Origin of the sequence: uncultured Gilvimarinus sp., from assembly GCF_963972205.1 — a bacterium.
GTDB classification, from domain to species: domain Bacteria; phylum Pseudomonadota; class Gammaproteobacteria; order Pseudomonadales; family Cellvibrionaceae; genus Gilvimarinus; species Gilvimarinus japonicus.
Window position 1 is genome coordinate 461,372 of sequence record NZ_CAXAUC010000001.1, and the last position, 57,671, is coordinate 519,042.

General features: G+C 53.5%; 51 protein-coding genes and 2 tRNA genes (2 of these 53 running past the window's edge). 38 read left to right on the forward strand and 15 right to left on the reverse strand.

Annotated elements, in window-relative coordinates:
- The 5 genes from pepN to phrB all read left to right on the forward strand — a co-directional run.
- Nucleotides 1-1,333: the final stretch of an aminopeptidase N gene (gene pepN / locus AACY82_RS01925; RefSeq protein ID WP_339615071.1), read on the forward strand. Its footprint begins 1,373 nt before the window's first position; 1,333 of the gene's 2,706 nt are visible here — the last part of the coding sequence; its start codon lies beyond the left edge, outside the window; the stop codon is at nt 1,331-1,333.
- A gap of 105 nt (nt 1,334-1,438) precedes the next feature.
- A complete protein-coding gene (locus AACY82_RS01930) occupies nt 1,439-2,368 on the forward strand; it encodes a 5'-nucleotidase (protein WP_339615072.1) in 930 nt (309 codons plus the stop codon).
- A gap of 132 nt (nt 2,369-2,500) precedes the next feature.
- Complete coding sequence (cysB, locus tag AACY82_RS01935; protein WP_339615073.1) at nt 2,501-3,475, forward strand: HTH-type transcriptional regulator CysB; 975 nt, start codon at nt 2,501-2,503, stop codon at nt 3,473-3,475.
- Nucleotides 3,476-3,534: 59 nt separating this feature from the next.
- Complete coding sequence (locus tag AACY82_RS01940) at nt 3,535-4,491, forward strand: DUF523 and DUF1722 domain-containing protein (protein WP_339615074.1); 957 nt, start codon at nt 3,535-3,537, stop codon at nt 4,489-4,491.
- 40 nt (nt 4,492-4,531) lie between these two features.
- Nucleotides 4,532-5,977 (forward strand): deoxyribodipyrimidine photo-lyase, encoded by a 1,446-nt coding sequence (gene phrB, locus AACY82_RS01945; protein ID WP_339615075.1) that lies wholly within the window; start codon nt 4,532-4,534, stop codon nt 5,975-5,977.
- 206 nt (nt 5,978-6,183) lie between these two features.
- Here phrB and AACY82_RS01950 read toward each other — a convergent pair whose 3' ends face one another.
- The 3 genes from AACY82_RS01950 to AACY82_RS01960 form a co-directional block, all read right to left on the reverse strand.
- Nucleotides 6,184-6,543: a hypothetical protein gene (locus AACY82_RS01950; protein ID WP_339615076.1), complete on the reverse strand. Its 360-nt coding sequence runs from the start codon at nt 6,541-6,543 to the stop codon at nt 6,184-6,186.
- A 210-nt stretch (nt 6,544-6,753) separates the two neighbouring features.
- Entirely contained in the window at nt 6,754-7,056 is a 303-nt protein-coding gene (locus AACY82_RS01955) for an EscU/YscU/HrcU family type III secretion system export apparatus switch protein (RefSeq protein ID WP_339615077.1), read from the reverse strand.
- Between the two features lie 24 nt (nt 7,057-7,080).
- The gene (locus AACY82_RS01960) at nt 7,081-8,562 is read right to left on the reverse strand and encodes a flagellar hook-length control protein FliK (protein ID WP_339615078.1); all 1,482 of its coding nucleotides are present in this window, start codon (nt 8,560-8,562) and stop codon (nt 7,081-7,083) included.
- 205 nt (nt 8,563-8,767) lie between these two features.
- On the opposite strand from AACY82_RS01960, the gene ccmA reads away from it, so the two are divergent.
- From ccmA to AACY82_RS02000, 8 genes are all read left to right on the forward strand, one after another.
- Nucleotides 8,768-9,418, forward strand: a complete 651-nt coding sequence (gene ccmA / locus AACY82_RS01965; protein ID WP_339615079.1) for a cytochrome c biogenesis heme-transporting ATPase CcmA — start codon at nt 8,768-8,770, stop codon at nt 9,416-9,418.
- The gene (ccmB, locus tag AACY82_RS01970; protein ID WP_339615080.1) at nt 9,411-10,109 is read left to right on the forward strand and encodes a heme exporter protein CcmB; all 699 of its coding nucleotides are present in this window, start codon (nt 9,411-9,413) and stop codon (nt 10,107-10,109) included. The genes ccmA and ccmB overlap by 8 nt, the downstream gene beginning before the upstream one ends.
- Before the next feature lie 18 nt (nt 10,110-10,127).
- Entirely contained in the window at nt 10,128-10,907 is a 780-nt protein-coding gene (gene ccmC, locus AACY82_RS01975; protein WP_339615081.1) for a heme ABC transporter permease CcmC, read from the forward strand.
- A complete protein-coding gene (ccmD, locus tag AACY82_RS01980) occupies nt 10,904-11,116 on the forward strand; it encodes a heme exporter protein CcmD (RefSeq protein WP_339615082.1) in 213 nt (70 codons plus the stop codon). Before ccmC ends, ccmD begins: the two co-directional genes overlap by 4 nt.
- A gap of 12 nt (nt 11,117-11,128) precedes the next feature.
- On the forward strand, nt 11,129-11,593 hold the full coding sequence (gene ccmE, locus AACY82_RS01985) for a cytochrome c maturation protein CcmE (protein ID WP_339615083.1): 465 nt from the start codon (nt 11,129-11,131) through the stop codon (nt 11,591-11,593).
- Nucleotides 11,583-13,562, forward strand: a complete 1,980-nt coding sequence (locus tag AACY82_RS01990; RefSeq protein WP_339615084.1) for a heme lyase CcmF/NrfE family subunit — start codon at nt 11,583-11,585, stop codon at nt 13,560-13,562. Before ccmE ends, AACY82_RS01990 begins: the two co-directional genes overlap by 11 nt.
- Complete coding sequence (locus AACY82_RS01995) at nt 13,562-14,095, forward strand: DsbE family thiol:disulfide interchange protein (protein WP_339615085.1); 534 nt, start codon at nt 13,562-13,564, stop codon at nt 14,093-14,095. Before AACY82_RS01990 ends, AACY82_RS01995 begins: the two co-directional genes overlap by 1 nt.
- Before the next feature lie 205 nt (nt 14,096-14,300).
- Entirely contained in the window at nt 14,301-14,756 is a 456-nt protein-coding gene (locus AACY82_RS02000; protein ID WP_339615086.1) for a hypothetical protein, read from the forward strand.
- Between the two features lie 392 nt (nt 14,757-15,148).
- On the opposite strand, the gene AACY82_RS02005 is transcribed toward AACY82_RS02000, so the two are convergent.
- Together AACY82_RS02005 and AACY82_RS02010 are read right to left on the reverse strand one after the other, a co-directional pair.
- A tRNA-Asp gene (locus AACY82_RS02005) sits at nt 15,149-15,225 on the reverse strand.
- 30 nt (nt 15,226-15,255) lie between these two features.
- Nucleotides 15,256-15,331, reverse strand: a tRNA-Val gene (locus AACY82_RS02010).
- Nucleotides 15,332-15,501: 170 nt separating this feature from the next.
- On the opposite strand from AACY82_RS02010, the gene AACY82_RS02015 reads away from it, so the two are divergent.
- The 13 genes from AACY82_RS02015 to AACY82_RS02075 all read left to right on the forward strand — a co-directional run bounded on the left by AACY82_RS02015 (nt 15,502) and on the right by AACY82_RS02075 (nt 33,475).
- On the forward strand, nt 15,502-15,984 hold the full coding sequence (locus tag AACY82_RS02015; RefSeq protein WP_339615087.1) for a cytochrome c-type biogenesis protein: 483 nt from the start codon (nt 15,502-15,504) through the stop codon (nt 15,982-15,984).
- Nucleotides 15,977-17,269, forward strand: a complete 1,293-nt coding sequence (ccmI, locus tag AACY82_RS02020) for a c-type cytochrome biogenesis protein CcmI (RefSeq protein ID WP_339615088.1) — start codon at nt 15,977-15,979, stop codon at nt 17,267-17,269. The genes AACY82_RS02015 and ccmI overlap by 8 nt, the downstream gene beginning before the upstream one ends.
- Before the next feature lie 268 nt (nt 17,270-17,537).
- Entirely contained in the window at nt 17,538-21,047 is a 3,510-nt protein-coding gene (gene smc / locus AACY82_RS02025) for a chromosome segregation protein SMC (RefSeq protein ID WP_339615090.1), read from the forward strand.
- Nucleotides 21,048-21,111: 64 nt separating this feature from the next.
- Entirely contained in the window at nt 21,112-22,062 is a 951-nt protein-coding gene (gene zipA / locus AACY82_RS02030; RefSeq protein WP_339615091.1) for a cell division protein ZipA, read from the forward strand.
- Nucleotides 22,063-22,107: 45 nt separating this feature from the next.
- Entirely contained in the window at nt 22,108-24,150 is a 2,043-nt protein-coding gene (gene ligA / locus AACY82_RS02035; protein WP_339615092.1) for an NAD-dependent DNA ligase LigA, read from the forward strand.
- A gap of 63 nt (nt 24,151-24,213) precedes the next feature.
- The gene (locus AACY82_RS02040) at nt 24,214-24,639 is read left to right on the forward strand and encodes a hypothetical protein (protein WP_339615093.1); all 426 of its coding nucleotides are present in this window, start codon (nt 24,214-24,216) and stop codon (nt 24,637-24,639) included.
- 36 nt (nt 24,640-24,675) lie between these two features.
- Nucleotides 24,676-25,656, forward strand: a complete 981-nt coding sequence (gene hemB / locus AACY82_RS02045) for a porphobilinogen synthase (protein ID WP_339615094.1) — start codon at nt 24,676-24,678, stop codon at nt 25,654-25,656.
- Complete coding sequence (locus AACY82_RS02050; RefSeq protein WP_339615095.1) at nt 25,649-25,945, forward strand: DUF3012 domain-containing protein; 297 nt, start codon at nt 25,649-25,651, stop codon at nt 25,943-25,945. Before hemB ends, AACY82_RS02050 begins: the two co-directional genes overlap by 8 nt.
- Nucleotides 25,946-25,950: 5 nt before the next feature.
- The gene (locus AACY82_RS02055) at nt 25,951-27,402 is read left to right on the forward strand and encodes a Wadjet anti-phage system protein JetA family protein (protein WP_339615096.1); all 1,452 of its coding nucleotides are present in this window, start codon (nt 25,951-25,953) and stop codon (nt 27,400-27,402) included.
- A complete protein-coding gene (locus AACY82_RS02060; protein WP_339615097.1) occupies nt 27,399-28,076 on the forward strand; it encodes a DUF4194 domain-containing protein in 678 nt (225 codons plus the stop codon). Before AACY82_RS02055 ends, AACY82_RS02060 begins: the two co-directional genes overlap by 4 nt.
- Nucleotides 28,077-28,078: 2 nt before the next feature.
- A complete protein-coding gene (locus tag AACY82_RS02065; protein ID WP_339615098.1) occupies nt 28,079-31,687 on the forward strand; it encodes an SbcC/MukB-like Walker B domain-containing protein in 3,609 nt (1,202 codons plus the stop codon).
- 43 nt (nt 31,688-31,730) lie between these two features.
- Nucleotides 31,731-32,594, forward strand: coding sequence for an ion transporter (locus AACY82_RS02070; RefSeq protein WP_339615591.1), 864 nt, complete (start codon nt 31,731-31,733; stop codon nt 32,592-32,594).
- Nucleotides 32,595-32,617: 23 nt separating this feature from the next.
- A complete protein-coding gene (locus AACY82_RS02075; RefSeq protein ID WP_339615099.1) occupies nt 32,618-33,475 on the forward strand; it encodes an ATP-binding protein in 858 nt (285 codons plus the stop codon).
- Between the two features lie 162 nt (nt 33,476-33,637).
- On the opposite strand, the gene AACY82_RS02080 is transcribed toward AACY82_RS02075, so the two are convergent.
- Nucleotides 33,638-35,467 carry an ABC transporter ATP-binding protein gene (locus AACY82_RS02080; RefSeq protein ID WP_339615100.1) on the reverse strand — a complete coding sequence of 610 codons (1,830 nt, stop codon included), beginning with the start codon at nt 35,465-35,467 and terminating at the stop codon, nt 33,638-33,640.
- Nucleotides 35,468-35,630: 163 nt separating this feature from the next.
- Here AACY82_RS02080 and AACY82_RS02085 point away from each other — a divergent pair, with 163 nt between their 5' ends.
- On the forward strand, nt 35,631-36,020 hold the full coding sequence (locus AACY82_RS02085) for a hypothetical protein (protein WP_339615101.1): 390 nt from the start codon (nt 35,631-35,633) through the stop codon (nt 36,018-36,020).
- Nucleotides 36,021-36,166: 146 nt separating this feature from the next.
- A complete protein-coding gene (locus tag AACY82_RS02090) occupies nt 36,167-36,724 on the forward strand; it encodes a hypothetical protein (protein WP_339615102.1) in 558 nt (185 codons plus the stop codon).
- Between the two features lie 110 nt (nt 36,725-36,834).
- Here the strand turns inward: AACY82_RS02090 and AACY82_RS02095 are convergent, their stop codons facing one another.
- Nucleotides 36,835-37,689, reverse strand: a complete 855-nt coding sequence (locus tag AACY82_RS02095) for a pirin family protein (RefSeq protein WP_339615103.1) — start codon at nt 37,687-37,689, stop codon at nt 36,835-36,837.
- A 36-nt stretch (nt 37,690-37,725) separates the two neighbouring features.
- Nucleotides 37,726-38,331 (reverse strand): FMN-dependent NADH-azoreductase, encoded by a 606-nt coding sequence (locus AACY82_RS02100; protein WP_339615104.1) that lies wholly within the window; start codon nt 38,329-38,331, stop codon nt 37,726-37,728.
- A gap of 144 nt (nt 38,332-38,475) precedes the next feature.
- Here AACY82_RS02100 and AACY82_RS02105 point away from each other — a divergent pair, with 144 nt between their 5' ends.
- A complete protein-coding gene (locus tag AACY82_RS02105) occupies nt 38,476-39,390 on the forward strand; it encodes a LysR family transcriptional regulator (RefSeq protein ID WP_339615105.1) in 915 nt (304 codons plus the stop codon).
- A 42-nt stretch (nt 39,391-39,432) separates the two neighbouring features.
- On the forward strand, nt 39,433-39,870 hold the full coding sequence (locus tag AACY82_RS02110) for a GNAT family N-acetyltransferase (RefSeq protein WP_339615106.1): 438 nt from the start codon (nt 39,433-39,435) through the stop codon (nt 39,868-39,870).
- 13 nt (nt 39,871-39,883) lie between these two features.
- Here the strand turns inward: AACY82_RS02110 and AACY82_RS02115 are convergent, their stop codons facing one another.
- Nucleotides 39,884-41,281: a class II fumarate hydratase gene (locus tag AACY82_RS02115; RefSeq protein ID WP_339615107.1), complete on the reverse strand. Its 1,398-nt coding sequence runs from the start codon at nt 41,279-41,281 to the stop codon at nt 39,884-39,886.
- Between the two features lie 98 nt (nt 41,282-41,379).
- Between AACY82_RS02115 and uvrB the strand changes: the two genes are divergently transcribed.
- Nucleotides 41,380-43,380 (forward strand): excinuclease ABC subunit UvrB, encoded by a 2,001-nt coding sequence (uvrB, locus tag AACY82_RS02120; protein ID WP_339615108.1) that lies wholly within the window; start codon nt 41,380-41,382, stop codon nt 43,378-43,380.
- A 13-nt stretch (nt 43,381-43,393) separates the two neighbouring features.
- Here the strand turns inward: uvrB and AACY82_RS02125 are convergent, their stop codons facing one another.
- The 5 genes from AACY82_RS02125 to AACY82_RS02145 all read right to left on the reverse strand — a co-directional run bounded on the left by AACY82_RS02125 (nt 43,394) and on the right by AACY82_RS02145 (nt 50,846).
- Nucleotides 43,394-45,934, reverse strand: a complete 2,541-nt coding sequence (locus AACY82_RS02125; RefSeq protein ID WP_339615109.1) for a bifunctional serine/threonine-protein kinase/formylglycine-generating enzyme family protein — start codon at nt 45,932-45,934, stop codon at nt 43,394-43,396.
- Nucleotides 45,935-45,941: 7 nt separating this feature from the next.
- Nucleotides 45,942-46,796 carry a protein phosphatase 2C domain-containing protein gene (locus AACY82_RS02130; RefSeq protein WP_339615110.1) on the reverse strand — a complete coding sequence of 285 codons (855 nt, stop codon included), beginning with the start codon at nt 46,794-46,796 and terminating at the stop codon, nt 45,942-45,944.
- A gap of 232 nt (nt 46,797-47,028) precedes the next feature.
- Nucleotides 47,029-49,959, reverse strand: coding sequence for an insulinase family protein (locus tag AACY82_RS02135; protein ID WP_339615111.1), 2,931 nt, complete (start codon nt 49,957-49,959; stop codon nt 47,029-47,031).
- 30 nt (nt 49,960-49,989) lie between these two features.
- Nucleotides 49,990-50,568, reverse strand: a complete 579-nt coding sequence (locus tag AACY82_RS02140; protein WP_339615112.1) for a tRNA-uridine aminocarboxypropyltransferase — start codon at nt 50,566-50,568, stop codon at nt 49,990-49,992.
- Nucleotides 50,568-50,846: a GIY-YIG nuclease family protein gene (locus tag AACY82_RS02145; RefSeq protein ID WP_339615113.1), complete on the reverse strand. Its 279-nt coding sequence runs from the start codon at nt 50,844-50,846 to the stop codon at nt 50,568-50,570. Before AACY82_RS02145 ends, AACY82_RS02140 begins: the two co-directional genes overlap by 1 nt.
- Before the next feature lie 87 nt (nt 50,847-50,933).
- Between AACY82_RS02145 and AACY82_RS02150 the strand changes: the two genes are divergently transcribed.
- Nucleotides 50,934-51,749: a methyltransferase gene (locus AACY82_RS02150; RefSeq protein WP_339615114.1), complete on the forward strand. Its 816-nt coding sequence runs from the start codon at nt 50,934-50,936 to the stop codon at nt 51,747-51,749.
- Nucleotides 51,750-51,751: 2 nt separating this feature from the next.
- On the opposite strand, the gene AACY82_RS02155 is transcribed toward AACY82_RS02150, so the two are convergent.
- Nucleotides 51,752-52,240, reverse strand: coding sequence for a molecular chaperone DnaJ (locus tag AACY82_RS02155; protein WP_339615115.1), 489 nt, complete (start codon nt 52,238-52,240; stop codon nt 51,752-51,754).
- Nucleotides 52,241-52,458: 218 nt separating this feature from the next.
- Here AACY82_RS02155 and AACY82_RS02160 point away from each other — a divergent pair, with 218 nt between their 5' ends.
- The 6 genes from AACY82_RS02160 to bcp all read left to right on the forward strand — a co-directional run.
- Nucleotides 52,459-54,246 (forward strand): carboxypeptidase-like regulatory domain-containing protein, encoded by a 1,788-nt coding sequence (locus AACY82_RS02160; RefSeq protein WP_339615116.1) that lies wholly within the window; start codon nt 52,459-52,461, stop codon nt 54,244-54,246.
- 8 nt (nt 54,247-54,254) lie between these two features.
- Nucleotides 54,255-54,806, forward strand: coding sequence for a hypothetical protein (locus AACY82_RS02165; protein WP_339615117.1), 552 nt, complete (start codon nt 54,255-54,257; stop codon nt 54,804-54,806).
- A gap of 60 nt (nt 54,807-54,866) precedes the next feature.
- Nucleotides 54,867-55,946 carry an agmatine deiminase family protein gene (locus AACY82_RS02170; protein WP_339615118.1) on the forward strand — a complete coding sequence of 360 codons (1,080 nt, stop codon included), beginning with the start codon at nt 54,867-54,869 and terminating at the stop codon, nt 55,944-55,946.
- A 1-nt stretch (nt 55,947) separates the two neighbouring features.
- Entirely contained in the window at nt 55,948-56,826 is an 879-nt protein-coding gene (locus AACY82_RS02175; protein ID WP_339615119.1) for a carbon-nitrogen hydrolase, read from the forward strand.
- Nucleotides 56,827-56,844: 18 nt separating this feature from the next.
- Nucleotides 56,845-57,546, forward strand: coding sequence for a GGDEF domain-containing protein (locus AACY82_RS02180; protein WP_339615120.1), 702 nt, complete (start codon nt 56,845-56,847; stop codon nt 57,544-57,546).
- Between the two features lie 74 nt (nt 57,547-57,620).
- Nucleotides 57,621-57,671, forward strand: the 5' end (the start) of a protein-coding gene (bcp, locus tag AACY82_RS02185) for a thioredoxin-dependent thiol peroxidase (RefSeq protein WP_339615121.1). The gene runs 420 nt beyond the window's last position; the window shows 51 of its 471 coding nt (coding positions 1-51); it begins with the start codon at nt 57,621-57,623; the stop codon falls past the right edge of the window.

Genomic DNA, 57,671 nt, shown 5'->3' on the forward strand with positions numbered 1-57,671 from the left:
CACGCCGCGCGTTAAGGTCACCGATCACTACCACGAGGCCTCGCGGCAATACAGCTTAACGTTTAGTCAATCCACCCCGGCTACTCCACAGTGCAGTGATAAAAAGCCATTTCACATACCCGTGGCCATGGGCTTGCTGGGTAGTGCCGGAGAGCTGGCACTTAAACTCGACGGCGAAACGCTGGACGATTTGCCCGAAGATAACACGCAAAAAGTGCTGGAGTTAACCGAGCCTGAGCAGACATTTGTTTTTAACGATGTGCCCGAGCACCCAGTGCCCTCGCTGTTGCGTGGTTTCTCGGCGCCAGTCAAACTCAGCTTTGCCTATAGCCGACAAGATTTAGCCGATTTAATGCAGCGCGACAGTGATGGTTTTAACCGCTGGGAGGCATCGCAAAATTTGGCGCTGGCAGTGTTGGATGACGCGATACGCGCGTTTCGGCAGGGCAGCCTGGAGGGGTTTACCGTAGACCCGCTATTGATTGACAGCTATCGACAACTGCTGGGCGATGAGCAGCTGGATCAGGCGATGGTGGCGCTAATGCTGACACTGCCGTCGCAGGATTATATCGCCGAGCAGTACGAGGAGGTGGATGTCGAAGCGATTTACAGCGCGCGACGTTTGCTGACAAAAACCATTGCCGCTGAGCTTGTCGATGCCTTGCGAGCGCGTTTAACCGCCTATGACAACCGCAAACCCTACAGCGCTGAGGCTGATTCTATCGCGGCGCGCAGCCTTAAAAACACCGCACTGGCGTATCTGATGCAAGATCCCAGTCAGTCCGACCTCGATTACTGCTTGGCACAGTTTAACAACGCCAATAATATGACCGACGAGGTCGCGGCGCTCAGCGCATTGGTCTATTCAGAGTCGCCGCTGGTGAGCGAACATGCTGAGGCCGCGCTCGCCGCCTTTTACCAGAAATGGCAGGACGAGGCTTTGGTGGTGAATCAATGGCTGTCGCTGCAGGCGCGCGATCCGCGCCCCAACGCTCTGCTCCGGGTCAGCGCTTTGCTGCAGCATCCAGCGTATGATGGGGCTAACCCCAATAAGATTCGCGCCGTTATTGGCGCTTTTTGTATGGGCAACCCTATTAACTTTCATACCGGGCTGCTGGATGATCCCTCGGCGGGTTATCGGTTTCTGGCCGATCAAGTGATTGCCCTAGACGCCAAGAATCCGCAGATCGCGGCGCGTTTGATCACGCCCTTAACCCGCTGGCGGCGTTACACTCCCGCTCGCGCCAGGGCGATGCGAGCCGAGCTGGAGCGAATTAAAGACGCCCCAGAACTTTCGGGTGATAGCTACGAAATTGTGACGAAAAGCCTGTAATGGTTTAATCAGCTGGGGATAATGGCGCTCGCCTTGCTTTTGCGCCAAGGCGGCGCCACAATCCCACACATCGCTTATGAGCAGCAAACCGGTAGAGAGAGAAACATGGCAAGTGGATTGAGCAACAAGCTGGTTATCGCGATCTCATCTCGAGCGCTGTTTAACCTCGATGCGAGCCATCAGGTGTTTGTTAATAAGGGGTTGGAAGCGTACGCACAGTATCAAATTGAGCACGAAGATGAGTTGCTGGAGCCAGGTGATGCCTTCCCGATGGTGCAAAAATTATTGCGCCTCAATGAAAATCTACCCGGCGACCCCAAAGTCGAGGTTATTTTGCTCTCGCGCAATAGCGGCGATACCGGGTTGCGGGTGTTTAACTCGATCGAGCACTACCAGTTGAATATTACCCGCGCGGCGTTTTGCAGTGGCTTAAGCCCGTATCGTTATGCCTCGGCGTTTGGCTGCCACCTATTTTTATCCACCGAGGCCGAGGACGTGCGCAGTGCGCTATCCCACGGTATTGCCGCGGCAACCTTGATGGCGCCCAAACATCGCTCGGAAAACAACAACGAATTGCGCTTTGCCTTTGACGGCGATGCGGTGTTGTTTTCAGATGAGGCCGAACAAATCTTTAAGCGACAGGGTTTAAGCGCTTTTACCAAAAGCGAGAAAGCCGCCGCCAAAACCCCGCTCACTGGGGGCCCCTTTAAAGCGTTCCTCGATGCGCTGCACAAGCTGCAGGCGGAATTTGCCGATTCTGACGATTGTCCAATTCGCACAGCGTTAGTGACTGCTCGCTCGGCACCCGCACATGAGCGGGTGATTCGCACATTGCGCGCGTGGAACATCCGCATCGATGAATCGTTGTTTTTGGGCGGTTTAGCGAAAGGTGAGTTTCTTAAAGCGTACGGCGCGGATGTATTTTTTGATGATCAATTGGCCCATATCGACTCGGCCAGCGAGCACGTGGCCACCGGCCATGTTCCCCATGGAATCGCGAATTCCCCAGAGTTTAGCCAATCTGGCAAGCCTTAGAGTGCGCAAACATCGGCGTTTAGCGGCGGTTTTTGTGTGTTTTTTGGCGCTCTTAGGAAAATCAGCTATTCTTGACGTGAATAATCAACTATATTTTTATAACATCATATAGATCGGCCATTTGGAGGGCTTATGAAGCTGCAACAGCTCCGGTACATTTGGGAAGTCGCGCACCACGATCTCAATGTATCCGCGACGGCGCAGAGCCTGTACACCTCTCAACCGGGTATCAGCAAGCAAATACGCTTGTTAGAAGATGAGCTAGGGGTCGAGATTTTCTCCCGTAGCGGTAAACATCTGACGCGTATCACGCCAGCGGGTGAGGCGATTTTAAAAACGGCCGGCGAGATACTGCGTAAAGTTGAGAGTATTAAGCAGGTCGCGCAAGAGTTTAGCAATGAGCGCAAAGGCAGTTTGTCGATTGCCACAACCCACACGCAAGCGCGTTATGCATTGCCCCATGTGATTGAGGAATTTATCGGCCAGTACCCCGATGTGTCGCTGCATATGCATCAGGGCACGCCGATGCAAATCTCTGAAATGGCCGCCGACGGCACAGTCGATTTTGCCATTGCCACCGAGGCATTGGAGTTGTTTAGTGACTTGGTGATGATGCCGTGCTATCGCTGGAATCGCTGTATCGTAGTGCCCCGCGATCACCCTTTGGCGCAGCTGTCGGAGTTAACACTGGAAGAGGTCGCCAAACACCCCATTGTGACCTATGTCTTTGGTTTTACCGGTCGCTCCAAGCTGGATGAAGCCTTTATCAGTAAAGGTCTTGCCCCCAAAGTGGTGTTTACGGCCGCCGATGCCGACGTGATTAAAACCTATGTACGCCTCGGGTTGGGTATCGGTATTATTGCCAAAATGGCTTTTGAAGAGTCAGATGACAGTGATTTAGTGGCACTGGATGCCGATCACTTATTCGCCTCTAGTGTGACTAAAATTGGTTTTCGGCGCGGAACCTTTATTCGTGGCTTTATGTATGATTTTATTCAGCAGTTTGCGCCGCACCTGACGCGAGATGTTATTGATCAGGCCTACAGTTGTCACTCCCGTGCGGAGCTGGACGAGCTGTTTGCCACCATGCACCTTCCTTCTTATTGATGTGCCAATAATGCATCGGTGTTCGTGATCTAGTCGCGACACCGGTGCGTATATTGCCCATGAAATCAAAAATCCCTGTCGGCGTCAGTCAGTGTTTGTTAGGTGAGCGTGTTCGCTTTGATGGCGGGCACAAACGGTCACGCTACGTGACCGATCATCTGAGTGAGTACTTTGAGTTTTTGAGCCTTTGTCCCGAGGTGGCCATTGGCCTTGGCACACCACGTCAACCGGTTAGGCTAGTCGCAGATGGCGCAAACACGCAAGTGCGCGGCACCCGCGATGCGTCATTGGATGTTACGGCGCCGCTGGCTGACTATGCAAAACAGGTCGTGCCGCAAATAGAGCCCCTATGCGGCTATATTTTTATGCAAAAATCCCCTAGTTGTGGGGTTTTCTCGGTTAAGCGTTATAACAATGATGGCCAGCTCGTGGACAACGATGGCCGTGGTGCGTTCGCTGCGGTGATTACGCAGCAGTTCCCATTGTTGCCGGTGGAAGAGGCCGGCAGGCTAAACGATGCACGTTTAAGAGAAAACTTTATTACCCGGGTTTACGCCTATCACGATTGGCGCACCAACGTAGAGAGCGAGCCAAGCGCTAAACGGCTATTGGATTTTTACTCCCGATATAAATATCAGGTCATGGCCCATGATTTGGAGTCTTACCGCAAAATTGGTCCGGTGTTGGCCAATTTAAAAGCGGCGCCCATTGAAGATATTTGTCAGCGTTTTATTGCGCTGTTTATGGCCGCGCTCAGCCACAAAGTAACCCGTAAAGGTAACACTAATGCACTGATGCATTTGCGAGGTTATTTAAAAAGCTCAACCACCGCCGATGAAAAAGCCGAGATCGGAGAGCTAATAGAGCATTACCGAGTTGGTATGGTGCCACTGGTGGTGCCGCTTACCTTGCTAAAACATCATTTACGTAAAGTAGATGATCCCTACTTGCAGCAGCAAACCTTCTGGTCACCACACCCCGCAGCGATGGGGTTACGCAACACCAATGAAGAGTAATCCGTGATCCATTCAGTTTGAATTTGCGTAATTGATCGTTATGAATACATTGATGTGGTTCCGCAGCGACCTCCGCCTTAGCGATAATCCAGCCCTTTATCACGGCCTAAAGGCGTGCGAGGGTGAGATGCTGGGTTGCTATATATTGTGTCAGCAGTTTATCGATGAGCACCCGATCAACCCGCGCCAGCTATGGTTTATTTACGAGCATCTTAAATTACTGCAGCAAGCGTTTGCGCGTGCGGGCAGGGCTTTTAAAGTTCTTACGGTTAAAAACGCCAGCGATGTGCCGGCCGCTATTGGGGCGCTTTGTGCGGAGCAGGGGGTTGGCAAATTAGTGTTTAATGCCGAATATCCGTTAAATGAGCTGCGCCGTGACAAAGCTGTGGTGGCGACACTTGAGGCTGAAAACATCAACTGCAAGCGTTATCACGACCGCGCGCTGGTGCCGCCGGGGATGTTAACCACCCAGCAAGATACGCCTTACAAAGTTTACACGCCTTTTAGCCGCGCCTGGCGCTCTCAGGTTAAAGGCGTTACCTTCAAGATCTATCAAAGCGATATGAATGCGATTGCCGCCGCGAGTGACAGCCCTCTGGCAAAAGGCTCTGACAGTGCTTTGCTGGACGATGCCTTTGCGCCTTACCTAAAGCAGTCAGTGACGGCGCCCATGCAGGCGCTTTGGTCGGTGGGCGAGCGCGCGGCCACAGCTGCGCTAACAGACTTTTGCCGTGATCGTGTTGCCGGCTATCAGCACGACCGAGATTATCCCGCCACTGAGGGCACCTCTCGGCTATCGCCCTATCTGGCTATCGGGGTGTTATCGCCTAAGCAGTGTTTTGTCGCTGCCCGCGATACCTTCAGCGGGTTTTGGGGCGATGATGAGGATATCGCCTGCTGGGTTGGCGAGTTGATTTGGCGCGATTTTTATATGCATATTATTGCGGCGTTTCCGGCGCTTAGTCGTCACCGCCCGATGCAGGTTTACACCGAAGGCTTTGCCTGGAGCTATAATAAAGACGATTTTCAACGCTGGTGCCAAGGTCAGACGGGTATTCCAATTGTCGACGCTGCGATGCGACAGCTTAACCAAACCGGTTGGATGCACAATCGTCTGCGTATGGTCAGTGCGATGTTTTTGACAAAAAACTTGCGAATCGATTGGCGTTTGGGCGAGCGGTATTTTATGGAGCAATTAATTGATGCCGACTTCTGCGCTAATAATGGTGGTTGGCAGTGGAGTGCTTCGACGGGCACCGATGCTGCGCCTTATTTTCGGATTATGAACCCGCAGTCGCAATCCGAGCGCTTTGACGCCGACGGCGCGTTTATTCGCCGCTTTGTTCCCGAGTTGAAAAACGTAACCGGTAAAAAAATTCACAACCCCGATGGCTGTGTCGACAACTATCCTGCACCAATGGTGGATTTAAAAGAGTCCCGTGCGACCACTATTGCGATGTTTAAAGACCTTAAAGGTACCGCTTAAAAGCCTTTGGATTACGACCTTCCTATTTTAAATGCAGGCTTCGCAACGCTGAGCAAGCTCGGCCGGATGCTCACCTTAGCTGCCACGACGTGTATGTCTTGTTCCGGTTGATGAGTGGGCAGGGGACAAAACTTGGCTTTGATGTATGCTGGCTCCCTAACGATTTATGTAGAGCGCAGCACTTTGCGGCTTGCGACATAAATGGCTTACGGTCGAGTACCGCTTTGCTTATTTTGAGTCTCGTCGGAGAAGTAGCTCTGCATCCAGCTAAACAGTGTGTCGGTATTGACTTCAGATAAGCTCTTGCGTTGGAAATCATCCCCTGGATTTTCGTCGAGACTTAGAAACTGGTAGAGGAGTATGCCCAACTCTTTATCATGCAAAACCAGCATGATGCGTCGGCGAGTGCGCAGGCAGTCGATGGTCATAACATCTGCCGGAATACCGCTATCGCGCAACCCACGGCGTATCGCCACCACTGGGTTGATTTGTTGGTGCGCCTGCTGAATTTTTGCATGCGCTTCGCTGGCCTGATCAGACAGTGCTTTTAAAGGATCTTCGGGCATCCCTAACTCCTTGAACTTTGGTTCCCTAGAGTATCAGAATTGGCGGTCGGCAGGGCGGCCTAGAACTGAGTTACAACGCTGGTCTAAATTTGATCACTTATAAGGGTGTTTGGAGCCTTGATTTGGTAAAGTCAGTGCGCAATGAGTACCGGTTCGAGTGCGAAGCTTTTGCTCTTACGTGGGCGCCGGGTTCGTATGACTAGCAATACTCTAAACCGAGGGCTTCTGTACTGTGTCGTCAGGGGTTAAGCCGCGCAAATCGTAGGCAAACGCAATAATGTGAGCGATGGCTAAATACAGTTTTTCGGGAATGGCGTCGCCAAGCTCTAACGTCACCAAAAAATCCACTAGCGTGGCGTTATCGCACAGTGGCACATCGTTTTGTTCGGCGATGTCGATAATTTGCTGAGCGATTTCACCAGTGCCAGTTGCGCTAATTACAGGCGCACTTGTGCCATCGTAATAAAGCGCTACCGCTTTTTGCAGTTCGGCTTCGGTAAACTCATCGCTCATGGTTTGCTCCTGTCGGACTCGGCGTTAGGTTTTTACGTCGACTAAATGATAGCTAAGTTGATTGCCTTTGTGTGGCGGTACGCCCCGATGGAATTGCACATCTCGCACTTCGATATCGTGAGCCTCTAATGCACTACGGATGCCGCTAAACGCCTCTTGCGCTTTGTTTAATGCCTGCGGCTGTTCGGACCAAAACGCTAAACTTAGCTGCTCACCGCGCAACCGTAGGCGCGCAAAAAACTCACCTATGCCCGGCGGATCGAGGGTTAAATTGACTTGCCACAGCTTGTTTGTCTCGCTGTCTGTCTCAGAGGAGTCTTCGGCCTCATCCGTTTGTTCTTCAATTTCTATATGGGCCGGGTACAAATGGCCGTCGAGTCTGACGGGTATATCAAACGTCAATTGCAGCGGGGCCGCGCTAGCATCAGCGCTGCGGCTCGACTTTGCCTCAGGCTGCAACTGATTTAGACGCACCCGGGCTAAGGTGTTGAGGCTCAGCTGATGCATCAGCAGCACTAGCTGGGTTTGCAGCATGCGCAGTGATTCGCCACCGCTGGCCTGGCTGTGGCTGCTTAGCATTTGCATCAGTGAGGGTAGCGCCAGTTCGCCGCTCGCTGCCTGAGCCCCCGTGGGCACCGGCGGCGCGGCGGCATTTGTTTGAGGTTTGGCTGCACTTCCTGGCGCCGGCTTTAACGGCGCTAAATACTGCAGTAGCGCCGCTTTTAAATCGCGAGCTAATACCTCTTTGACGGCGGCATCTGGCGAGCTTGTTTGCGTGGCTCGGGCGAGCCTGGGCTCTAGCAGAGTGCCGCTATGCTCTAGGGCCTCGCGCACGGCTTTGCCCGAGGGAGGTGCATCGAGGTTTAGTGCCAACCGATCAATTTGCCCCAGCAACTTTGTCAGGCTTTTGTCGCCGCCAATTTGCGTCACACTGCTGGATACGTCGGGTAGGCGGCGCAATTGTGACAGCAAGTCCTGTTGCCCTTGGCGTGGCAGAAGCTCTCGCAGTACCGGTTTTAGCGCGGCAAGTAGCGCGCTCGTTTTGGGTGATACGCTCTCGGCCACGCTGGGAATATCAAACTTGGCGGTTAATGCGGTCAGTTTGCGCTCTGGCGTCAGTAGCACATCGATTACTTGGCCTTTCACCAGGGGCTTGTCGATGACGGTGGTGACGCTTTTGCCTTTAATTAGCAGTGCCGCCAAGTGCATTTCGTTGCGGGCCAGCGCGCTGCGGTAGCTATTAAGTAGCGCGCTGCGGGCGCTCTCAGCGGTGTCGGGCGCACTCGTGGCGGCGCTGGCTGGCGGGTTAGAGCTGCTGCCGGGGTTGTTGGTCGCGCCCTGTAATAGCTTTGCCAGCCCGGCATTGAGCGGGGTACTTTTTAGCACTTGTGCCTGCGCTTGCTCACCCGGAGCAAGCGGTATGCTAGTGCTAGAGGCGGTGCCGGCGGCCGGGGGGCGCTGTAGGCTACCGGCAGAAGTGTAAAGGCTCGATATATCCACTGGCATAGGGGGATTCCGTGGCAAATTAGGGGCGACTCGTCGACTATTCAATGTCTTTGGGTAAACATTTGTGGTTAACGCCTATATAATCGGCGCGACTTTCTAAAACTAACGCTAAAAGCCAGGCGCTCTAAGAGCGGTATCGGCGGCTGGCGCAAAAGTTTGAGCACCAGTTGCCACTGGTTGTCTTACTCGGACATTGGATAAAAACGTGAGTGAACCGCTACTGACACTGGAAAATCTAAGCTGCGAGCGCGATGGCCGCACGTTATTCAGTGGTGTTCACTATACCTGCAATCGCGGTACCTTGCTGCAAATTGTCGGGTTTAACGGTGCTGGTAAAACGACCTTGCTGCATACGTTAGCGGGGCTGCTACCGGCCTCCAGCGGTACGGTACTGTGGCGCGGGCAACCCGCCCATCGTCAGCGGCAGGCATTTTACCAAGAGTTACTCTACCTCGGGCATCAGGTGCCGGTTAAGCCTCAGTTGAGTGTTCGCGAGAACCTTTTATGGCTCGGCGCCCTTAATCCCCCCGCCACTGAGGCCGCTATCGCCGAGGCGCTTGCCGAGGTCGATTTGGCGGGCTTTGAAGACTCCCCCAGCTACGCACTCTCGGCGGGACAAAAGCGTCGGGTGTTATTGGCGCAGTTATATCTAAGCCGTGCCACATTGTGGATATTAGATGAGCCCTTTACGGCGATTGATAAGGCTGGCGTACAAAAACTTGAAGCGGCTATGGCTTGCCACGCGGCCAAGGGCGGGGTAGTTTTGTTTACCTCTCACCAACCTTTGGCGATGGCGGAATTTTCAATACTAGACTTGTCGGCTTATCAAACCCCACAGGAGTTTGCCGATGCCTAATACGGATAACCGTTATCAAATAGGTGCGGGTTTTAAAGCCGTGATACGCCGCGACCTTACCTCCCTGTGGCGCAACCGCAGCGATATCGCGAGCCCGCTGGTGTTTTTTCTTATCAGTATTACGTTGTTGCCCCTAGGGGTTGATCCGTCCGATAAGCTGTTAGCCACCATTGCGCCGGGTATGATTTGGATAATGGCGTTACTGGCAACGCTCTTGTCGCTTGATACCTTATTTCGGCAGGATTACGACGATGGCAGCTTAACCCAATTTATCTTGTCTCCGCAGCCGTTATATCTTACGGTGCTGGCCAAGGTTATCGTCCACTGGCTGACGACGGGGTTGCCCCTTGCGCTTATTGCCCCGGTTTTAGGCGTCATGTTATCACTGCCTTCTGGGGGCTACTGGCCACTTGTGTTATCGTTAACAATCGGTACCGCTATTATGAGCTTAATCGGCGCCATGGGTGCAGCCCTTACGGTATGCTTGCGCAGCAGCGCACTGGTGTTAACGCTTATTATTATGCCACTGTATTTACCGGTACTGATTATCGGCGCCAACACTGTCAGCTCGGCCGTGGCCGGGTTTGGCGCCACCCAAGGGCTTGCTTTGTTAGGGGCGGCACTGGCGCTAGCACTATTGGTTATGCCTTTGGCGGCAGCCGGAGCGCTACGAATATCATCCAACCACTGATAATAATGAGGTAGACACTTGGCTTGGCAATGGTTTCATCGACTCGGTTCACCCCGCTGGTTTTATGAAAAAACCAGTCGTTGGTTGGTTTGGTTTGCGCCTCTGACAATTTTACTGATGCTACTGGGTATTGGTTGGGGGCTTGGATTTGCCCCAATCGACAGCAAGCAGGGCGATAGTTACCGCATCATCTTTATCCATATGCCGGCCGCGGCACTGGCGTTGGCTGGTTACTATATTATGGCCATCGCTGGGGCGGTCGGGCTGATTTGGAAAATGAAGCTGCCCTTTATGGTGATGAAGTCTGCCGCACCTATTGGTGCGGCGCTCACAATTTTAACGCTCGCCACCGGTTCGCTCTGGGGGCACCCGACCTGGGGGACATTCTGGGAGTGGGACGCACGCAATATTTTTATGCTGGTATTACTGTTTTTGTACGCCGGCATCGTTGTACTGGCCGAGGTGTACCCCAGCCGTGATGCGGCCGATAAAGCCTGTGCCATTCTGGCGTTGGTAGGCACAATCAACGTGCCCATTATTTATAAGTCCGTCGATTGGTGGTACAGCTTACATCAGCCCGCCAGCATCAAGCTTACCGGCGGCTCTTCTATTCATTGGAGCATGCTTTATCCGTTGCTTCTGTGTATTTTGGCGTATTACTGCTTTTATACCTTGGCGCTTATTCTATACACTCGCCGCGAAATTCTGGTGCGCGAAGCTCGCACTACTTGGGTCGTGCAGCTGGCTCAAGCCCGGCTCGCGCGAGGCAAGGGCCGCCCAGCCGAGGACGCGCTATGATTGAGTTCAGATTTTCGTCGTTAACCGAATTTTTACAAATGGGTGGTCACGGCATTTACGTATGGTCGTGCGCAGCTATTGCGCTGGTTATTCTGACCGTACTGCTGGTATACCCCATTATTACCGCTCGCTCACAGTTGGTGCGTATTCAACGCCAGCAAGCGATGCAACAAGAGCGACATCAGCACGCGCGCTCCAGCGGCCCATAACCGGACACTTTTATGCATCCAGCTAGAAAACAGCGATTAATCATCGTTATCGCCATAGTCGTTTTATCCAGTATTGCCGTGGGTTTGCTGGTGTACGCACTGCGACAAAACATTAATTTGTTTTACCCGCCTAAAGCGTTTAGTGCCGATGAGGTGCCACGCGATGTGCGCTTGCGCGCGGGAGGCTGTGTAAGCCCGGGTACGGTTGTGCGCAGTGACGACTCGCTGCACGTAGAGTTTACGTTGGTCGACCCCAACGGCGCCTTAAAGGTTAATTATGACGGTATTTTGCCCGACTTATTTGCCGAGGGTGAGGCCGCAGTAGTCAACGGTCTGTGGCGCGACGACGATATATTCTATGCCGATCAGGTGCTCGCAAAACACGATGAAAACTACATGCCACCGGAGGTTGCCGAGGCCATGAATAACGGCGAAAAGCATGAGGCGACTTGCGAGGAAATGTCTTATGGTTCCTGAGTTTGGCCACTTTGTATTGATCTTGGCGCTGTTGATCAGCGCCGCCTTGTTTGTCTTGCCTCTATTGGGGGCGCAAATTCGCTCTTTGCCGCTTATGCTATCGGCACGCTCGTTAGCGACGGGGCAGTTTGTATTAATCGCTATCGCTTTTGGCTGCTTAACGTGGGCTTTTGTTCACGATGACTTTTCGGTCGCTTATGTGGCCAATCACTCCAACAGCTTAATGCCGGTTTACTACAAAATCAGCGCGGTATGGGGAGGTCACGAAGGTTCGCTGCTGCTATGGATTTTGATGCTGTCGGGCTGGACGTTCGCCATTACTATTTTCAGCAAGGCGTTGCCGATCGATCTGCAATCGCGAGTGCTCGCGGTGATGGGGTTTATTGCCACCGGCTTTTTGATGTTCATCTTGTTTACCTCTAACCCATTTGACCGTGTTTTACCTCTGGCGGCACTGGACGGCGCAGACTTAAATCCGCTGTTGCAAGACCCGGGGTTAATTTTTCACCCGCCGCTGCTATACATGGGTTACGTCGGCTTTAGTACGGTATTTGCTTTCGCTATTGCCGCATTGCTGACCGGTAAGCTCGATAGTGCCTGGGCCCGTTGGTCGCGTCCCTGGGCAACGACAGCCTGGGCCTTTTTAACGATTGGTATCGCGCTGGGAAGTTGGTGGGCTTATTACGAGCTTGGCTGGGGCGGCTGGTGGTTTTGGGATCCGGTGGAAAACGCGTCCTTTATGCCTTGGTTGGTGGGCACGGCACTTATTCACTCGCTGGCCGTCACCGAAAAACGAGGGTTGTTTAAAAGCTGGACCATTTTGCTGGCTATTTTTGCCTTCTCACTAAGTTTGCTGGGGACATTTCTGGTTCGCTCCGGGGTGCTTACCTCTGTGCATGCGTTTGCCAACGATCCAGAGCGCGGCCTATTTATATTAGTCTTTTTGGCCGTTGTGGTTGGTGGTTCACTGTTGCTTTTTGCGTTGCGCGCGCCGGTGGTTAAAAGTGCCCCCGGCTTTAAATTTTTGTCCCGTGAAACATTGCTGTTGGCCAATAATGCATTACTTGTGATTAGTATGGTTACGGTGTTGTTTGGCACGTTGTTTCCGTTAGTGGCCGATGCGCTCAAGCTGGGTAAATATTCGGTAGGCGCACCTTATTTTAATGTAACGTTTTTACCCTTTATGGTCATCATCTGTCTATTGATGGGCATTGCTCCGGCGAGTCGCTGGAAACGCACCGAGGCTAGTGCGGTTCGCCGTACTGTAACTGCGCCACTGGCGCTGTCGGTGGTGCTAGCGCTTATTGTTCCGTGGTTGCTGGGCGACTTTGCCCTTAGCATGGTTTTGGCGACATGGTTGGGCAGTTGGGTTGCATTAACCACGCTAAAAGATGTGTGGTTAAAAAGTGCCAATAAAAATGGCCGGGCTAAAGGATTGCAACAGCTTAGCCTTAGTTACTATGGCATGGTGGTCGCGCACTTAGGTATCGCATTGGCCGTGCTTGGGGTTTGTTTTACCAGCCATTACAGCGATGAGCAAAAACTGCGGATGGACGTAGGAAAGCCGGTCGAAGTGGCGGGCTATCAATTTACGTTGGAGCAGCTAGATAAAGTGCGGGGGCCCAACTACGTAGCCGACCAGGCGACCGTGAGCATGAAAAAGGATGGCCACCTATTACGCACCTTAAAACCACAAAAACGTCGCTACCTTGCCAGTGGTCAAATGATGACTGAGGTGGCGATTGACCCGGGCTTTACTCGCGATGTGTATGTCGCCATGGGAGATAATATTGATGCCGACAGTTGGGCAATGCGCGTGCACTACAAAGCGTTTGTACGCTGGATTTGGTTGGCCGCGCTAATGATGGCCGCCGGTGGCGTTATGGCGATTGTCGATAAGCGTTATCGCAAGCGCGCCACGATACACAAAGCCAGTGCGGCACCAAGTGCCGTGGGGGAGGGGGCTTAATGGGCCGGTTTAAATTATTTGTTCCGTTAATCGTTCTGCTTATTTTGCTGCCGTTGTTTTACGTTGGTTTGTCACTTGATCCGAGCGCTATGCCTTCAGCGCTCATCGGTAACCCAGTGCCCGATTTTGAGCTGACCACTTTGGAAGATGAAAGCCGCACCGTAACGGCTAAGCAGCTACGGGGTGAGGTTTTACTGCTTAATGTTTGGGCGACTTGGTGTTTTGCCTGTAAGGCCGAGCACCCATACCTTGTGCGCCTGGCCGAGCAAGAGGGCGTCAAGATTATTGGTATTAACTACAAAGATGAAAGAGCGCCCGCGCAAAAGTGGCTGAAAGATTTGCACAACCCTTACGAGTATAGTTTGTTCGATAACGAAGGTCGGTTAGGTTTGGATTTAGGTGTGACCGGCGCGCCGGAAACCTATGTTATCGACCGTGAAGGGGTTGTACGGTACCGCCATATTGGTGTTGTTGATGAGCGAGTTTGGCAAGAAACGCTTAAACCGTTATATCAATCGCTCAGCAAAAATTAATCGGGCTTGCTGGTACTGTGACGTAAGAGTGTCGTGTTTTTCGTAAAATGTAACAGAACCGGCTGTCACGGCTCGGTGTATCAAATTTGTAAGTTATGCTTTTTGGGTTGGATGTTTTGAGTTATTGATTATGGCTTTCGAGTAACACGCGTTTTAAAGCGTTGCGCTTAAAGTGGTTAGCTTCGGCTAGGAAACTTTATTTTATATGAGCGTCAATAAGGAACGAATTTACAAGCTTATAAAAGTCACCTACTTTGCGTTAATCCCGCTCACACTAATGATAGGTGTTTATTGTGAGAGCAAGCCTACTGATATGGTTGCCGGCGAGGTGACCATATCGCTGGCTCTTTCATTTCTTCCTACTACGATAGGTTTTCTGGGTGCTTATTTTATTAGGCCTGGAGGCAATGTTAAAAAAGCTTTTTTTGGCGCTTTTTTGCTGCACTACATCATAAGCTACCTGTGTTTTATCTTGATGCTCTGGATGTTTGTTTTTTCTGAAAGTAGCCCCTACGATCAAATGACAGCAGCTGGTATGTCACTTCTTGTGACTTATGCTCTTTTTTACAACTCTTTGATTGTTTTACTTGTGACTTTTTTCGGGTGCTGGTTTTATTGCCTGATTAGTCATGCTTTGCGTCACCGGAGGAGGCATCGTTGATGGTAAAGGCTTGTGGAAAAGGTCTATAAGAGATGTTGGGTCGTGAGGTATGCAGGTAATACGGCTAAGAGGTGCCGCTTTTGACCCCTGCGACTGAGTCGAGCGGAGGCCTATTGGGGTAAGAGATCAAGCTCAGTGTTCTCAGGAGTTTTGCGTAGACATAAAAAAGGCCCCACATAATGTGGAGCCTTTTTAAGTAGTGGCGGACCGGACGGGAAACATGGCCGCCGTCCAGGCGTCCACCCTACGGGCAGCGCCTTCGCGCTGTGCCAATTCGCTCCCGGCGAATTGGTCGAACACCGCTTCGCGGCTTCATCGTCCCGTCCGGCGAACATGGACATATTTAGCAGACATAAAAAAGGCCCCACATAATGTGGAGCCTTTTTAAATAGTGGCGGACCGGACGGGACTCGAACCCGCGACCTCCGGCGTGACAGGCCGGCATTCTAACCAACTGAACTACCGGTCCGCAAAACTTAACCCGGTACAAACTGTTAAGTGGTGGGTGGTACAGGGATCGAACCTGTGACCCTCGCCTTGTAAGGGCGATGCTCTCCCAGCTGAGCTAACCACCCGCGTTCAGAAGGTGCGTATTCTAATGATTCGCGCGCTGACGTCAACCACTTTTTTTGAATTGTTACACTTTTTTTATGCGCTTAAAAAGCGGGCCCGATACACGGCTGTATACTCGCATACAGTGCGGTGGGTCGGTATACTCGCTTAAACACGAATAAGGTCATTAAAGATGCACAAACTGTTGATTCCTTTACTGATATTTTTTGCTTCCGTGTGTTCCGCAGAGGCCATATACCAGTTTGATAGTGAGGTCGATGAGTCTCGCTTCAACGCCTTCATTAACGAGATGCGCTGCCCCACATGCCAGAGTCAAAACCTTGCTGGTTCCGATTCGATGATCGCGCAAGATTTACGTCGCGACATTTACGAGCAAATCCAGGATGGGCGCAGTGACAAAGAAATTACGGACAACATGGTTGCTCGTTACGGTGACTATATCCTCTACCGGCCGCCACTGACTGGGGCGACGTTAGTGCTGTGGGCGGCGCCCATAGTACTGCTGATTATTGCCATTGTTGCCATTATTTTGCTGGTACGTAAGCGCCGCGCTGAACAGCTCGAGCAGCCGCTGGATTCGCGCGAGCAAGCGAAGCTCGATCAGCTACTAAAATCATCAGCGACAGGCAAGCATCAGGAGCAGCCCCATGAGTGAGTTTATGTTGGCTGCAGCGGCAGCGGTATTGTTTGTTGTTGTGGTATTTATTTGGCCCACCTGGCGAGCAAGACGCTTGGCGGGTGCGAGTGGCGAGGCGGTTCAGGCGGGTGATCAACGCACGGATGAGAATTTAGCCCTGTACCGCGAGCACGTAGCGGAGCTGGAGAGTGAGTTGCGGCTAGGGCGCATCGACCAAGCGCAGTACGATCGCCTGACCGCCGAGCTGCAGCGCAATTTTTTGGCCGATCAAGGGGTTGACTCCGAGCGGCCGCTTAATCGCCGTGGGGGCAGTATTCTGGTGGTGAGTTTGCTGCTGCTGGTGATGGCGAGTGTCTGGATGTACCTTAGTCGCGGCTCTAGTGGCGACGTGCTCTTCTCGCAAATGCAGCAAGAGCTTGAGCGCGACAATATGGCGTTGATGCAAGCCGGCCAAGCGCCCGATCCCGAGCGGACCCGTGAACTACTAGAAGCGATAGAAGCGCGCCTGGTTAACCACCCAGAAAACACTCAATACTGGTATTTGCTAGGCCGCTATGGCAGCCAAATTGGCGATTTTGACGCCGCTGAACGGGGCTTTCGCGAAGTCTATCAAAGCGCTCCGGCCGATGCGGGTAATGCCTCGGCACTTGCCCAGGCGATATTCTTAAATAATGGCAACCAGCTAAATGACGAGGTTGAATTTTTAGTGGCTCGCGCTTTAGAGGTTGACCCTAAAGATACTACGGCCTTAGGCCTTGCTGGCATTATTGCGTTTGAACAGCAGGAGTTTGCCGAAGCGGCCCGCCATTGGGGCGCCGCCGTCAAGCTAACACCCGAGGGTGCCCCAGGGCGACAAGCTCTGATGGCGGGGGTCGCGCGTGCACTTAAAGAGGCGGAGCAACATGGTCAGTCGGTCGCAGGGGTAAAAAAATCCGGCCAAGCAGAGCCTGCGAGCGAGTCGAGCTGGTCGATTCCGGTGACTGTCTCTCTTGCGCCCGATCTGGAGCTACCCAAGGGCGGCACTCTGTTTTTGTATGCGCGAGAATATCAAGCGGGCCCAATGCCCCTAGTGGTTACTCGTCTGCCCGCAACACAGTTTCCTATGACTATTGTCTTGGATGAAACAATGGCCATGACAAGCACTGACCGGTTGTTTGCCAAAGGCCAAATCGAGATAGTGGCACGAGTGTCCCAAAGTGGTCAGGTGAGTGCCGCCCCTGGGGATCTCCAGGGGTTGCGTGGTCCGTTGGCGATTGACGAGCTGCCGGAGCCTCTGGAGATTACTATCGATACTCAGCTGTAGCGAAAGCCGCTCAGGGTGATTACTGCGCCATTTGCCTAAAGTTTGCACAGAGCTTTGGCGTGGCGCTAAAAATGCTCGCCCAATGCCCAAAAAGATTACGGTTTTGCTTGCGCGAAAGGTGTAAACGCAGGGGCAAATGTGTAGAATTCTCCGTTAAAATTCGGCTCGCTGCGGGTTCTGAGCGCCAGTGTACGGGTCAGCTCAATCTCTGAATGTCGCAAAGCTTCCAATACTCGCCCCGTGCGAAGATAACGAGTGACAAGGACCTATGCGGTTAAAATGTATTAAATTGGCGGGGTTTAAATCCTTCGTCGACCCAACAACCGTCAACTTTCCCAGCAACCTCGGCGCGGTCGTGGGCCCCAACGGCTGCGGAAAATCCAACATTATCGATGCTGTACGCTGGGTTATGGGTGAATCATCCGCCAAAAACCTGCGTGGCGAGTCGATGACGGACGTTATTTTTAACGGTTCGGGTGGCCGTAAGCCTGTTGGTCAGGCCTCCATCGAGCTGGTGTTCGACAACAGCGATGGCACCTTAGCCGGTGAGTACGCCGCCTTCACCGAAATATCCATCAAGCGTAAAGTTAGCCGCGACGGACAAAACAACTACTACCTCAATGGCGCTAAATGCCGCCGCCGCGATATTACCGACATCTTTTTAGGCACCGGCTTAGGGCCGCGTAGCTACGCCATCATCGAGCAGGGCATGATCTCGCGCTTAATTGAGGCCAAGCCCGAAGAGCTGCGGGTGTACATCGAAGAAGCCGCTGGTATTTCTAAGTACAAAGAGCGTCGCCGCGACACCGAAAACCGCATGCGTCGCACCACGGAGAACCTCGAGCGCTTAACCGACATTCGGGATGAACTAGAGCGCCAGCTGTCGCGCCTGGAGCGTCAGGCACAAGCGGCCGAAAAATACACCGAGTTTAAAAAGCAAGAGCGTCAGCTTAAAGCACAAGTGCAAGCTATTAAGTACCGCGAGCTAGATCAACAAGCCAGTGGTAAACAACAGGCGATTCGCGAGCTGGAGCTACGCATGGAGTCGTTTGTGACCGAGCAGGTCAGCAAAGACACCACCATTGAAAAATGCCGTACCCAGCACGCTGAGTTCAGTGACAAGTTTAACGAGGTTCAAGGCCGTTTTTACGCGATTGGCGCTGATATCGCACGGGTTGAGCAGAGTATTAAACACGCTGAAGAGCGCAACCGGCAACTGCAAGCCGACATCGAACGCACGGAGCGCGAGAGCAACGAAGCACAAGATCGTTTGCGGCTCGACACCGAGAAAGCCGAACAATGGCAGGAAGAGTTACTGGAAATTGAGCCAGAGCTGGAGTTGGTACAGGCCGCCGAGGAATCGTCCGGGGACTTGCTGGCCGAGGCCGAGGAGCAAATGCAGGCCTGGCAGGGTGAGTGGGACGACTTTAACCTGCGCGCGGCCGAGCCGCGCCAGCGGGCCGAGGTTCAGCAGTCTCGAATTCAACACTTAGAGCAAGTGCAGCAACGTTTGTTAAGCCGGGTAGAAAAGCTCAACGAGGAAAAGCGTGGCCTGGGTGACACCAGCGTCGATGACAGTGAGATCGAGCAGCTGCGCGAGCAGTTGGCCGAGCTTGAAATGCTGATGGACGAGCAGCGCGAGCGGGTAGAGGGCTACGCCGACCAGCTTGAGCAATTGCGCACTGACGGCCAACGTTTTAGCGAAGAGCTCGACAGCAAGCGCAGCCAACTGCAAAGTATGCGGGGCCGACACGCGTCACTCGACGCGCTGCAGCAAGCCGCTTTGGGCGAAAAAAACAAAGCCGTTACCGGCTGGTTAGAGGCTCGCGGCTTAAGCGATGCACCGCGCTTAGCCGAGGACGTCAGCGTCACCGACGGTTGGGATAAAGCCCTTGAGACTGTGTTGGGCAATACTCTGCAAGCGGTGTGTGTCGATGGTATCGACGGTACCGCCGAGTTTATTGCCGAGCTGGCACAGGGCGAGCTGGTGTTGCTGGATCGCAAGGCGACAGCGGCCGCGAGCAGCGCAAACCATACGGCCTTAGCCAGTCATGTCTCTGCCAGCTGGGATGTCGCCGGTTTGCTGAGCGGTATTTACGTCGCCGATGATTTAACCGCAGCGCTGGCTATGCGCGAATCTTTAAAGGCCGGCGAGTCAGTGGTGACTCGTGATGGCGTATGGCTCAGTCAACACTGGCTAAAAGTCGCCCGCGATACCGATGCCAGTGCCGGTGTGATTGCCCGCCGGCAAGAGATCGAAGAGCTGGATGCGGCGATTGTCGAGGCGGAAAACGCCGTTGAACAGCTGGCCCAAAACTCGGCCGAAAATCGCGATCAATTAAAAACCGTCGAGAGCGACCGCGAGAGTGTGCGCCGCGAGCTGGACAGCCACAACGCGCGTCACAGTGAATTGCGCTCCAGCATCAGTGCCAAACAAGTGCAGCTCGAGCAGCTGGGTATGCGCAAAAGCCGTCTTGAGTCAGAGGTGCGTGAAGCCCGCGAGCAAATGGAGCAAGAGGCTGAGCAGCTCGCCGAGGCGCGGGTTATTTTAAGCGATGCCATTGGCGCCATGGAGCAAGACACCGATGAGCGCGAATCGCTGTTGGCGCGACGAGACGAAATTCGCGGCAGGCTTGACGGGGCGCGGCAGAAAGCGCGGCACGACAAAGACAAAGCCCACGAACTGCAAATGCGCGCGGCGTCACTTAATACCCAAATTGACAGTATTAAACTCAACCTCGCCCGCCTACGCGAGCAGACTGAGACGCTAACAGAGCGACGTGAGCAACTGGCCGAGTCCATGAGCGAAAACCGCGACCCGGCGGAAGAAAACAAGATGGAGTTAGAGTCGGCGCTGGCAAAACGCATTAACGTCGAAGAGGAGCTAAGCGAGTCTCGCCGGGCGTTAGAGGCGGTGGAGCACGATTTGCGTGAGGCCGAGCAATCGCGCAACAAAGCCGAGCAAGAGGTTCAGGCGGTACGCAGCCACTTAGAGCAAGAGCGTTTAGCCGCGCAAACCTTTGAGGTTCAGCGCAAGGGCTTGGCCGAGCAGCTCGCCGAAGACAGCTTTGATTTACAGACGTTGCTCGATAATCTGGAAGAGGGTGCCGAGCGCGCGCCGCTTGAGTCCGAGCTAGAGCAATTGGCCAACCGTATTAGTCGGTTGGGGGCCATTAACTTGGCCGCGATTGATGAGTACAAAACCGAGTCGGAGCGCAAAAATTATTTAGATGCGCAAAACGAAGATTTAAACGAAGCGCTCGAAACTCTGGAAAACGCTATCAAGAAAATCGATCGCGAAACCCGCACACGCTTTAAAGAAACGTTCGATCAGGTTAACGGCGGTTTACAAGAGTTGTTCCCCAAAGTGTTTGGTGGTGGGCACGCCTATTTAGAGCTCACCGGGGAAGACATGCTGGATACCGGCATCGCTATTATGGCGCGGCCACCGGGTAAACGTAACAGTACTATTCACTTGCTTAGTGGTGGTGAAAAAGCACTGACCGCGATTGCGTTGGTCTTCTCGATTTTCCGCCTTAATCCGGCACCGTTTTGTATGTTGGATGAGGTTGATGCGCCACTGGATGATGCCAACGTTGGCCGTTACGCGCGCATGGTGGAAGAAATGTCAGCTCAGGTTCAGTTTATTTACATCACCCACAACAAGATCGCCATGGAAATGGCTCATCAGCTGCTCGGTGTCACCATGCACGAGCCCGGTGTGTCGCGCTTGGTAACTGTGGATGTCGATGAAGCCGCCGAGCTTGCCGCCATTTAAACGCCGAGGCTAAATACCCCTCGGCTAAGAATTAACCAGACAGAGAACTCGTGGACAGAGAAATATGGAAACGTGGTTAACGATTATTGTCGTTTTATTAATTGTCGGAATCTTACTGGATGGCTGGCGCCGCATGCGCGCCTCGCGACGCGACGCGATCCGCGTGTCGAAACGCGCAAAGCGTTTTGACAGTAGTGCAGAGCCGTTTGATGAACCTTTTACCAGTGAGCTCCCCAACGGCGGTGCTCGTGTTGCCTCGCGCGGCATGAACGACGAGTTTGAATCCGACGACGCGCATCAGGGCCAAAGCAAAAGTCGTATCCCGCAACAAGTTACGCTTAATTTAGATGAGTCTGTACCGATGCTTATGGAGTCGGTAGAGCAGAACTCAGCGCAACAAAACAAGCCAGAACAGACAAGCGAACCACAGTTTACTGCCGATGAAAGCCTAGGCGGTGATGACGGACGCGTTGAGCCAAGTTTTAGCGCCTTTGACGAAGCCGATGAGCCCGAAGTAGATCAGCCCTATGACGAGCCCCGTGTACAAGATCGCGGCGAGCCCGAAGCGCCGCCAGAGCAACCTGATGAAGTGGTTATTATCAATGTGATGGCGCCCGAAGGGCACCAGTTTGCGGGAAATGCACTGCTGGATGTTTTGTTGCAGTGCGGTATGCGCTTTGGCGACATGAATATTTTTCACCGCCACGCTCACGAAACCGGTGAGGGCCCGGTGCTGTTTAGCTTGGCCAATATGGTTAAACCCGGCGTGTTTGATTTAGAAAATATGGCCAGCTTTCATACCCCGGGAGTCAGTTTGTTTATGACGCTTCCGATGCGCCCTGACAGTTTAAAATCGTTTGATATTATGCGCGAGGTTGCTCAGGCACTGGCCGACAACTTAGGTGGCGAGCTAAAAGATGAAAACCGTAGCGTGATGACCCGCCAGACCATGGAGCATTGCCGCCAGCGTATTGCCGAGTACGAACGCAAACGTCTGTCCCGCGCAACCAGCTAACCCGAAAGCGATATTCGGCAACCGTTTGATCAGGTAGAGTTAACTTTGGCCCAGCAAAAATCTGATTCGGTAACCACCGAAATTAACCGGTTGCGTGACGAGATCAACCGGTTTAATTACCAGTATTACGTGCTTGACGATCCGACCGTACCGGACGCCGAGTACGACCGTTTGTTTAATCGGCTCAAATCGATTGAAGACGAGCATCCGAGTTTAATCACGCCCGACTCGCCAACCCAGCGGGTCGGGGGTGAGCCGCTCGCCTCTTTTAATACCGTCGCTCACGAAAAACCTATGTTGTCACTCGACAACAGTTTTGCCGATGCCGATTTAATCGCCTTTGATAAGCGTTTAAAAGATCGCCTCGGCCTGCAGAGCGATATCGAGTATGCCTGCGAGCCAAAGCTCGATGGCATTGCGATTAGTTTACTGTATGAAGGCGGTTTGTTGGTGCGGGCCCTAACCCGTGGCGATGGCTTAAATGGTGAAGACATTACCGCCAATGTGCGCACCATTAAAACCGTGCCACTTAAGTTGTATGGCCATGATTTTCCGCAGCGCTTAGAAGTGCGCGGCGAAATTTTTATGCCCAAGGCAGGTTTTGCCGCCCTTAACGAGGCCGCACGAGCCGCCGGTGAAAAAGTTTTTGTAAACCCGCGCAATGCCGCCGCCGGTAGCTTGCGGCAACTGGACTCACGAATTACCGCCAAAAGACCACTGCAGTTGTGCGCCTATGGTGTCGGCATTCACGAGGGGCAGGCGCTTCCAGAAAAACATACCGATATTCTCTATCGTTTAAAGCGCTGGGGTTTTTCCCCCAACGATCAGTTGCAAACGGCCAGCTCAATTGCCCAGTGCATTGAATATCATCAAGCACTGGGCGAAAAACGCGAACGCTTGGCGTACGATATCGACGGTGTGGTTTTTAAGGTAAATGATATCGAGCGGCAAGAAGAGCTCGGGTTTGTCTCGCGGGCACCGCGCTGGGCAGTTGCCTATAAGTTTCCGGCGCAAGAAGAAATGACCACCTTGGACGCGGTAGAGTTTCAGGTGGGGCGCACCGGCTCAATTACCCCTGTGGCCCGCTTGGCGCCGGTATTTGTCGGCGGGGTAACCGTATCTAACGCGACGTTGCACAATCGTGACGAGATTGCGCGCCTTGATGTGCGCATTGGTGATACCGTGATTGTGCGCAGGGCGGGGGATGTTATTCCTCAGGTTGTCGCGGTGGTGCAAGAGCGTCGCCCGCCCGATGCGGCCGAGATTGTGTTTCCCTCACAGTGCCCTATATGTGGCTCGCCGGCGGCCGAGGTGCCGGGCGAAGCGGCTATTCGCTGCGAGGGTGGTTTGATTTGCCCGGCACAGCGCAAAGAGGCGATTCGCCACTTCGCCTCGCGCAAGGCCATGGATGTCGATGGCTTGGGCGATAAGCTGGTAGAGCAGTTGGTGGATAAATCGCTTATTAGTACCGTTGCAGATCTATTTACGCTGAGCCGCGAGCAATTGTCGGGGCTAGAGCGAATGGGTGAAAAATCGGCTGACAATTTACTGGCGGCGTTAGCGGCCAGTAAAAAAACCAGTCTAGAGCGTTTTATTTACGCCCTGGGGATTCGTGAGGTCGGTGAAGCTACCGCGCGCAACTTAGCAAGCCACTTTGGTCAGTTAGATGCGCTAGCCGCGGCCGATGAGCAGACGCTGCAAGCGGTCGACGATGTTGGCCCAGTGGTCGCACATTTTATTCGCGACTTTTTTGTCGAGCATGAAAACACCGATATTATTAACCGCTTGCGCGAGCTGGGTGTTAATTGGCCTGAGCAAGAGGTGGCGGCCAGCACCGACAAACCACAACCTTTGGCCCAGCAAACTGTGGTTATCACCGGATCGCTAGAGAGTATGAGTCGCGATGAAGCTGGCGATAAGCTGCGTGCTCTGGGGGCCAAAGTTGCCGGCAGCGTTTCGAAAAAAACGAGTTTTATTGTTGCCGGCCCCGGCGCCGGGTCTAAGCTCAGCAAAGCCGAAGCACTCGGCGTTAAAATACTCGACGAAGACGCCTTACACGCGCTTTTGTCCGAGCACGAGGGTGCCTAGCGATAAACAACACATTAACCACCGCGATAAATACCGTGCGCTTGCGCATTGATGGGTAGGGTTATGGATCAAGAGTCGATTGTCTACGGCTGCATTAAAGACAGTATTCAAGGCGTTGGCTACCGCGACCGAATACGCGCCAATCGCGAGGCAATGTTAACCCTGCCGCGCGCGGATAACTGGCCATTTTTGTGCCAAGAGATGTTTGCAATTCCGGCACTCGATGTTCTAACGCGCAATTACCAGACCGAGGTGATGCACTTTGGCGCTTCTTATAAAGCCGTCGAATACGAATGGAGTCAGTGGATTGAACAGTTTGAAACGCTGCTAGGCAAAATGTACTGGGTCTCAGCAACGGTCCACTTAGAAACCGAGTTGTGTGGCACCCATACCTTTACCTGGGAAAGTAGCCGCAACTATCACACGCCGGGCTCTGGTGATATGTACGTCCAGTGTCAGTGGAGCCACGAGAGCTCGCTGGGACTTTAACTTAGACACTTACCCACGATATTGGCAGAAACCATTATGCAGACACCACAATTTCGCTTTCGCCGTTTGCGTCGCACCAGTGCCTTACGCCGTATGGTACGTGAGACAGAGCTTACCTGCGCCGATTTTATCTTGCCGATCTTCGTCGAAGAGGGCATCGATGAGCCCGTCGCCATTGCCAGTATGCCGGGCGTGGTTCGCTACCCAGAGGCGCAGTTGGCAAGTGTCGTAAAGCGCGCAGCGGCCGCCGGCATTCCAGCGGTTTTATTGTTTGGTGTGTCGCAACACAAAGATGCGGTGGGCAGCGATACCTTTGCCGATGATGGCTTGTTAGCACGCATGATTAAAACCGCTAAAGCCGCCGCCCCCGAGATCACCGTTATTAGCGACAACTGTTTTTGCGAATACACCGATCACGGTCACTGTGGTGTGGTCGCCGATAATGACGTCGATAACGACGCAACCTTGGTTAATTTACAGCGTCAAGCACTGGTGTGTGCCCACGCGGGCGTCGATATGATTGCGCCGTCCGGTATGCAAGACGGCATGATTGCAGCGCTGCGCGAGGCGTTAGATGACGCGGGGTTTGGCCACATCCCGATTATGTCTTATTCGACTAAATTTGCCTCGGCGTTTTACGGGCCGTTTCGCGATGCCGTTGATAGCACTTTTAAAGGCACTCGCAACACCTACCAAATGGACCCAGCCAATGCCCGCGAGGCGTTAGCGGAATCGCTGCAAGACGAAGCCGAAGGCGCCGATATTTTAATGGTAAAGCCAGCTTTGGCTTATCTCGATATCGTCCACCAAATCGCCGCTCACAGTGAGCGGCCGGTAGCGGTGTATCACGTCAGTGGTGAGTACGCCATGATTAAGGCGGGCGCCGCCGCCGGTGTGATTGATGAACAAGCCATTGTCATGGAAACCATGCTGTCGTTTAAACGCGCCGGAGCCGATTTGATTATTACCTATTACGCCGAGCAAATTGCCCACTGGCTGAGTGAACACCATGTCTAAATCGTTAATTATTTCTTTGATATCTATTGTGATTGGGGTTATCACCATCGCGGTCGGGCTTTATGTCTTAAGTGTCACCCCAGCGCCTGCGCCTGCACCAGGTGCCGCCGATCCTTTTGTGGTGATGCCTCAGGTAAAAACGCCACAAGCCTCGGAGGATAACAGCGTACCCAGTGCGCCGGCCGAGCGTGGCTCCGAGACCTGGTGTGAGCAAATGATGAATAAACCTGACGACAGCTGGGGCGATGCAGACGCCCGCTTGTTTGCTAAAAACTGCGTGTACGAATAACCCTTATGTTTTTTCGCGAGCCACAGGCTCATTTTTTTAATCCGTTAACCGGTAAATATCGCGAGGTGGTCGTCGAATGCCTGCGGCTGCTGTACCAAAAGCTTTACACGGAGTTGCACGACTATCAAAGCCTGCTTGATCGCAACGGTATCGTCGCGGTTTTTATGGAGGCAATTGCCCGCAACCCGGTGGTGTTTGACGATGATGAACGAGAGGGCGAAGGGCGCTTTAAAAGCCAGCGGGAGCTGGCCGGTTTTATTTTAAACCGGCTGCTGGAGTTTGGTTGGCTAGAGTGTCAGGTCGATAGTGCCACCTTAACCAGCCACTACGCGTTTACCCGTACCGGGCGTTTGTTTACTCAGCCATTATTGGACGTTGGCAAACAGCGGTTGCACACCCGTCACCGCAATACCCGAAACACCCGCAATAGTCTGCAGGCGTTTGCCGATCGCGGTGAGTACAGTGATTTATTGGATGCCTACGATTACTCCGAGCGTATTATCAGCGATTTCTCTGACATTATCGCCGAGCTGGCCGATCAGCGGCGCGAGCTGGTGCGCGAGATGGAAAGCCAACAGCTGATCCATCGCGCCTCCGATCAGTTTTTTGATTTTATGGAAAAGCGCTTTATGCCCGACTTGGCCGTTCGGCTCTCGGCTGACAGCGTAGAGAAGCATCGCGACGCAATCGCCGGTTTAATTTTGTCGATCAAGCGCAAAACCAAAACATTCAAAGCGGATGCCGAACGAGAGTTACGCCAAGTTTTGCCCCAGCTGGTGGCCGAAAACACTCAGCGCTCGGTGCTTTACTATTTACTCGAGGCCATCGAACGGCGCCTAAGAGACGCCTGCGACACCATGCTGCCGCAGCTGCGCGGCGCGCTGAATAACTTTACCCGTCGCGCCGAAACCATTATGCGCCAGCTCAGTTACCTTAATAATGGTCAGTCCGATCAGTTAATTAACCTTTGCCGAAGGTTACGCACGCTTCCCGATGAGCAAAACCGTGTGCTTGGCGAAATAGCACCTGCGCTGCAAAACTGCCAGCTGCGCTATATTGACCCTGGGCAAAACCAGCTGCGCCAAAGACGCCCCAATCAAGTGGTGCTCAGTCGCGTGACGGCGCCGCCCAGTCTTGATCAGGACGCCCGTAAAGAGTTGTACATCCAACAGATGCTCGATCAGGCCTTTGCGTTCCAAGGTGGTCAGCTGCGCGATTACGTACATCGGGCACTGGCCGATACCGGTGTGGTTAACTCGCGGTTTTTACCGGTGGGTAACGCGCAAGATTTATTAAAGTTATGCCATGTGATTGAAGTGGCATCGGCGGATAATCTGGGGCACGACTACTACTTTAGCGTTACCGAGTTGGGTCGGCTTGAGCGGCAAGATGATGACTACTTAATCGAGCGGGATATCTTTGAAATTAAATTGCACCACATTACGGAGTCCGCGTGAGCGATAATCTTTTTCTGGGCGAACTCAATCAAGTGCTCGAGAGCGCCAACGTAAGCTTCGAGGCGTGGCGTGAGCTGGTGATGCGCCTTCTTGATTACGGCGTCTTGTGTCGCAATGAAAGCCAAATTGAGCAAGAGCTGTACGATCGTTTTGTGCGGCTTGAGGTTGCCCTGCACGATTATTTGGCCCTAAGCGGCATTCGCCTACAACACGACCCGCGGCATGAGTTTGTGCGCGTGCTACCGCCCGGCGCGGATTTTCCCGGCATCGAGAGTGACGATTTACCTTACACGGGGATGCGCAGCAAACTCGGCCAACACGAAATCGCGCTGGCATTAGTGCTGCGGATTGAATACGACAAGGCGTTAAGAGAGGGGCAGGTTGAAGATGGTGGCTCGGTATTGGTCCCTATGGAATCTGTGGTCATGAGTCTTAAAAACCTGCTGGGGCGCGATCTGCCAGAGCCGGTGGTGGAAAGGCGCCGCCTGCTGCGCGGTCTTAAGCAGCTGCGCTTAATTGATTACAACAGCGACGACGAACAAGCCGAGCCTTGGTTGCGGGTTCGCCCTCTCATTATTAACTACGTATCCGATAGTGTGATTGACCAACTGCTGCAAGCAACTCCCGACCCTGTTGACTCGGTAACGCTAGACGATACCGAGGGCGAGGACTAACCGTGTTTTTACGAGAATTTTTCTACGTTAATTGGGGCAATATTCCCAATCGCTGCCTCAGTTTTGACAAAATCAATTTGTTTAGCGGTGGCAATGGCTCTGGCAAAACCACCGCCGCCGATGCTATTCAAACCCTAATGACTGCCGCCCATGATGGCTTGTTTCACTTTAACCCAGGCCAAGACGAGAGCACTCAGCGCGGTCGCGGTGGTAAAACCGTGCGCACGTTAGCCTCCTATGTGCTCGGTTGTGATGACGGCAGCTACGCCCGCCCCGATGGCGCCGATGGTTATTTGGCGGGGCTCTTTCACCCTACACCCGGCGAGAGCGGCTCGCCTTTTGTCGCACTTATTGGTGTGCGCGCCCTGTTGGATCGCGCCGGAAATCAAGCGGTAGCGCGCCAGCGAGATATTGAATTTTTTATTATTAATACCGCCAGCTTTAGTTTGTCTGAGTTGGAAAAAGCCGATGGTGACGACTTGCGGGTTTTGCCATTGGATGTTGCCTACACGCGCCTGCGCACCAGTTTTGGCGCCGATAAGGTCGAGCGGTACGAGCGCAAGGGCGCCTACCTAGCGCGCCTGTACGGGGCTTTGCGAGGCAAGCCCGATGCGGTATCCGATCGTGAAGCGCGCCGCGCGGCACAGGCGTTTTCGCGTTTTATGGCCTACAAGCCTGTGTCGAGTATCGATCAGTTTGTCTCCAGTGAGATTCTTGAGGCGCGCGATCTTGGCCGCGCCATTGGCGATGTTTCCAGTATGCTCAAGCGTATCCACGCGATGGAAGCCGATGCCAAATCGTTGCGCGAGCGCATCGGTGTGATTGGCGCTGCACGGCAGTGCGCCGATCAATTTGTCGACTCTTGGTTGCAACAGCAACAGCTTGCGTATCAAGCCGCACGCGCCAGTTATTTATACGCTCAGCGCGATTACGTTAAAGCAAAAGATGAACAACAGCTGCAGCGCACTGAGCTTAATCAGTGCGAAACCAAGCGCACGCAATTGCAAACGCGCCGCGACGAGGTAAGGCAACACAGTATTGAGTTAGAAGGGCGCCGTCAGGGCGTTGCCGCGCTGCGCGACAAAGACACACTGGAGCGCGATATCAATGCCAGCCAACGCACATTGGCCGAACTGGCCGGCCGCTTGGGTGAAGCCGACCAGCAGTTAAAGCGCAACGCGCGCGGCTTGGATACGTTAGTGCGCCTTACCCAGCGCACTTCTCTGGTGTTAGAGATTCCTCAGCTGGGTGAGAAAGAGCGTATCGCCAATATGCGCCAGATTATCGAGCTGACCGACAATTTAATTGAACTGCCCCGGCTGCTCAATCACGACTGGATTGACAGTGCGCCGCTGGAGCAACAAGTTAAAGCGGCGCAGACCTTACAAGGGCTGAGCGATAAAGTGCTCGAACCGTTGGGGCGCGAAGGCGCATTGGCCGAGCGCATGAGTGAGTTGCTGTTTAATCGCACCCGCGAGGCGCAGCGCAACAAACAAAAACTAGAGCAGCTGCAAACCGAAGTCGACGCCTTGCAAAGTGCGCAGGTGCGTTACCCACGCTATGTCTCTACTGCATTAAAGGCGATTAATCAGCAATATCCCGACGCCGACGCCCGGGTGTTGTGTGATCACGTTGAGGTACTTGATCCAGAGTGGCAAAGCGCTATTGAAGGTTACATAGGCGGCGCTCGTTTTGGTATTTTGGTGGCCCCCGATTTTGAGGCACGCGCGATACAACTGGTGCGGCAACTGCCCAAAAGCGAGGGCCGCGCGCGGGTCATTCAGGGCAGCAAAGCCCGTGAGGACGTCGCCAAAACGGCCCCCAATACCGACTCGATCGTTGCCTTGATGAGCTTTAGTCACGCCACTGCCGAGGCCTACCTGCGCGCCAGTTACGAGTCTGTGCGCTGCGTATCGGACGCCGAGCAATTGCGCAACACCCGCCGCGGCCTTACCGCCAATGGTATGGCGTCGGGCAATTACGCCATGTTCCGCTGTGATATGGCCGATGCCGATTTGGTGTTTGGCCAAAGCGCCCGGGAGCGGGCACTACTGGCAAAGCGCGAAGCATTGGTCAATTTAAACGCCGATTGGCGCGGCGCCTCGGACCAGTTAGCCGAGTTAAAACAGCTGGCTGATGCCGTCAAGCAACTGGCGCCGACCCCCTACGGTAACGTGTTAACCGAGCTTGCCACGCAACAGCGCCGTATTGCCGAGTTAGAGCAAGCGCTGACCGAATTGGACTTAAGCGAGTTCTCGGATCTGGAAGACAAACTGCAACAATTGCACGCCGATGAGCGAAAATTGCTGGATGATATGGCGGAGCTTGATCGCACCCAGGGTGGTATCGAGCAGCGTTTAAAACAGCTTGGTGGGGATCTTAAAGCCCGCTCCGAGCGTCAAGAAGAGTTGCTGGAATCGGCCGAGCAGTGCGAGCACAACCTGCGTTTACACGCTGGTAAATGGCCCAGTTTCGATGTTGAAACAGCCCTTGAGCGTATCGATAACGAGTTGTCAATCGATGCCGCTGCGCGCTATCGCAATGAGCACGAGGCGCTCGATGGAGAGCTATTGGCATTGCTTAACCGCTTGCAGCGCTTAGTGCTGGAGTACAACCGCGATGCCGGCGGCGACGCGATTGCCTTTGAGCCCGACTTTAACCAAGACGTGGCCAACTTTAATTTGGTATGCGGTACCCGTGGTCAACTAGACAGCCTGCACAACAAACTGAATAACAATATTCTCGCCAACAAAAGCGAAGAGCTATCGCGCTTGCGCGCCAGTTTTAATCACACTTTTGTCAGCCATTTGTGTCACTCTATTTACCAAGCGGTAGAAGAGGGTGGCCGCAGCTTAGAGGTGCTTAACGACGAGCTAAAACAGCACCGTTTTGGCGCCGACCGCGAGCGCTTTTACTTTGGTTGGGAGTGGGTCGCCGAATACCGCGACTACTGGCAGTTTTTTAAAGCGGTGATGCACAACCCCGGTATGGAAGAGAGCGATGGCTTGTTCTCGGATGAGCTAAGCGCTAAACACCGTCAAGTGCGTGATCACTTAATGGCCATGCTACTGGACGATGACCGTGAGCGGGCCGAGCGGGAATTGGCCCGCATTACTGATTACCGACACTACCGGCGTTACGAGATTTATAAACAGCCCGAGGGTAAAGAGCCCATCGCGCTATCGCGCTACGGTACTGGCTCTGGGGGGCAGCTGGAAACGCCCGCCTATATTATACGGGCTGCGGCGATTACCTCGGCGTTTAGGTTTAACGAGGGCGACACCCATTTGCGCATGGTGCTAGTGGATGAGGCGTTTTCTAAAATGGATGAACATCGCTCCCGCGAGGTAATCCGCTATTTAACAGAAGCGCTTGGCTTGCAACTGTTGTTTATTATGCCTACCAGCAAGTCCGGGCCCTTTATGGATATCATTACTCACCAAACAGTGTTTACCAAGTGCGCTACCACCGATTATATTGGCGAGCTCAAAAGCCGGGTGCTGGTCGATAGCCAAAAGCTCAATGTCGACAAAGTAGGTAAGCTATGGGCCGAGCATCGCGCCGAGGTAAGTCATCAGGCGACGCTGGATTTTATGGAAGAGTTTGTGTAGCAACACCGAATCATAAACAGGCTAACTAAAGACTATGAGTGAGATGATACCCGTTAACTTACCCACTGAGGGTGACTCTTGGCAGGCGCGCTTTAACCGGCTGCGTAGCAATAAAGCCTTTGAGTTGTTTGTGGTCAGTATTATCGTGTTCTCGGCGCTGGTTATTGGCGCTAAAACTTACGATATTCCACCGCTGGCAAGCAAGATTGTGGTTGGGCTCGATTGGGCTATTACCCTGTTTTTTTTGCTGGAGGTCAGTATTCGCTTTTGGGGTGAGCCACGCAAGCGCGACTTTTTTAAATCCGCCTGGAATATATTCGATACTGCTATTGTCATCGTCAGTTTAATTCCTATCGAAAACAGTGATATGGCCTTGGTGGGCCGTTTGATTCGGGTGTTTCGCGTACTGCGGATGGTTTCCATCATTCCCGAATTGCGCATTTTGTTAAGTTCGCTTCTTAAAGCCTTGCCACAATTGGGCTACGTGGCGCTGCTAATGTTTATAATTTTCTATATTTACGGCGCCATCGGCAGCTTGTTTTTTGCCGATATCAATGACGTGCTTTGGGGCGATATCGCCATCAGTATGCTCACCTTGTTTCGGGTCATGACATTTGAAGATTGGACCGATGTTATGTACGAAACAATGGAGGTCTATCCGTTAAGCTGGATATTTTACGTCAGTTTTATTTTTCTGACCGCGTTTGCCTTTTTGAATATGATTATCGGTATTGTGGTTAATGTGATTGAAAAAGAAAATCAGGCACGACAAATAGAAGAGGAGGGCGAGCAGCCCGCGCGCAAAGACCTTGAAACCCAGTTGACAAACTTGCAGCGCTCGGTCGATTTACTGCTGGCGCAACAGGCAGCTGATAAACCCCCGTCTGATAAAACCAGAAATTTATAATTGATTTACCGCGGAGCAATAACATGGCTGATTTTGATCATTTGCTAACCCGTGTCGACTCGCTCATCGACCGTTTAGAGCGGTTGCTGCCCACAGCTCCTCCCGCAACTGACTGGAGTGCGCCGGCTTTTTACTGGCGCAACAGTTCGGGTGGTGGTTACTTGCAAGGCGTAGACAACCCTCATCACATTGCTTTAGATGCACTGCAGAATGTCGATCGACAGAAAGCGGCTGTGCTGCGCAATACCGCCCAGTTTGCCGCCGGTAAGCCGGCGAATAACGTACTGCTGACCGGCTCGCGGGGCACAGGTAAATCTACCCTAATCAAGGCTTGCTGGTACCAATATCAAGATAGCGTCAAACTCATTGAAATCGACAAGCCCGACTTATCAAGTTTAGGAGACCTGTTGCAACAAATTTCTGGTCGCCCGGAACGCTTTATCGTTTATTGCGATGATCTGTCCTTCGAAGAAGGTGAGCATCATTACAAAGCCCTTAAGTCGGCGTTGGACGGCTCTATTTGCGCCCCCGGCGATAACGTTTTGTTTTACGCCACCAGTAATCGGCGCCACTTACTGCCCCATAAAATGAGTGAGAATCTTGAAACCACGCAAGAACATGGCGAAATTCGGCCGGGCGATAGCATCGAAGAGAAAACATCTTTGGCTGAACGTTTTGGATTGTGGCTGAGTTTTTACCCCTTTAGGCAAGAGGAGTATCTGGCGGCGGCGCGTTTTTGGATTGAAGACATGGGCGGCACCTGGAGCGATGACATGCGTGCCGATGCGCTGCGCTGGACCATGACCCGTGGCTCGCGCAGCGGCCGGGTCGCATGGCAATTTGCCCGGGATACGATTGGGGCGTTAAGTTTAAAGGAGTAAACGTAAGACTACCGCTGTCATAGGATCGACAGCGGTTTACGCTTGGGGTTATTAGTCCTTTGTCGCTCGCCCGGCGGCGAAGGGCCGGTAAGTGGGCGCAGGTGTAAGTTGTAGGCCACCATGCTGCTGGCCGCGGCGTATAATAGCCGCGCGCTAACCCAATTACTCTTCCCCCAAAAAACCTCCCGACTGATGCGCCCACAACTGCGCATAAACCCCTTGCTGAGCGATCAATTCCTGATGCGTCCCTTGCTCAACGATACGCCCTTGGTCTAACACAATCAGTCGATCTAACGCGGCAATGGTTGACAATCTGTGGGCAATAGCGATAACGGTTTTATTACCCATTAGATAGGTTAGGTTACTTTGGATCACTGATTCGACTTCCGAGTCGAGTGCAGAGGTCGCTTCATCGAGTATGAGTATGGGAGCATCTTTCAGCAATACGCGAGCAATGGCGACGCGCTGGCGTTGGCCCCCGGATAGCTTTACACCACGTTCACCAACGTGGGCGTCGTAACCGGTACGGCCTTTTGCGTCTTTTAAGCCTAGAATAAACTCATGGGCTTGCGCTTGTTTGGCGGCCGCGATCATTTGCGCCTCTGTAGCGTCGGGGCGGCCGTAGAGCAGGTTGTCGCGAATCGAGCGATGCAACAGTGAGGTGTCTTGCGTGACCATGCCAATATGTTGTCGCAAGCTCTCTTGCGAGACTTGGCTAATCTCTTGTCCGTCGATTGTCAGGCTGCCTTTGCTGACATCGTAAAAGCGCAATAGTAGATTCACCAGGGTTGATTTCCCCGCGCCGGAGCGACCTACCAAGCCAATTTTTTCGCCACTGTTGATGGTGAGGTTAAACCGCTCGATAACATTTTTACCTTCGCCGTAATCAAAGCTCAGGTTGTTAAACGCGATGCTGCCTTGGTTAACCTGCAGCGCTTGAGCGTTGGGTTGGTCGGTGATGCTAAAAGGTTTTGTCAGCGTGTTGGCGCCATCTTGCACTGTACCTATGTTTTCAAACAGCGAAGAAATCTCCCACATAATCCACTGCGACATACCGTTAATACGCAACACCATGGCGAGTGCGGTGGCGATTGCGCCGGTGGTAATGGCCGCCTGCGTCCAAAGAGTTATCGCGAGCGCGGCGAGTGAGAATATCAGCAAGGCGTTTAAGCTCCAGACGCAGACATTGAGTATGGTCACCAAGCGCATTTGCGGATGCACAGTTTGAAGAAACTGGTTCATGCCTTCGCGGGCGTAGCTTGCCTCGCGCCCAGCGTGGGAGAAAAGTTTGACTGTATGAATATTGGTGTATGTGTCGACAATGCGGCCGGTCATTTCGGCGCGGGCGTCGGCCTGTGTGGTCGAGATTTTACGGAGTTTGGGTAAAAAGTAATAAAGTGTGCCGATATAACCTAGCACCCAGACTAGCATCGGGATGGCCAAGCGCCAGTCGAGGGCGCCCATCAGTAAGATCATACTGCCAAAATATACGCCGATATAAACCGCAACATCCAGCATCTTCATGACGGTTTCGCGCACCGCTAGCGCGGTTTGCATAACGCGGGTAGCCAAGCGGCCGGAAAACTCATCCTGAAAGAAGCCCACGCTTTGCCCGAGCAAGTATTGATGCGCCTTCCAGCGGATCGCCATAGGAAAGTTACCCAGCATCGTTTGGTGTATAAACAGCGCGTGCAGCGCAATAACCAACGGTAGCCCGATGAGCAACACGAGGGCAATGGTGGTTAAGGTTACACCATAATCTTGCCAGAGGGTGTCGGGTGAGGTGTTGTTAAGCCAATCAACTAAACTGCCTAAGGCGCCAAATAGCGACACCTCAATGATAGCGATAGTAGCCGACAAGAGCGCCATTAGCAGCAAATAGCGCTTAGCGCCGCGAGTAAAATATAGGCAAAATGCCAGCAACCCTTTAGGTGGACGTATTGGGCCCTCTTGGGGGAAGGGTTTGAGCAACTGTTCGAAAAATGCAAACATAGGGCACCTTTTATTAATGCTGGCTTGTTTCAAGGGCCCGCTAAAATTGGGCATTTTATCAGTGGGGTAGGCGTGCTTCGCAAGGGCCGCTATTGTAGCAAATATCCTTGCCGCGCCGTCAGCCCTGTGGGTTATCACTTTGTCATATGAGTATTACTAGATCATGAGAAGATGGATGTTGGTGTTTGCCGCTGGCGCACTCGGGGCGCTGGTAAGTGCGTTGGCCATGTGGTTGGCCGGGCGTTACGGTATCACTCAGGCAATGGGCGTACGTTGGGCACCGGCCCTGTCGGCCCACTGGCTTTACCCGCGTATTGTTTGGGGTGGTTTGTGGGGCTTTTTGTTTTTACTGCCCCTGTTTGGCTCGCGCTGGCTGCTAAAGTCGGCGGTGCTGGCGCTAATTGTTAGCTTGATTCAATTATTTGTGATTTTCCCTTATACCACGACGTACGGTGTGGCCGGTTTGGAACTTGGCATGCTGATGCCGGTCGTGGTGTATGCGTTTGCATTTATTTGGGCGCTGGCGGCTGCGATCAGTTTGCGTTTGGCGTAGCGAGTAGGCGTATCGCTGTAATTTGTTAGCTGCAACACGTAATGTGCCCAGCCGTTAGGTTATCGTGTCGTCTGAGACCATTGTATGATTTTAAAATTGAATGCCGGTGTTTTACTGGCGATAAATATAGGTGATAGGAGCGTCGTATGAAGATAGGCCAGTGTCCGGCTGCCCGGTTGCGGGTGTTTTTGTTGTTGTGTTGTGTTGTGTTTACGGCGCAAGCGTGGGCGGCAGAGCCGCTGAATTCGGCCACCCTAGATAAGTGGCTGGCGACCACGACTGAATTCATTCCAATGCAAGATGTGTTTGAAAGGATTTCTCAAGAGTCTGAGATTACCAAAAAGTATACCCAAGATGAATTCAAGGCGATGGACGTCGAAGAGCAGAATAAGTTGATGGATCAACTGCTTAAAGATGAAGGCGTGTACGACGACGTTTATAAGGTGTTAAACCAAAAAGATTGGGACAGTGCGGGCAGTTACATTCGTATCAGTACGCGTATCGCACAGGCAATCCAGGTGCATATGCAAAACATGATGCTGAAAAACTTGCCCGCCGAACAGGCACAAATGGTGAAGGAAATGATGGGCGGGGACGTTACGGCTGACCCGAAAGATGTCGAGTTAGTCAGTAAAAACTGGAGTAAGATTTCTCGGTTTATCGGTGAAAACATCGATACCTCAAAGCTGCCCCCAATGGGATAATAAACCCTTTAAGTCTCGCTGTTTTGGTAGCGGCTACCCTTAAGGTGCGCTTGCGTGCCTTAAGGGTCAATTAAGTAAATGCTAGGCGAACGGTTTTAAGTGTTTGCCTGTTAAGCGGTTAACTCACCGCGTCGGTAGTCGTTTATCGCTTGTTCTATCTCTTCGTGAGTGTTCATCACAAACGGACCGTATTGGGCGATAGGCTCGCCAATCGGTTTACCGCCAATCAATAGTACTCGCAACGCCTCGGTGCCCGCTGCGCTAAGCGTTACGCTGTCACCATCGGTTAATATCCCCGCAGTGCTGACGTTTAACAGGCGTTGCCCTTCACCTACTAACCCTTGGCCTTCATAAGCGTATAAAAACAAGTGGTGGCCGACCGGTACGCTAAACTGCTCGGTAATACCAGCGGGTATGCGTATATCCCAATAGACCGGCTGAGTGCTGATGCCAGAAATAGCCCCGGTGGTTGTCTCACTATCGTGCGCTAACGCCCCCGCAATCACTTTAACCGTCGTGCCCGAGGCCAGTGTTACCTGGGGGATGTCCTTTGCGGCAATATCGCGGTACGCGGCGGGTTTCATTTTCTCTTTGGCGGGAAGGTTTAACCACAGCTGAAACCCCCGCATTTTGCCCTCTAGCTGCTGCGGCATTTCTGAGTGAATAATGCCTCGTGCAGCGGTCATCCATTGCACGTCTCCGGATTTTAAATCGCCACGGTTGCCTAAGTGATCTTCGTGCAGCATATGGCCGTCGAGCATATAGGTAACTGTCTCAAAGCCGCGATGAGGATGCGAAGGAAAGCCGGCTAAATAGTCTGCGGCGTCTTCGGAGTTAAACTCATCTAACATTAACACAGGGTCGTGGCGAACCCGGGGCCCTTGCCCTAAACTTCGTTTGATTTTTACGCCAGCGCCTTCGCTGGCGGCTAAGGCGGGGATGAGTTGCTGTATTTCGCGGTTCATAATATTACCCCTTGTTTGTGCTGGTAGCTGGGCCGCTTAGGCGGCCAGTGCGCGGTCAATTTCTTTTTGCGCGGTGTTTAAAGCTTTGTCTTTACCCTCGGCGCCCATGGCAATGCCTTCGGCGTAAATAAAGTGGGTATCTTTCAGCCCCAAAAAGGCTAAAAAGGTCTGCATATAGCCGGTTTGCGAGTCGGCTTGCGTACCGGCATACATGCCGCCGCGCGCCGCCAATACGTAGACAGGAATGGACGGCAATAGACCTTCAGGGCCGTTATTGGTGTAGTGAAACGTAATGCCAGAGCGGGCAATATGGTCAAAATAGGCTTTTAAGGTGGAGGGGATGCCAAAGTTATACATAGGCAAGCCAATGGTTACCACGTCGGCGGCTTTAAGCTCGGCAATCAATTCGTCAGAATAGGCAACGATTTTTTGCTCGGTGCTGTTGCGCTTATCGGCCGGCGTCAAAAAGGCGTTAAAGCGCTCGCCGTCTAGGTGTGGCACTGGATTGGCGGCTAAGTCGCGCACAATAACCCGGCCATCTGGGTTGTTTTGTTGCCAGCGCTCCACAAACTGGTTACTTAAATAGCTCGATTGACCGTTGTCACCGTTTAAACTGCTTTTGATTTGTAACAAAGTTTTCATGGGGTCACTCCCTGATTGAATGTGTATGCTGCTATTAAAGTATTTGCTGACCCGATAATAAATAGCTAAATTTAGCCTTATTTGATCGAAAATATCGATTTTATGATCTTGAGCGTTAGTGAAAGGTCCGAAAGTGAGTGTGTTATGGCAAAAGATATCAAAGTGACCCTAGATCAGTGGCGCGCGTTGATCGCGGTAATTGAGTGTGGTGGTTATGCGCATGCCGCCGAACAGCTGGGTAAAAGTCAGTCTACGGTTTCTTACGCCATTAGCCAGCTGGAGCAGGCGTTGGCGGTGGCGGTTTTTAAGATCGAGGGGCGCCGGGCCATTGCCACTCCCGCCGGTGAAAGCTTATATCGCCGAGCCCGGCATTTGCTGGCCGAGGCGGAATCCCTCGAGGGGGCGGCCGCCCGTATGGGGCAAAAAATTGAGCCTGAAGTGCGCTTAGCGGCCGATTTGCTGGCGCCAGCGGGCGATATCTTGCACTGTTTAGAGCGCTTTACCGAACAGTACCCAACAACCCGTGCCGACGTGCTTGAGTCGGTATTGAGTGGTACCGAAGATGCGCTGGTGCAGCAGCAAGTCGATCTGGCCATTACCGGACGGGTACCAGCCGGCTTTTTAGGGGACTACTTGCGCACAATCTCATTGATTGGCGTGGCCGCCCCTTCGCATCCGCTTCATCATCTAGGACGCGCGATATCACAGGAGGATTTGCGCCATCACCGGCAATTGGTGGTACGCGACTCGGGTATTCACCGCCGTTACAGCGCCGGCTGGCAGGAGGCCGAGCAGCGCTGGACTTTCACTCATATCAATACCTCACTCGCGGCGGTGCGGCGCGGCCTTGGCTACGCTTGGTTGCCCGAAGGTTATTTGCAACAAGATTTGGCCAGTGGTGAGCTAAAGCGCTTGCCTATGGAGCAAGGCGGCGAGCGTGTTATTTCGCTTTACCTTGTGCTTGCCGATCGCGATATTGCCGGGCCCGCGACCCGTGCACTGGCCAATATCATTAAAGCGCGTTTTAGTGCGGGTTTAGAGAGCGCACCTGGTGATTAGGGTGACCGCGCCGTTGGGTGAACAACGGCTAAGGGGTTTTTAATGGTTAACTGTGTAGAGGTCGCGTTTGCCTCGCAGCGCTACCGAGATTTACTAAGGTTGCGAGAAAAATACCTACGCGCGCCGCTGGGGTTTAAGCTCACCTCGCAGGATACTTGTGACGATCAGCAGCAATGGCACTTTGCCTCACTGGCGGATGGCAAGATCATCGCTGGGGTCATCATCGCGCCGGGTTCTCAGCAATCTGCCCAGTTGCGGCAGATGGTGGTGGATAAACAATGGCAGGGCAAAGGCGTGGGCGAGACGTTACTGCGTTTTGCTCACGATCAGTCCGCCCAGCGGGGTGTGCAAACGATAACCTTAAACGCGCGCGACAGCGCCGTTGGCTTTTACACGCGTTTTGGCTATCGACGCTGCGGTGCATCCCATACCTTATTCGGTATTGTGCATTGGCCTATGGCGGTAGCGCTACCTGTATAAAATGCACAGGGGCTTATGGGTGGGTAAGCCGCTGCGGGTCGAGTAGCCGTGTTAACTCGTCGCGCGATAGCTCAGTTTCTTCGGCGGCGACCTCCAGAATGTCTCGCTGATCACGATAGGCTTTTTTGGCGATCTCGGCGGCTTTACTGTAGCCGATAATGGCATTGAGGGCGGTGACTAAGATCGGGTTTTTGGCCAGCGGCTTTTGAATATTATCGTGATTGACGCGAAACCCGGCGATGGCCTTATCGGCGAGGCTGGCCGCGCTGCCGGCCATTAACTGGATGGACTGAATCAGGTTGCTGCCAATCAGTGGCAACATCACATTTAACTCAAAGTTGCCGGCGCCGCAGGCATTGTTGATCGCGACATCTAGCCCCTGCACCTGGGTTGCGGCCATGGCGGTGGCCTCGGGTATCACGGGATTTACTTTGCCGGGCATGATGGACGAGCCCGGCTGCAGCGCGGGCAGACTTATTTCGCCGAGGCCGGCGAGCGGGCCCGAGTTCATCCAGCGCAAATCATTGCTGATTTTGAGCACGCTTACCGCCAGAGTTTTAAGGGCGCCCGAGAGGGCGGCCAGATCGTCTTGCGCACCAATTTTGGTGAACGGTTGCTCCACAGGGGTAAAGGCGATGCCGGTGTCCTCACTTAAGCACCGCGCGAAGGTGGCGGCAAAACCCGCCGGGGTATTAATGCCAGTACCAACCGCGGTACCGCCTTGAGGCAGCTGACTGATCTCGTTTAAGGCGGCACTTAGACGCTGGCGGTTGGCCTCAATTTGGCTTGCCCAGCCCGATAGGACTTGGCCAAAGGTGACTGGCATGGCATCCATTAAGTGAGTGCGGCCGGTTTTAACCACCTCGGCAAGCTCGTTGGCACGGGCGGTGATAGCGTCGTGCAGCTGATCTAGTGCCGGCAGTAGCTGGTGGGTAATAAGTGTCGCGCAGGCGATACGGATACTGGTGGGAAACACATCGTTGCTGCTCTGGCTGCAATTGACGTGATCATTAGGGTGAACGTCAATGTTGGCCTGGGCGCACAGGTGGCTAATAACCTCGTTGACGTTCATGTTACTACTGGTGCCAGAGCCCGTTTGGTAGATGTCCACCGGAAAATGCTTAAGGTGCTTGCCTTGTAGTAGGGTGTGGCAGGCGGTTTGAATGGCACCGCCGCGGGCAAAGTCTAGCGCATCGCTCTCTATGTTGGCCCTGGCGGCGGCGTGCTTGACCTGAACGATGGCTGCCAGTAAAGGCGCGGGCAGAGGGCCACCACCCAGCGTAAAATTATCGACCGCCCGTTGTGTTTGGGCGCCATAGAGCGCATCTTGTGGCACCTTGACTTCACCAAGGCTGTCACTTTCAATACGAACCGCGTTGTCTGAGTGGTTGGCAGAGTCAAAAGAATCCATATGGGCGTCCGATCTACAGTAAAATGGGCAATTAACTTACTGTAGCATAACCGTTTTAGCGTTTTGCAAGGTGTCGCGCGTCAAAGAGTTGGTTGTTTATGAGTACAAAATTTAAGGTCCACAGTCAGTACCAGCCCGCCGGTGATCAGCCGAGCGCGATCGCCGGTTTAGTCGATGGTATTGAATCGGGTTTGGCGCATCAGACGTTGCTGGGTGTGACGGGCTCGGGTAAAACCTTTTCCATCGCTCACGTGATTGGCGAAGTGCAGCGGCCGACACTGGTGATGGCGCACAACAAAACCTTGGCGGCGCAGCTGTACGGCGAATTCAAAGAGTTCTTTCCCGATAACGCGGTCGAGTATTTTGTCTCTTACTACGATTATTATCAGCCAGAGGCGTACGTTCCCTCATCGGATACCTTTATCGAGAAAGACGCGTCCGTCAACGATCATATCGAGCAAATGCGGTTGTCGGCAACCAAGGCCTTGATGGAGCGTAAAGACGCTATCGTGGTTGCCACTGTATCAGCGATTTACGGCCTGGGTGATCCCGAGTCTTACTTAAAAATGGTACTGCATCTTGTGCGCGGCGATCGTATTGATCAACGTAAATTGTTGCGCCGTTTAGCTGAGTTGCAATATACCCGCAATGATATGGATTTTCAGCGTGCGACCTACCGCGTGCGCGGCGATGTGATTGATGTGTTTCCGGCCGACTCTGACATGGAAGCGGTACGGATTGAATTGTTTGATGACGAGATCGAGCGAATTTCAATTTTTGATCCGCTTACTGGCGAGGTTTTGCAAAAAGTACCGCGTATGACGATTTATCCAAAATCGCATTACGTAACGCCACGGGAAAAAATTCTGGCGGCGGTTGATGATATAAAAGCAGAGTTGACCGAGCGTTTAAAACAGCTGCGCGAAAACGATAAATTAGTAGAGGCGCAGCGGTTAGAGCAGCGAACCCGCTACGATTTAGAGATGATGCAGGAGCTGGGTTATTGCAACGGAATCGAAAACTACTCGCGTTATTTGTCCGGTCGCGACCCGGGTGAGGCGCCGCCGACCCTGTTTGATTATTTGCCCAATGAAGCGTTGCTGGTGATCGATGAGTCCCACGTGACGATCCCGCAAATTGGCGCTATGTACAAAGGCGATCGTTCGCGTAAAGAAACGTTGGTGGAGTATGGTTTTCGGTTGCCATCTGCGCTGGATAACCGACCTATGCGTTTTGATGAATGGGAGGCGCGCGCACCGCAAATGATTTTTGTCTCGGCCACTCCCGCCGCCTACGAGGCAGAGCACGCCGGGCAAATTGTCGAGCAGGTTGTTCGGCCTACCGGCTTAGTCGACCCGGTGATTGAAGTTCGCCCGGCTACCACCCAGGTGGACGATGTGTTGTCGGAGTTGCGCGCGCGGGTTGAGCTTGAAGAGCGAATCCTGATTACCGTGCTGACTAAGCGGATGGCCGAGGATTTAACTGAGTATCTGGCTGAGCACGGCGTACGCGTGCGCTATTTACACTCAGATATCGACACGGTCGAGCGAGTAGAAATTATTCGCGATTTGCGCCTAGGTGAGTTTGACGTACTGGTGGGGATCAACCTGCTGCGTGAAGGCTTGGATATGCCCGAGGTTTCGCTGGTGGCGATCTTAGATGCGGATAAAGAAGGCTTCTTGCGCTCCGATCGCGCCCTGATTCAAACCATTGGCCGGGCGGCACGTAACTTAAACGGCAAGGCGATTTTGTATGCCGACCGTATGACGGGCTCGATGCAGCGCGCCATCGACGAAACCGACCGGCGCCGTGAAAAGCAAATTGCCCACAACCTTGAGCATGGCATTACCCCGCAGGGCATTAAGAAAAACGTTGCCGATATTATGGAGGGCACTCAGATCCCGGGGGCGAAAAGCAAGCGCAAAGGGGCGGGGCGAGGTAAGAAATCCGACGTTATTGAGTTGCCGGCCGATGGCGACGTTTGGAAACAAATTGAAAAGCTCGAAGCTCAGATGCTGGGAGCCGCGAAAGATTTAGAGTTTGAGCGCGCCGCCGAGTTGCGCGATCAAATTAACCGCCTTAAAGAGGCGGGCATTTGATCGCGTTTTAACGCTATAAATCGGTAACTAAACGAATACCTACGTCTTCATGGTAGGTGTGCTGTGGTTGAAACTGGCGCGTATAAGTGGTGGTTTCGGCCGCGTCAGATTTTAGCGAGCCGCCGCGTATTACCCGCGCCGGGCAGTTGGCTTGATCGTGGGCATCGGCCTTGTTGCTGGCACCTTGGTAGCTGTCGCTATAGCAATCGGCGACCCACTCGGAGACGTTACCGGCCATGTCGTAGATACCAAAATCGTTGGCCTTAAAACTGCCCACTGGCGCGGTTTTGCCGCTAAAAAATCCGGTAAAATCGCTGTCGCAATCGCGCCGGCAATTGGCGTTACCGCTCGCATTTTTTACCTCGTTACCCCACGGGTAATCGCGTTTCTTTCCGCTTTTGGCAACGTATTCCCACTCCGCTTCACTGGGTAGGCGATAGTGCATATCGCTTTGCTCGCTGAGCCATTTTGCATACATGTCCGCTTCTTCCCAGCTTATATTAATCACCGGGCGGTCGCCGCGGCCCCAGCGATTGTCGCCGGGTAACGGCATGCCCTTGTGTTTGGCGAAACGCTCGTATTCACTAAAGGTAACCTCGTGCTGGCTTACGGCAAAACGTTGGTTGATTGTGACGGTGCGCGTAGGTTGGCTGTTGGCGTCTGGCCCACCCATAGAAAATCGGCCCGCGGGTACGACAACCATGGCCGGCCCTTTACCACCGCTGGCTAGGGTACTACTAAAAATGCTGCCAACGGCGCGCTGTTCGATTAGGTTAACGGTTTTGGTCAGGGGCTGCTCGCCCAGGGTCACCCAGTGCAAATATTTACGGTAACCGGGAGCGGTTACTTCAATGTGATACCGCCCGGGTTTTAGAGCAATGCCCGGTGTATATTTTGCGCGAATGTTCATGATGCGGATGCGCGCATCTTGTGGCTCAGGGGTTACCGTTAAGCTAAATTTAGCCGCCGAGCCCGATGTGGCTTCACTGTCATCCTCGGCGATCTGTGGTTCATCATCTGCCGATCGACTGCTGCTTTGTGTGTCAGGTTCTGAGTGGCCGTCCGCACCTTGGTGGGACAAACTCGCCGACGATAAGCTCGACGTCATTGTGCTACTGCTGGTTGAACTCACGGCCGAGCTTGCGCGCGTCGCGGCGGGCAACATAACCCTTGGATCATTGTTGGCCGCCTCTAAACTGCTTGCGAGTGTAGTCGCAGGCGGTGCTTTCGTGATGTGGCGCTCTGTAGGCGGCGTTCCCGAGTTATCACTCACCGTTGGGTTGGTGTTTGGCTGGTGGTTGGCTTGCGATGATTGCGCCGACGAAGAGGTTGCGACAGCGACTGAAGGCGTCTTTGCACTCGCCATTTTTATGCCTTCTTGGGGCTCGGACGGGTTTGTGCCAAGCCATGCCAGTAAGACTAAGCCCAAAAGAAATACCGATGCCGCGCCGGCCGCCAGTAAGCGATGTTGCGCGGGCATCGCAAATAACCACTGCAGTTTGCCCGGTTGCTTGACGGTTTTTTGCAGCCGAGTGGCGACTAACGTGTTTTGCCGAGTGGAGAAGTCACCTAGTGCAGTGCTCTCGTGGGGCGCTTGATAAAAACCTTGCTGCCGAGAAAATCGCAGGCCGCGAACGTTGCCCCAAACGCTTTGACAGGCAGCGCTAACACCGGCCGCAAGGCGCCACCAAATTGTTTGGGTTAGGGTTTGCAGTTGTTTGCTGAGGTTTTGGTTGTCGCTTTCGCTGTCGCCAAACTCGCGCATTTTTAATTGCAGCATCTCGATGTCGACGACCAATTCACGCCCGCTTTGGTAGCGTTTGCCCGGCTCTTTATCGAGCAATTTATCGAGAATATCTTGGTAGCGGCGGTATTGCGTGGGCAGTTTTGGCAGTGGTGATGCCAGATGTTTTAGGGCGATAGCCACGGCCTCGTCGCCTTGGTAGGGGACGGCGCCGGTGAGCATCTCATAAAACACAATCCCCAAACTGTATAGGTCAGAGCGGCCGTCTGAGTGCTTGCCCCGGGTTTGTTCGGGGCTCATGTAGTGGGGCGTTCCCACCACCGTGCCGGCGTGGGTTGCCCGCGGCCCACTGTTGCGTGCCAGTGCGACACCAAAATCGGTTAATACCGCCGAGCCACCGTCGCGAAACAAAATGTTCTCAGGTTTGATATCCCGATGGATGTATCCTTTTTCGTGGGCGTGATCGAGTGCCGAGGCCATCTCGCGCAAAATCTCGAGCGCGGTGTCGGCACCAATGCCACTGAGCATTTTGTCGTGAATTGAGCCGCCGGGCAGGTAATCCATGGCGATATAGTTAAGGTTTTCGTGGCGGCCGATGTCGTAAATCGAGACGATGTTGGGGTGCGACAGCTGCCCCACAATGTTGGCTTCGCGCTGAAACCGCTCACTAAAACTGGGGTCGCCATTCAGCGCCGGCGACATCACCTTGAGCGCGACCACGCGGCCGACACTTTCTTGGATAGCCAAGTACACAGTGGACATGCCACCGTGGTTGATTTTGCGAATAATTCGATAGCCGGGAATATACATGGGTGTATCAGTACAAAGTCCAGTAGAGCAGGGCGACCAACAAACCAATGGCAGCCAAATAGATAACAGTATCGAGGCGCCGGCTGTGACTAAATACGGGCACCCAGTGGGATAGTTTTTGTAAAAGTGTTGGTGAGTGTTGTGGCGCGGCGATTACTTGGACCGTAATATTGTCTCGGCCGCCGGCGCGCAGCGCCGCTTGTACGAGCTCGCGGGTGGCATCGCGGGGCGTTTTACAGCGCTGTAAAACCTGGGCAATGTCACTGTCGCTCAGCTCATCCGTTAAGCCATCACTGCATAGCAATACCCACTGATCTTCTTGCCAGTGGCGCTCGACGTGATCGACGGTGACGTCGTCCAGCTCTTGTGAGCCCAAGCATTGCGTGATGATGTTGCGATCGGGGTGAGTTTGCGCCTCGGTCTCGGCAATGGCACCGGACTCTAACAACATTTGCACGTAGGAGTGGTCGCGGGTAAGAAGCTCTAGCTCATCGCTGTTGCGGCTGTACAGATACGACCGGCTATCGCCTACCCAGGCGATTTGATAGTGCTCACTGGTACTGCGCAACGCCACCACGGTTGAACCCATGCCCTCGGCACCAACACCGCGACTGACGGCATTCAGTACCGCTTGATGCGCCGCCTGAATCGAGTCGAGCAGCGGCATTGTGGGTGCTTGCTCAAGGGTCTGGCGAACGATATCGCTGGCCACTTCACCGGCTTCGTGGCCCCCCATGCCGTCTGCCACCATCCACAAAGCGTGCGCAGGAAGACTTAAATAGCAGTCTTCATTATTGCTGCGCTTGCGCCCCGGGTTGGTAACGGAGCTGGATTCCAAATCCTGTATGGGTGTTTGCTTCATCCTGATTTTGGGCCTTAGACCTCGGGTCGAGCGTTGCTTGTGGTTATTATCGTAATGTCTCGTTGTGTGCCTGTTGGGTTACGCGCTTGCTGCGCTACGGCCCGTGAGTATCGCACTGGGCCGTAGGGCGTTCGCTATGGGATAAGTCACAGCGATCGTGAAACCTCGCATTAATGGCTCAATAGTAGAACAGCTCGGCGGTAAAAACCACGACCAGTGCACTGGTACTTCGTTAAAGGGTTTTAATCGTTAAGCCCAACGCGATAAGCGAATCTTTATTGGCGGCATTAGAGATAACCGCAGTACTGGCATTATCCGGTTGTAAATACGCCTGTGCGACCCGCTTAATGTCCGCAGTGGTGACCTGCAGTACCCGTTGACGGAACTGTTCGCGACGCTCGCGAGTGCGCTCGAAGAGTTCGGCCTGGAAGGTCTGTTTTGCCTCCCCAGCCGGCGAGGCGGGTTTGTCGATACTGCTGATCACGCCCAAGATTGATTGCTCCACCTCGCTTGGGTCAATGTCCTGTTCTTGCAGCCAATTCAGGGCTTTGTCAAAGTCGTCTAAGGTTTCGGTTAAGCGCGGATCGCGATAGGAGAAAAAGCGAAACACACCATTGCTGTTGTCCTGGCTTGCACCGCCGCCGTATGCGCCGCCCCGTTCGCGAATAGCGCGATGCAGGTAGGCATTGCGCAGTACTCCGCTTAACACGGTTAACGGCGCCGCGTCTGGGTGGTCGGCGCCAACCGTAGGGTAGGCTTTTGCACAAAAATTAACCTGGGTGTTGGTCAGCCAAGCTTCGCGCACTGGATGACTCACCGCCGGCAGGTTGAGCGGTGCAAAGCTCGCTTGAGTGGCTGCGGGCCAGTATTTTTCTAGCAGCTGACGGTAGTGGGGCAGCTGTTCATCCTCACCGACCAGCAAGAACTGACGCGGTGCATGCTTAATACGAGTGTGGATCGCCTCCAGCGCGGCGCTCAGCGATTCAAGTGCGGCGGGGTCGGCCAGCGAGTCATCCAGCGCCATTAGTTGTGTTAAACCACCCAAGCCGCCCAAGTCATGGTTGAGCTTGGCGCCCGGTGCCATGCCGGCCGAGGCGGCGGTCATGGCGAGTACATGGCCGCTACCGGGTACACCTTGCTCGCGTCGGGCGCGCGCCTGGGCCACCAGTTCACGCAATCGATCGTGCTCGTCAAAACGCGCTTGGCTGAGTGTGCTGTGGATAAGCTCAGTGGTCAGCTCGGCGTTTTTGGCCAGCGCTTTGGCGGACACAATAAGATAGCCATCAAGGTTTTGCGGGTTGCTGCCGGTGCTGCGAATGGCCGCCTTGGCGGTTAGTGAGCCTACTCGCTGCGCCTGTAAATTTTGTACCGCAAGATAGTCCAACGTACCAAAACCGACTTCGGTTAACGCCAAGGCGTAAACCGGTAGCAACTGCAGCTCCTGCTCGCTTAACTCGGGAAGCTTAATCACCACTTGTTGATACAATAAGCCGTTGGTGCCGGCGCCGTAACAGCGTAAGTGGTACCCGGCGATGCTCTCGTGGGTGCCGGCGGTATAGTGCATATCGACGGGGATGTCCGCGAGTGTGACTTGCGGCAGGATGCTGTCGTCCTCTTGCAGCTCTTGGCGCGCTTCTAAGGCTTTTGCCTGGGTGATAATAGCCTCGCGTTCGGCGTTGCTCAATTGGCTTTTGATGGCCGATAGCTTAGCGCGCTCGGCCTCATTGGCGCGGACGGTCATATGGGCATCGGGGCGCAGGGTAAGGGTTACCCTGTGGGTGTTGTCCAGCAGCCATTCGCGCACCCGACGCTGAATAAAATCGGGCTCAAGCACCGTTTTGCGCACGCGCGCCAGCGCCGACTCTAAATCCAATTGCGCGACGGTATCGCCCCGGTGAGTGGCGGCGGTTAAGGCCGTCATAATTAGTTGCAAACCGTAGGGAAAGCCATCGCCGCCGACTTCGCGCTGGGCTAGTTCTAATTGGTGCAGCGACGACTCTATCTGCTCTCTAGGTACACCGTTGTTTGCCACCTCGGTTAAGGTGTTGAGAATAAGTTGTTCGACATCTCGGGTGCTATCGGCCGCGCAACCTTCTAAACCGCAGGCAAAGCTCATCTCAAACTGACTGTCGTCCAAGCCGCACAGCGGCGAAGGCGCTTGCCCCAGCTCGCTTTGTTCTAGTGCCATGGTCAACGGTGAGGCGCTGTTGTCGAGCAAGATGCTCACCAACAGGTGGGTTTCTAACGCGGTTTCTAAATCGGTTACTTGCCCTAGTAGCCAACCCATGACGACGTGGGTTTTGTTGTCTTTTGGTTCCGCTTCCGCGTCGCTGGCCTCGAGCGGGTAGGCATCTTCAACCCGGATTGGAGCGTGCATACGTTTCTCGGGTTTGACGGCAATGGTGTTGTCCAGAGCGTCAAATTTTGCCAGCGCTTGCCGGTGGAATTTTTCTTGGTGCTCGGCGGCGGGAATATCGCCATAGGTCATAAAAACGGCGTTACTGGGATGATAGTGACGCTTATAAAAAGCTTGCAGCCCGTCGTAGGTGAGGTCGGGGATATGCGCCGGATCGCCGCCGCTGTTGTGATGATAGGTGCTGCTCGGAAACAACAGGCTGTCGAGTTTTTGCCCCAGCTGGGCGGGCACGGAGCTCATGGCGCCTTTCATCTCGTTAAACACCACGCCTTTGTAGGTTAGTGGTGAATCAACATCGTTTGCATCGGCAAACTCTAAACGGTGTCCCTCTTGAGCAAAATCCAAGGGGTCGAGGCTGGCAAAAAAGACCGCATCGAGGTACACATCGAGCAGGTTGTTAAAGTCTTTGCGGTTTTGGCTGGCAAAAGGGTAAGCGGTCCAGTCGGAGCTGGTGAAGGCGTTCATAAAGGTGTTCAGCGAGCGCCGTGTCATCATAAAAAACGGGTCGCGCACCGGGTAGCGCTCACTGCCACACAGGGCGGTGTGTTCTAAAATATGAGCCACCCCGCTGGAATCGTCGGGTACGGTGCGCAGTGCCACTAAGAACACGTTCTCGTTGTTGCTTGAGGCCAGATGAATGTGTTGCGCGCCAGTCTGGCGGTGGCGGTATTCTTCCACGGTAAGGTTTAAAGACTCTAACGGTTTACGACGCAGGAGCTCAAACTCGGGGTGTTGATGTGTGGTCATAGAGTACTCAATGTTGGTGACCTGCCAGCGTTAACGCCGGTTGGGGTCAAAGCTTACAAGATGGTTTATATAGTCATCGAAGGCGCGTAGCGCTTGCTCGCACAGGGCCGGGCTGGCCTCCAGTTGCTGCAAAGCGTAACAACTTGCCTCGAATGTGGAAAGCTGATCGTGGTCGGCGGCGGTTCGTATGCGGTAGCGGCTGGCGGGTATTGTGTCTAACTGGAGACGCGCCAGTGTGCCTAACCAGGGGTTTAAGTGGAGCATTTTACGGCTTTTGCGCCACGTCGCGTCAATCACGATCAGGCGCTTAATGTGGTGATTTTGCTTGGGCGATACCGGCGGTTGCGTAGTTAAGCGGTTAGAGGTTGGCTGCTCGGGGTAAAGCAGTGCGGTGTCACTGAGATCGGTTGTGTTATCAATACATTCCGCAACGATTAGCTCGCTTGACGCTAAACACTGGTGCAGTAGCTCGCCAGTATTTTTTGGGTGGCCAGATTCATCTGGGTGTTGCAGCAGTATTATCTGGGTGTGGTTCGCAATTGGCCGGATATAGCGACAAAAACAGCGCGCCTTGGGCCGTTTACAGTTCGGGCAAAGTGCGCGCGCCATTAAGAGCGTGGCAACGTGGGCAATGGCTCGGGCGAGCCGCTGGCAATAAGCGCCTCTTTGGCGGCTCTGGCGAGCTTTTTGATGGCCGCTTCGCGGGCGCTGGCATCCGCCCGGTTGTTAAACGATTCCAGGCGGCACAACTTCACAGGTTTACAGGTTCGGAAAAAGCGTGCGCCGCGCACACCGCTGGTATGCTCCTGCCAGCGGCGGGCGATATCGGTAGTAATGCCGGTGTACAGCTTGTTGTTGTCACTTAAAATAATGTAGGTGTACCACATGGGTTGTTGGGCAGTTTTAAGGCTGTTATCTAGGGTATAATCGCGCCATTATAGCCCGACGCGGGCATCAAACGGTACCGTCTTCTAATGCCTGTCCAGCCTACTTCACACGATCGCAATTTTGACGATTTGGCCGAGCGCTTTACCCGCAATATTTACGGTGGCCTGAAAGGCCAAATACGGCTGGCGGTACTAGCGCGGGATTTTACCGATGTGTTGCCTATTGCCCCCTACGTGCCGTTAACGCCCGATAAAACCTTAAATATTCTCGATGCCGGTGGTGGTCAGGGGCAATTTTCGCTGCCGCTGGCGGCGGCGGGGCACTCTTTAGTGTTGTGCGATATCTCGGCCAATATGCTGGCACTGGCGCGCCGCCGCGCTGTTGAGTTACAGGCAACGGATCGGGTGCGACTGCTGCACTGTCCGGCGCAAAGCGTCTCTGAGCATTTAACGGATTGCGCGCCGCAGTTTGACTTGGTGATTTGCCACGCTGTAATTGAGTGGGTGACAGAGCCTTTTGCGTTACTCGATAGCGTGCTGCAACAGCTTCGACCAGGCGGGCACTTATCGCTGATTTTTTATAATAAGCACGCGTTAGTCTACAAAAACCTCCTGCGGGCAAACTATAAAAAGGTCAAAAGCGAGGACTATCGCGCTTACCGTGGCAGCTTAACGCCGACCAATCCACTTACGCCCGAAGCGCTGCTAAGCTATTGCGCGAGTCGCGATCTGGATGTGCTGTGCCACAGCGGGATTCGGGTTTTTTACGACTATATTTTAGACCCGGAGCGACGTGAACGGGAGGCAGAGTCGGTCTTGGGGCTAGAGCAAAAACTCTCGCGCGAGCTACCTTACCGGGACTTGGGTCGCTATATTCACTTGCTGCTTAAGAAAAAGGAGTAGCGCTAGCCGAGCGCCTTGATAACGCAGGTTTTCGCTGAGTTGATGCGGGAGGCTAAGTAATCGTTGCCGCCCCGATCCGGATGCAGTTTTTGAATCAGCCGTTTGTGCGCTGCCTCAACTTGTTCGACGGTGAGTGAGCCGGTCTGATACGCGTCTTTTACTCCCAGAGTCAGTAACGCCTCATCTAGGCTAATATTGCCGCTGGCAGTGTTGGGGGGCGGTGTTTGCGCCGCGCGGTGACGGTGCAAAAACGGTAAAAATGGCGCCGCAAGATTAAACAGGCCCTTAGCCACTGGAATTAAAGCGCCCAGTAATGCGCCTAACCAGTGAATTCGGCCGGTTAAGGCTAAAAATATCAGCGTCCCGACCAGCAGAGTAAACAGCACCCGAAGAACCATTTTGCGCTGTTTGCCCGGCGGTAACTTGCGCAACCAAGAAACCCCAAAAAACAGCAGGGCCAGCAATAAAACAATAGGGATTAATCGAAACACCGTCGGCTCCATCGGCAAGGTAAGCGCTATGAGGCCAATGTGGCCGCTGCCTGATTTTATCACTCTTTAGTGCTGGGAGCGAAGTTAAGGGCACCGGCGGGTCGGTAAATATCGCGTGGCTAAGCGATTTTCGTTATGCTTTGAGCGAGTCTTGGAGGCGTGTGCAAGAAAAGACCCGGCGGCGTGCTGGCCGTCACAAAATCATAAGGTTGTATGGTATGGCGATAAAAAAGGTGTCGGCGATGCAGTTCGGGGCGACAAAGGTGTATACGCAGGTGTCGGGCGTCGGTCGCTGGGTAGTGGTTGCGCTTGTGTTGACACTTGCGGCCTGTGGTGGCTCTGGACGCGGAAATGATGGCTCGGTTTCCAGCGGTTCGCACTCATCAGTTGCTGAGCCCCCCAGCAGCGCGTCCAGTTCAAGCGCCTCATCGATCAGCAGTGTGTCTGTCAGCAGCGATAGCTCGTCATCCAGTGTATTGTCGAACTCTTCGTCGTCTTTTAGCTTGCTGCCAGATTCAGTGCAAATTACCGGCACTGTTAGTTATGATTATGTGCCCGTAAGTAAAACAGCGGGATTAGATTATGCCGCAGCCGTTGCCAAAGCCGTGCGCTTGGCGCGCGTGAATTTAGTTAACCAAGTTGGCAGTGTGATTGCGACATCACAGACTGATGAATCCGGAAGGTACACGCTGCAAGCGCCAACGAATACTGAGGTTAAAGTTCAGGTTGAGGCGTTAAGTTTTGCCGATGCTGCTGCGCAATGGGAAGTTCGCGTTGAAGACAACACCGCAGGAGATGCACTTTATGTGCTGGAAGGGCAGTTACGCACCAGTGGCGCAGTAAACTCCCGGCGTGACTTGCACGCAGCGTCAGGGTGGACCGGGAGTGGTTATACCGAGCCGCGGGCCGCCGCACCGTTTGCGATTATGGATACGGCGTATCAGTCGATACAAAAACTCGTCGATGTCGATGCAAATTTAGCCCTGCCGCCAAGTGTCTTCCGCTGGTCTGTTAACAATAGCGGGGCCAGTGGCGATTTGCCAGCGGGTGATATTGGCACCAGCTTTTACAATGGTGAGGCTGTTTATATTTTGGGGCAAGAGGACTCAGACACCGATGAGTATGACGCCCATGTTGTGGCACACGAGTGGGGCCACTTTTTGGAGTTTCAGGTAGGTAGGCGGGCCGACTCTATCGGCGGCAGTCATCAGGGAACGGATAAACTCGATATGCGTGTTGCATATTCTGAGGGCTTTGCCAACGCCATTGCCGGGTATGTATTGGCGGACCCTGAGTACCGGGATACCTCCGGGGTGGGGCAGCGTTTTGGGAGTGGCTTTGATATCAACCGAAAAAATGTATCAAACCCGGGTTGGTATAGTGAATCCTCCATTCAGAGTATTTTTTATCACCTGGCGGAGTCGGGGGCTTTTGCGCAAATATATGGCGTTTTGAGCGATAGCCTTTACGTGGCCAATTCAGCATTTATGACTATTTTTAGTTTCGCCGATATTATGCAGACGCGATATCCGTCGGTGTTTTTGCGGTTAGATGATTTAATGGATGAGCAGCGTATTGACAGTCGCGATCAGTACGGTGCAGGGGAAACCAACAATGGTGACACCGAGGACGTTTTACCCCTGTACATTGACGTGGTGGCCGATGGCAGTATTGTCACCGTCTGCAGCACGCAAGAAAATGGCACCGACAATAAGTTGGGTGTACACGCGTTTTTAAAGACTACGGCTTTTACCAGTGGTCGCTACCAATTAAACGTAAAAAATAACGGTGATCGTGCTGAGGCTACTGATCCAGATGTTATGGTTCAGCGCGGCGGGCAGCTCTGGCGTGGAACAAGCGCTATGGTTGATCAGGAAGTGGTCGACTTGAACTTGCAAAGCGGTTCGACTTACGTGATTTCGGTTTACGATTATAATACACACTCGGGCGTACAGCAGGCTGATTATCAGCCTGCGTGCTTTGATGTTTCACTGACACCCCAATAGGATTTGGAATGACAAATTATAAATGGTTAACGATGACTTTGTGCCTTGCACTGTTTCAGGTGGGGTGCGATAAACCGCACGAGACTGCTGCCGTTGCTTCTAGCTCAGTTGCTAACGCCACCGTATTACCGGTGGCACCGGCGAACCGTGTAAGCGCCAAGCCGAGTTTGCCCGTCACAGTGGTGGCGGCGCGACAGCAGGTGAATGTGAGTGAAGTAACCCGTGTTGATTTGGCGTTAAAAACGTCGCTGTCCACTGGGCGTTTTGATGTGCGCATTACGCCAGACGTCGGTTTGGTTGTGGTTTCTGGTGAGCTTGAGCAGCAGCTTACTATCAGCAATGCTGAGGTGTTGCCGATGAGTCTGGAGCTTCGCGCCGATCAACCGGGCAAGTACTACGTTAATATCGAAGTGGTCAGCCCTGAACAAGTGGAAGGTTTAAATCGACGCACCTTGGCGGTGGTGGTAATCGCTGGCCGTGACGGAACAAAAACGCTATCGGCAGATTCAAAAGCTGAACCTAAAAAACATGTATTGCCCGCGCAAGAAACGGTTCAGTAACGGGCCACTTAATACGACGTTTGATATGGTCGTTGTGGTTGATTATTAATACGCAAAACTATGTTTGAGACAGAGGATGCAATGGCGCAATATCGTCTAATAGCAGAATGGGAGCCGCAAGCGGCCGTCATGCTTACCTGGCCACATGCTGCTACTGACTGGGAGCCATTGCTGGAAGCAGTGACTCAGCTTTATACCGAGCTTGCCTGGCACATCTGCCGCTTTAGCAGTGTGTTAATTGCCGCACCAGGGTCGATTCACGCTGATATTATTCAGAGGCTTGTCGAGCGCGGCGTGCCTCGTCACAAAGTACAACTTTACGCGGTTGCCAGTGACGATACCTGGGCCCGTGATCACGGCCCACTCAGTGTGAAATGTGGTGATCGGTCGCAGCTGTTGGACTTTCAGTTTAACGGCTGGGGAGGCAAGTTTGACGCGTCCCAAGACAATGCTATATCCAAGGCGTTAGCGAAGGGTGGTGCGTTTAATGTACCGCTGGAGAGTATTGATTTTGTGTTAGAAGGTGGGGCCATCGAAACCGATGGCGAAGGCACCTTAATGACCACTCGCTCGTGTTTGCTGAACGCCAACCGCAATGGCGATATTAGTCAGCACGAGGTCGAGACAGTACTGCAGCGCTATTTTGGTGTGAGCAAAATCAATTGGCTCGACCACGGGTTTTTAGAAGGCGATGATACCGACAGCCACATAGATACGTTAGCGCGTTTGTGTCCGGGGCAACGCATTCTGTACGTCGGCTGTCCGGACGAGCGAGATGTGCACTATGACGCTTTGGCAAAAATGAAGCAGCAGCTGCACGAGTTTCGTGATGCTAACGATCGGCCGTACGAGTTAATCGAGCTACCTTGGCCGCAGGCGGTCTATTCGGCTAATGGCGAACGCTTGCCGGCAACCTATGCGAACTTTTTGATTTTAAATGGCGCGGTTCTGGCGCCCATTTACCAAGATCCGGCCGATGCGCTAGCGCTGCGTAAATTTGGCGAAGCATTTCCGGGCTACGAGGTTATTGGTATTGATTGCCGAGTTTTAATTGAGCAACACGGCAGCTTACATTGCATTACCATGCAGCTGGCGAATCTCGAACCATCCACTAAACCACAAACTGAAGGGGCTTTTTAGCGTGAGTGTATTAACGGTCGGTGTGGCGCAACACGCCTGTAGTAATGATCTTGCGGCTAACCTGGCAACCAGCATGGCGGCGATTCGCGACGCGGCCGCACAAGGCGCCAAGTTGGTGGTACTGCAGGAACTGCACCGCGGTTTGTATTTTTGTCAGCGCGAAGATGTTGATGAGTTTGACTTGGCTGAAACTATCCCCGGTCCAAGCACTGATGCTTTAGGTGCGTTAGCGCGTGAGCTGGGTGTGGTAATTGTCGCTTCTTTATTTGAAAAACGCGCTACAGGTTTGTATCACAACACAGCGGTGGTGCTGGAAACCGATGGCAGCATCGCCGGTGTCTATCGCAAAATGCATATTCCGGATGACCCGGGGTTTTACGAGAAGTTTTACTTCACGCCGGGGGACTTGGGGTTTACGCCTATTGATACCTCAGTAGGGCGCCTAGGCGTGCTGGTGTGTTGGGATCAATGGTTTCCCGAGGCGGCACGCTTAATGGCAATGGCTGGCGCCGAGCTGCTAATTTACCCCACAGCGATCGGTTGGGATCCGACGGACGATAAGCCTGAGCAAATACGGCAGCGCGATGCTTGGGTAACTGTGCAGCGGGCGCATGCGGTGGCAAATGGTGTTCCGGTTGTTAGTGTCAATCGGGTAGGTCACGAAGCCGACCCAGAAGGCGGAGCCGGCGTCCAATTTTGGGGCAATAGTTTTGTTGCTGGGCCGCAAGGAGAGTTTTTATTAGAGCTGGGTGTCGAACCCACCACTGCGGTGGCCAGTATTGATATGCAGCGCTCAGAAAACGTGCGTCGTATCTGGCCATTTTTACGCGATCGTCGCATCGATTTTTATGGCGACCTCACCAAACTCTACCGCGATTAGCCTTAGGCAGGAGTTATTTTGGCCGATACTGACCAGTCTGTTCCTCTCTGCCCGGTTAATGAGCCACGCTGCGAGCATCTTGATGAACTAATGCAGTTGCGCCAACAAGTGGGCAACTTAAAACGCGAGGCGCGTACCGATGCACTGACAGGCTTGTTTAATTATCGTCACTTTGACTTGGTACTAAACCAAGAGATGGAGCGGGTGCGACGCAGTGGCTTGCCGATGGTGCTGGTGTTGTGTGATGTGGATCATTTCAAATCGTTTAATGATACCCATGGCCATGAAGCCGGTAATGCTATGTTGCAACAGGTAGCTCGCATTATTGATCAGCAATTGCGCCAATTAGATACCGCTTGTCGCTATGGCGGAGAGGAGTTTGCACTAATTTTACCCGGCACCTCAATGGCTCAGGCCGCTGGCGTGGCGGAGCGTATCCGCACGACGGTCGAGCAGGCAACACTTGAGCTGGCCTCGGGGGAAAAAGTAACTGTCACCCTGAGTATGGGGCTCGCAAGTTTTACCAGTGCGCGTACCATACCGCTATCAGAGCTGGTAGCGCACGCTGATCGGCAGCTCTATGTTGCAAAAAGTGCTGGCCGCAACCGAGTCGCGACGCCAGAGTACCGAGAGGCGGCAGCAAAAAGTGCACCCTTGGTTACGGCGGCCGAAAAAGCCGCGCTGTTTTCGTCCGGTACGAGCGATCAACAAGGCGAGTAGCTCTCGTCGTTGGCTGCTGGCATAACCTAACCGCACACGTAAAAATGCTTAAATGAAATTATCAGGAGTCTTCAATGAGTTTCCCTAAACTGGGCAATTTAGCCCCAGCGTTTACCTTGCAAAAT

What these genes read in the sequence shown, in the direction of transcription:
- AACY82_RS01930 (WP_339615072.1), top strand. Translation starts at nt 1,439, where the DNA reads ATGGCAAGTGGATTGAGCAACAAGCTGGTTATCGCGATCTCATCTCGA.
- cysB (WP_339615073.1), top strand. Translation starts at nt 2,501, where the DNA reads ATGAAGCTGCAACAGCTCCGGTACATTTGGGAAGTCGCGCACCACGAT.
- AACY82_RS01940 (WP_339615074.1), top strand. Translation starts at nt 3,535, where the DNA reads ATGAAATCAAAAATCCCTGTCGGCGTCAGTCAGTGTTTGTTAGGTGAG.
- phrB (WP_339615075.1), top strand. Translation starts at nt 4,532, where the DNA reads ATGAATACATTGATGTGGTTCCGCAGCGACCTCCGCCTTAGCGATAAT.
- AACY82_RS01950 (WP_339615076.1), bottom strand. Translation starts at nt 6,543, where the DNA reads ATGCCCGAAGATCCTTTAAAAGCACTGTCTGATCAGGCCAGCGAAGCG.
- AACY82_RS01955 (WP_339615077.1), bottom strand. Translation starts at nt 7,056, where the DNA reads ATGAGCGATGAGTTTACCGAAGCCGAACTGCAAAAAGCGGTAGCGCTT.
- AACY82_RS01960 (WP_339615078.1), bottom strand. Translation starts at nt 8,562, where the DNA reads ATGCCAGTGGATATATCGAGCCTTTACACTTCTGCCGGTAGCCTACAG.
- ccmB (WP_339615080.1), top strand. Translation starts at nt 9,411, where the DNA reads ATGCCTAATACGGATAACCGTTATCAAATAGGTGCGGGTTTTAAAGCC.
- ccmD (WP_339615082.1), top strand. Translation starts at nt 10,904, where the DNA reads ATGATTGAGTTCAGATTTTCGTCGTTAACCGAATTTTTACAAATGGGT.
- ccmE (WP_339615083.1), top strand. Translation starts at nt 11,129, where the DNA reads ATGCATCCAGCTAGAAAACAGCGATTAATCATCGTTATCGCCATAGTC.
- AACY82_RS01990 (WP_339615084.1), top strand. Translation starts at nt 11,583, where the DNA reads ATGGTTCCTGAGTTTGGCCACTTTGTATTGATCTTGGCGCTGTTGATC.
- AACY82_RS01995 (WP_339615085.1), top strand. Translation starts at nt 13,562, where the DNA reads ATGGGCCGGTTTAAATTATTTGTTCCGTTAATCGTTCTGCTTATTTTG.
- AACY82_RS02000 (WP_339615086.1), top strand. Translation starts at nt 14,301, where the DNA reads ATGAGCGTCAATAAGGAACGAATTTACAAGCTTATAAAAGTCACCTAC.
- AACY82_RS02015 (WP_339615087.1), top strand. Translation starts at nt 15,502, where the DNA reads ATGCACAAACTGTTGATTCCTTTACTGATATTTTTTGCTTCCGTGTGT.
- ccmI (WP_339615088.1), top strand. Translation starts at nt 15,977, where the DNA reads ATGAGTGAGTTTATGTTGGCTGCAGCGGCAGCGGTATTGTTTGTTGTT.
- smc (WP_339615090.1), top strand. Translation starts at nt 17,538, where the DNA reads ATGCGGTTAAAATGTATTAAATTGGCGGGGTTTAAATCCTTCGTCGAC.
- zipA (WP_339615091.1), top strand. Translation starts at nt 21,112, where the DNA reads ATGGAAACGTGGTTAACGATTATTGTCGTTTTATTAATTGTCGGAATC.
- AACY82_RS02040 (WP_339615093.1), top strand. Translation starts at nt 24,214, where the DNA reads ATGGATCAAGAGTCGATTGTCTACGGCTGCATTAAAGACAGTATTCAA.
- hemB (WP_339615094.1), top strand. Translation starts at nt 24,676, where the DNA reads ATGCAGACACCACAATTTCGCTTTCGCCGTTTGCGTCGCACCAGTGCC.
- AACY82_RS02050 (WP_339615095.1), top strand. Translation starts at nt 25,649, where the DNA reads ATGTCTAAATCGTTAATTATTTCTTTGATATCTATTGTGATTGGGGTT.
- AACY82_RS02055 (WP_339615096.1), top strand. Translation starts at nt 25,951, where the DNA reads ATGTTTTTTCGCGAGCCACAGGCTCATTTTTTTAATCCGTTAACCGGT.
- AACY82_RS02070 (WP_339615591.1), top strand. Translation starts at nt 31,731, where the DNA reads ATGATACCCGTTAACTTACCCACTGAGGGTGACTCTTGGCAGGCGCGC.
- AACY82_RS02075 (WP_339615099.1), top strand. Translation starts at nt 32,618, where the DNA reads ATGGCTGATTTTGATCATTTGCTAACCCGTGTCGACTCGCTCATCGAC.
- AACY82_RS02080 (WP_339615100.1), bottom strand. Translation starts at nt 35,467, where the DNA reads ATGTTTGCATTTTTCGAACAGTTGCTCAAACCCTTCCCCCAAGAGGGC.
- AACY82_RS02085 (WP_339615101.1), top strand. Translation starts at nt 35,631, where the DNA reads ATGAGAAGATGGATGTTGGTGTTTGCCGCTGGCGCACTCGGGGCGCTG.
- AACY82_RS02090 (WP_339615102.1), top strand. Translation starts at nt 36,167, where the DNA reads ATGAAGATAGGCCAGTGTCCGGCTGCCCGGTTGCGGGTGTTTTTGTTG.
- AACY82_RS02095 (WP_339615103.1), bottom strand. Translation starts at nt 37,689, where the DNA reads ATGAACCGCGAAATACAGCAACTCATCCCCGCCTTAGCCGCCAGCGAA.
- AACY82_RS02100 (WP_339615104.1), bottom strand. Translation starts at nt 38,331, where the DNA reads ATGAAAACTTTGTTACAAATCAAAAGCAGTTTAAACGGTGACAACGGT.
- AACY82_RS02105 (WP_339615105.1), top strand. Translation starts at nt 38,476, where the DNA reads ATGGCAAAAGATATCAAAGTGACCCTAGATCAGTGGCGCGCGTTGATC.
- AACY82_RS02110 (WP_339615106.1), top strand. Translation starts at nt 39,433, where the DNA reads ATGGTTAACTGTGTAGAGGTCGCGTTTGCCTCGCAGCGCTACCGAGAT.
- AACY82_RS02115 (WP_339615107.1), bottom strand. Translation starts at nt 41,281, where the DNA reads ATGGATTCTTTTGACTCTGCCAACCACTCAGACAACGCGGTTCGTATT.
- uvrB (WP_339615108.1), top strand. Translation starts at nt 41,380, where the DNA reads ATGAGTACAAAATTTAAGGTCCACAGTCAGTACCAGCCCGCCGGTGAT.
- AACY82_RS02125 (WP_339615109.1), bottom strand. Translation starts at nt 45,934, where the DNA reads ATGTATATTCCCGGCTATCGAATTATTCGCAAAATCAACCACGGTGGC.
- AACY82_RS02130 (WP_339615110.1), bottom strand. Translation starts at nt 46,796, where the DNA reads ATGAAGCAAACACCCATACAGGATTTGGAATCCAGCTCCGTTACCAAC.
- AACY82_RS02135 (WP_339615111.1), bottom strand. Translation starts at nt 49,959, where the DNA reads ATGACCACACATCAACACCCCGAGTTTGAGCTCCTGCGTCGTAAACCG.
- AACY82_RS02140 (WP_339615112.1), bottom strand. Translation starts at nt 50,568, where the DNA reads ATGGCGCGCGCACTTTGCCCGAACTGTAAACGGCCCAAGGCGCGCTGT.
- AACY82_RS02145 (WP_339615113.1), bottom strand. Translation starts at nt 50,846, where the DNA reads ATGTGGTACACCTACATTATTTTAAGTGACAACAACAAGCTGTACACC.
- AACY82_RS02150 (WP_339615114.1), top strand. Translation starts at nt 50,934, where the DNA reads ATGCCTGTCCAGCCTACTTCACACGATCGCAATTTTGACGATTTGGCC.
- AACY82_RS02160 (WP_339615116.1), top strand. Translation starts at nt 52,459, where the DNA reads ATGGCGATAAAAAAGGTGTCGGCGATGCAGTTCGGGGCGACAAAGGTG.
- AACY82_RS02165 (WP_339615117.1), top strand. Translation starts at nt 54,255, where the DNA reads ATGACAAATTATAAATGGTTAACGATGACTTTGTGCCTTGCACTGTTT.
- AACY82_RS02170 (WP_339615118.1), top strand. Translation starts at nt 54,867, where the DNA reads ATGTTTGAGACAGAGGATGCAATGGCGCAATATCGTCTAATAGCAGAA.